Below are 56,021 nucleotides of genomic sequence, written 5' to 3'. Positions count from 1 at the left end.
ACCGAGCTGCGGCAGGCCCTCCCGGCGGACCGGCTGGTCGAGATGGCCCGCGACGTCGAGCGGGTCAAGGCGATCGCGCCGACGCGTCCGCACCCGATGACGCCCAACGAGGCCGGCGTCCGCACCGCGCTGGGCCCCGTCGCCAGCCTGCTGGACCACCTCCGCGACGCGGTGACCGGACGCGGGAAGCAGTCCGGCTGACCGGACGGGGACCGATGGACAGCACTCGGCGCCGCTCGCTGCTGGCGGCCACCGAACCGATCCGCGCGCTCGCCAGTGCCGGCGTCCTCGCCGCGACGTCCCCGCTGCTCGCCGTGGCACCGCGGGGCGACCGGCACCCGGTGCTGGTCCTGCCCGGGCTGCTGGCCTCCGACGTGTCCACCACCGCGCTGCGGGGGTGGGTGCGTGCGCTCGGGTACCCGGTCGTGGGCTGGGAGCTGGGCCGCAACCGCGGACCCACCCCCGCGGTGGTGGAGGCGCTGCCGGGGCTGGTGCAGCGGCTGGCCGACCGGCACGGCGGCGCGGTGAGCATCGTCGGGCAGAGCCTCGGCGGGGTCTTCGCCCGGCGGCTGGCCCAGCGGACTCCGGCGCTGGTGCGCTCGGTGGTCACGCTGGGTTCGCCGTTCCGGCTCGTGGGGCGCCCGGACGACGACTCCCCCGGCGCGCGGGCCTACCGCCGGTTCGCCCCGCTGCACACCAGCCGGCGGCTGTCGACCGCCGATCCGGCGCGCCCGCTGCCCGTGCCGAGCACCTCGGTGTACTCGCGGTGGGACGGCGTCGTCGACTGGCGGGCCTGCCTGCAGCGGCCCGGCCCGCGCAGCGAGAACGTCGGCGTGCACGCCGGACACCTCGCCATGGGCCACGACCCGGCGGTGCTGTGGGTCGTCGCCGACCGGCTGGCCCAGCCGGCCGGCGACTGGCGGCCCTTCCGGCCGCCGCCCGGGCTCGCCCGGCTGTTCCCGGGCGGCCCCCAGGAGGGCTAGCGGCGGCGGGCCCGCAGGACGGCGTCGGCCATCGGCAGGTCCTCGCCCTCGTGCGAGCGGCCCAGCCGCGGCCTCGCCCCGGCGACCAGCACCTCGAACTCCCCCGTCGGCAGCGCCGCGGCCAGCTGCTCGCCGGTGGCGAAGAGGTCCGGGTCCTGCCCGTGCCGCACGGTGTGCAGGTCGCTCGGGTCGTGCTGCGCGACCAGGAGCGTGCCGCCGGGGGCCACGGCCGCGGCCAGCCGGGCCACCACCGCGTCCCGCACGCCGCCGGGGACGTGCAGGAACGCCGTCGTCACCAGGTCGAAGGCGCGCTCGGGCGGCGCCCACGTGGTGACGTCGGCGTACTGCCACGTCGTCCGCCCGGCGACCCCCCGCTCCGCCGCCGCCGCGGCGGCCCGGGCCAGCGCGGTCCGCGAGAGGTCGACCGCGGTGACCCGCCACCCCTGCTCGGCCAGCCAGATCGCGTCGCCGCCGGTGCCGCAGCCGACGTCGAGCGCGCTGCCCGGTGCCAGGCCGGCGGTCTCGGCCACGAGGACGTCGTTGGGGCGGCCGCTCCAGTGCGCCTCCCCCGAGGCGTAGCGCTCCTCCCACCACTGCTCGTCGTAGACGGTCACGCCGCACCCGCCGTCGTCCGGGCGGCGACGGCCGCGCGGGTCTCCTCCATGACGAGGTCCATGTTGATCTGGCCGGCGGCGGCCAGCCCCTGCGCCGCGGCCACGACCACCTGCGCGCGGACGTCGCCCGCGTTCCCGGCGACCCAGACACCCGGGACCGGGCTCGCGCCGTCGGCGCCGGTGGGCAGCACCTCCCCGAAGACGACGCCGTTCATGCCGACCTCCTCCGGGACGAGCCCGAGGTCGGCGAGCAGGTCCCCGGGCGCCCGGACCCGGGTCTGGGCGACCAGCGCCCGCAGCGGGACGACGGCGCCGCCGGCGAGACGGACGCCGCTGAGCCGGCCGTCCTCGGTCTCCAGGCCGACCACCTCGCCGGACACCACCTCGACCCCGCGGGCGGCGAGCTGCTCCCACTGCTCCTCGGTCGGCTCCGGGCCGGTGTGCAGGAAGAGGGTGACGTCGTCGGTCCACTGCCGCCACAGCAGCGCGCCGTGCGTGCTCATGGCGCTGGACGACAGGATGCCGACGGGCTGGTCGCGGACCTCCCAGCCGTGGCAGTAGGGGCAGTGCAGCACGTCGGTGCCCCAGAGCTCCGCCAGCCCCGGGACGTCGGGCAGCTCGTCGCTCGCGCCGGTGGCCACCAGCAGCCGGCGGGCCCTGACCGTGGCGCCGTCGGCGAGCGAGACCTCGAAGCCGCCGTCCACGCGCACCGCGCCGGTGACCCAGCCGTCCCGAACCTCCCCGCCGTAGCCGACGACTTCGGCGCGCCCGGCGGCGACCAGCTCCGCCGGAGGCGTGCCGTCGCGCGTCAGGAAGTTGTGCACGCCGGCCGCGGGCGCGTTGCGCGGCCTCCCCCCGTCCACCACCAGCACGCTGCGCCGAGCGCGGGCGAGGGCCAGCGCCCCCGACAGCCCCGCCGCTCCCCCACCGATGACCAGGACGTCCACTCGTTCGCTCATGCCGCCGAGGGTGCGCGCAGCGTCGCCACCTTGACAAACTTCCTTGCTGGAACGGCAAACTGGTGCGGTGACCGACGACGACGTCCTGGCGGCCGTGGGCCCGCGCCTGCGCGAGCTGCGGACCAAGCGCGACGTGACCCTCACCCAGCTGTCGGAGACCACGGGCATCTCGGTGAGCACCCTGTCCCGGCTGGAGTCCGGGCAGCGGCGGCCCACCCTCGAGCTGCTGCTCCCCCTGGCCCGCGCGCACTCGGTGACCGTCGACGAGCTGGTCGGGGCGCCGGGCACCCCCGACCCGCGGGTCGTCGCCCGGCCGTTCGAGAAGGGCGGCCACGTCTTCTGGCCGCTGACCCGGCGGCCCGGCGGCGTGCAGGCCTACAAGCAGGTCATCCCGCCCCGGTCGCCGTCGGGCGAGCCGGAGCAGAAGACGCACGAGGGCCACGAGTGGATGTACGTGCTGTCGGGCCGCGTGCGGCTGCTGCTCGGCGAGCACGACCTCGAGCTGCGCGCCGGGGAGGTGGCCGAGTTCGACACCCGCACGCCGCACTGGGTCGGCAACCCCGGCGACGTGCCCGCCGAGATCCTCAACCTCTACGGCCCGCAGGGGGAGCGCATCCACGTGCGCGCCCAGCCCGCGCGGGGTACCGGGCGGGGATGAGCGGGAAGACGGCGGAGGACTACGCCGAGGACTACACCGACCCGGAGCTGCGCGCGCGGCTCAAGGAGGAGATCGAGGCCGGCGACCGCGGCGGCCGCCCCGGGCAGTGGAGCGCGCGCAAGAGCCAGCTGCTGGCGCACGAGTACGAGGCGGCCGGCGGCGGCTACCGGCACGAGGGCGAGCGCACCGGGTCGCAGCGGCACCTGCAGCAGTGGTCGGCCCAGGACTGGCACACCGCCGACGGCGGCGCCGACGCCCGCGACGGCGACACCACCCACCGCTACCTGCCCGACGCCGCCTGGCAGCTGCTGACCGACGCCGAGCGCCGCGCCACCGACCGGGCCAAGCAGCGCGGCGACGGCCAGCACGTGCCGAACACCGACGCCGCCCGCGAGGCCCGCGCCGCCGCCGAGCTGCTCGACCTCACCGCCCCCGAGGCGCGGGAGCGGATCGCGTCGATGGACGCCGGGACGCTGGAACGCGCCGAGCGGGCCGAGCGGGAGCTGGGGAAGGCGCGCACGACCGTCCTCGAGGCGATCCGGCGGCGCCGGTCCTCCTGACCGCTCAGACCATCCGGCGGGTCTGCCGGGCGCGCACCAGCAGCGTCCCGTCGGTCGCGTGCAGCTCGGCGTCGTCGACGCAGTAGGCGTCGTCGGCCCAGCTGGTCCACTGGTCGACCCGGACCCATGCCCCCGGCTCCGGCGCGGGCCCCGCGAGGTGGGCGGTCAGCTCGACGGTCGGCAGGGGGCGCGGGGCGGTCCACACGGCGAACAGCGACGGGGGCAGCGCGTCGACCAGGACGCCCAGGGCGGTGAGCGGGGTCGGCGCACCGACCACCCGCACCCACGCCGTCAGCCGCGGCTCGTCCCCGCCGGCCAGCGGCCGGGACCGGCCCAGGGCCCGGATCTCGAGGTGGTCGGCGACCGGCACGAGCTCCCGCGGCAGGGCGAAGGGCACGCCGTCGGCCGGCTCCCCGACCGCGGCCCGCGGCCCCGGCCCGTGCGGCGTCGCCGAGGTGAGCACCTGGGCGACGGCGGCCGTCCGCCCGCCCTGCTCGAGCGTCGTCCGCACGCTGCCGGTGCGGCCGGCCCGGTCGGGCGCCGCGGCGACGTGCACGGGGACGTCGGGGGCGACCGGGCGCAGCAGGTGGGCGGTGACCGCGCGCGGCGGCGCACCGGCCGCGTCGAGCAGCTCCCCCACCAGCAGGCCGCCCTGCACCCCGGCGAAGGAGCGCCAGTCGGCGTCGAAGGTCAGCGGCGGCGCGCCCGCCTCCACGGCGGTCACGACAGCGCCGGGTACAGCGCAGCGACACCGCCGGAGAGGCCCGCCTGCACACGGCGGCTCACCTCGTCGGCGACGATCTCCGGGTCGCCCGCGACCAGGCCGTCGACGGCGGTGCGCGCGACGTCGGCCGGGTCGGACTTGGGCGCCTCCACGCCGGCGGTCATGTCGGTGTCCATGTAGCCGACGTGCAGCGCGGACACCCGGACCCCCCGCGGCGCGAGCGAGGCCCGGAGGCTGTTGGTCATCGACCACGCCGCGGACTTCGCGGCGCAGTAGGCACCCGTGCCCGGGAAGCTGAGCCAGGACAGCGCGGAGAGCACGTTGAGGACCGTGCCGTGCGCGGTCTCGAGCTGCGGCAGGAAGGCTCGGGTCACCGCGAGCGACCCCAGGTAGTGCACCCCCAGCTCGGCCTCGATCGCGGCCCAGTCCCCGGTGAGCAGGTCGGTACGGGTGTCGATGCCGGCGTTGTTGACCAGCAGGGTCACGTCCGGCAGGGCGGCGGAGGCGGCCGCCACCGAGGCCGGGTCGGTGACGTCGAGGGCGACCGGGACGGCGCCCGGCAGGTCGACCGACCGGGGGTCGCGGGCGGCGGCGTACACGGTGGCACCGCGGGCGAGCAGCTCGGCGGCCAGGGCACGGCCGAAGCCGCGGTTGGCCCCGGTGACGAGGGCGGTGCTGGTGGTCGGGTCCACGGCGGCGGCTCCATCGGTTCGGTTCTCCAACTGACTGCCGCCGACCGTACCGGAGTCGGTACGGATGTCAAACCAGCAAACGCTGCCGTACGGTCCGGACGGAGGTGCACCCATGAGCCCGACCCTCGACCGGGACGCCGTCGCCGCCCGCGTCGCGGCCTTCCCCCGCCGCGCGGCGGACCGGCCCGACCTGAAGCACGCCGCGGTGGCCGTCTGCGTGCTGGAGGACGACGGGGTCCCGGCCCTGCTCGTGACCCGCCGCGCCGCGCGGATGCGCAACCACGCCGGCCAGTGGGCGCTGCCGGGCGGCCGGCTGGACGCCGGGGAGACACCGGTGCAGGGCGCGCTGCGCGAGCTCGAGGAGGAGGTCGGTCTCGCCCTGCCGCCGGCGGCGGTGCTCGGCCTGCTCGACGACTACGTGACGCGCTCGGGCTACGTGATGACGCCGGTCGTCTGCTGGGCGGGCCCCGTCGGCGAGCTGACCCCGCACGAGGCGGAGGTGGCCAGCATCCACCGGGTGCCCGTCGCCGACCTCGACGTGGAGCCGCGGCTCATCCGCATCCCCGAGTCCGACCAGCCGGTCATCCAGCTGCCGCTGGAGGGCGGGTTCGTGCACGCGCCGACCGCGGCCGTGCTGTACCAGTTCTGCCAGGTCGCCTGCCGTGGCCTCGACACCCGCGTGGCCCACCTGGAGGCGCCGGTCTTCGCCTGGCGCTGAGGCCCCGACAGCACTCCGCGCGCGGAAGGCCCCCGTCGCCGGGAGCCTTTCGCGCGCGAAGTGCTCTCAGAGGAGCTCGAAGATCGTGGCGTTGGCCTGGCCGCCGCCCTCGCACATCGTCTGCAGGCCGTAGCGGATGCCGTTGTCGCGCATGTGGTGCACGAGCGTGGTGGCGATGCGGGCGCCGGAGCCGCCCAGCGGGTGGCCCAGCGCGATCGCGCCGCCGTTCGGGTTGAGCCCCTTGGCGTCGGCGCCGACGTCGGCCAGCCAGGCCAGCGGCACCGGCGCGAACGCCTCGTTCACCTCGAAGGCGCCGATCTCGTCCAGCGACAGCCCCGACTTCCGCAGCGCCTTCTCCGTCGCCGGGATCGGCGCGGTCAGCATCATCACCGGGTCGGCGCCGGCCAGCACCGCGGTGTGCACCCGCGCGATCGGGGTCAGCCCCAGCTCGCGGGCCTTCTCGCTCGTGGTCATCAGCAGCGCCGCCGACCCGTCGGAGATCTGCGAGGAGTTGCCGGCGGTGATCACGCCGCCCTCGGGCTTGAACACCGTCTTCAACCCGGCCAGCACCTCGGTCGTCGTCCCCGGGCGGATGCCCTCGTCCTCGCTGACCACCGTGCCGTCGGGCAGCGTCACCGCGGCGATCTGCCCGGCGAAGCGGCCCTCGGCCCGCGCCGCGGCGGCCTTCTCGTGCGAGGTCACGGAGAACTCGTCGCACTGCTCGCGGGTGAGGCCCCACTTCTCCGCGATCATCTCCGCACCGACGCCCTGGTTGGGGAAGACGCCGTAGCGGGCCGTGAAGGCCTCGCCGAAGGGGTCCATGTCGATCAGCGAGGAGCCCATCGGGACCCGCGACATCGACTCCACCCCGCCGGCCACCACCACGTCGTACTGCCCGGCGACCAGGCCCGCGGCGGCGAAGTGGATCGACTGCTGGGACGACCCGCACTGGCGGTCGATCGTCACGCCGGTCACCGACTCCGGCCAGCCCGCGGCCAGCGCGGCGGTGCGGCCGATGTCGAACGTCTGCTCGCCGACCTGGCCGACGCAGCCCCAGATCACGTCCTCGACCTCGGCGGGGTCCACCCCGGCCCGCTCCACCAGCGACCGCAGCACGTGCGCCGACAGGTCGGCCGGGTGCACCCCCGAGAGCCCGCCCTTGCGCCTTCCGACCGGGGTCCGGACGGCCTCGACGATCACCGCGTCGCGCATGTTCTCTCCTCTTCGAGATGTCGTGGGGGTCACTGTACGGTCGGCCGCGACCCTGCCCGGCGCCGGCGGAGGAGCCGCATGAGCAGCCCGACGACCCCCGTCCCGGACCTCCCGACCGGCCTGCCCGACCCCGCGCGCGGCACCCCGCCGCGGGCGCCGGGGTCGGTCCGCCGGACGGCGACCACGGAGATCGTCCGGCCCGAGGGCCCCGCCGGTCCGCTGCTCCTGCACGGCGCCGCCCGGGACCTCGCCACGGCCGCCGACGGCACGCCACGGGTGCTCGGCGAGGCCGCGGCGACGACGGTGGTGCGCGAGGGCCGGGTGGCCGGGGTCCGCACCACGCCCCCGGTCGAGGGGACGGCGGAGCTGGTCGGCGTGCGCGCCGGGTCGGGGTTCCGGACGGCGCTCGACGCGGCCCTGCCGCGCGAGCGCGCCGACCGCTCGCCGCTCTTCCTCCTCCTCGACGACGTGCCCGTGACCTCGCTGATCTCCGGCTACGCGCTGCTCGTGGAGGGCTCCTCCCCCGCCGGCCCGGCCGGACCGCGCGCCTCGTCGGGCCTGGGCGCCTCGGCCGGCATCTGCTCCGGCTGGCGCGAGGACGGCACGATGATGGTGCACATCCGCAGCCGCGGGTCGATCCCGCCGATGCGCGGCCCCGCCGCCCCGGACCTGCGGACGGCGGACGCGCACGGCTGGCACGCCTTCGCCCCGCTCGCCCCCGGCCACATGCGCCGGCACCGCCGGCTGGACGTCGCCCCCGACCCCGCCGACCCCGCCGTCGTGCTCGTCGACGCGATGTTCCGCGACTCCTACACCACGCTCGCCGGCACCGAGACCGTGCTGCACGAGTACGACGTGCGCGCCCGCGTCGACCGGCGCACCGGCACGGTGCTGGAGGCCACGGCGCTCCCCCGGGTGCTGCCCTGGGAGGAGTGCCCGGCCGCCGCGGCGAGCGCCGGCCGGCTGGCCGGCACGCCGGTCGCCGACCTGCGCACGCGGGTGCGGGCGGAGTTCGGCGGGACCAGCACCTGCACCCACCTCACCGACGCGCTGCGCGGGCTGGAGGACGTGGCCGCGCTGACGGCCGCCCTGCCCGGCTGAGCGGACCGGCCGCCGGGTCAGACCGCCGGCACGAACCCGCGGGCCAGCCGGGCCAGCCGGTCCGGCGGCAGCTGGTGCAGCAGCTCCAGGCGCTGGCACGCCGCGCGCCCGGGGACGGCGACGCCGCGCTCCCAGGACCGGACGCGGCGGCCCGTCGTCCCCAGGCGGCGGCCGAGCTCGGCGGCGGAGAGCCCGGACGTCGCCCGCAGCGCCTCCAGGACGGCGGGCAGGTCCGCGGGCACCCAGGCACGGCGGACGAGGATCGGCGGCACCGGCACCTCACCGGCCCGCAGCACCTCGGCCAGCGGACGGCGGTAGCAGCGGGCCAGCGACCGCGCGGCGGCCAGCCCCGGCCGGCGGCGGCCGTGCTCGTAGCGGCGCAACGTGCGGACGCTGATGCCCACGTGGTGTGCCGCCTCCTGCTGGCTCATCCCGGCGGCGGTGCGCAGGCGGGCCAGCGCCGGGATGGTGTCGGCGCGCGCCACCGGGGTCGCTCCCCGCTCGAGCAGCTCCGGCGCGGAGAGGCCGAGGACCTCGGCGACCCGCTCCACCCGGTCCTCCGGCACCCGGGTGCGCCCGTTCTCCCAGCGGTGCGCGGTGGTCGAGCCGATGCCCACGGCCGCGGCGAACTCCCGCTGGGTCCACCCGGAGGCCCGGCGCAGGGCGCCGAGGCCGGGCAGGGCCGCGCCGTCCCAGCGGCCCGCCGGGGTGTCCTCGAGCAGCGCGTCCAGCCGCTCGGGCGCGACCCGCAGCACCCGCGCCAGCGCGGGCCGGTGACCGGGGCTGGGCCGGCGGCAGCCGTTCTCCCAGCGCGAGACGCTGGCCGGGGTCACGCCGACCCGGTTGGCCACCTGGGTCATGGTCAGCCCGGCGGCCAGCCGCGCCCGGCACAGCGGCGAGGCGTGCCGGCCGCCGGAGGTCCGCTCGGTGCGCACCCGGTCCTCGCCGGCGATCGCCCGCGCGGTCAGGTCGTCCCAGCCGAACAGCCGGGCGAGCGCCCCGAGCTGCAGCGGCTGCGGGCGCCGGCCGAGCTCCCAGTTGCGGACGGTCGTGCGGGCGACGCCCAGCCGGCGGGCGAGGTCGCCGTGGGTCAGGCCGTGCGCCGCGCGCCAGTCCCGGACGTGGGCCGCGAGGGTCGGGGCGGCCGACACCGGCACGACGGGCTGCGGAGGCGCCCAGGGGGAGGCGGTCACGGCTGACCTCGCTCTCGGGGAGGGGACGACGTCCCGGACGGCGGACGGCACCCGCCTGCACGTGCTTACCGTAGACGTTTCGACAACTATCACACGGAAGTGCCGGAGGGGAAGCGTCACGCGCTCGACCGCAGGTGGGGCGGCCGCTGTCGAGGCCGGGGGCGGGGGCGGGCCGGACTAGGCTGAGCGGTAGTCCTCGGAAGGGAAAACCGGCGTGTCGTCCACCCCTGCTCCCCAGCCCCCGCCGCGCAAGCGCCGCGCGCGGGGCTCGATCAGCGCCGGGGAGATCCTGCAGGGCGCCTACGACCTCGCCTCCGAGGAGTCGCTCGAGGCGCTGAGCATGCCGCGGCTGGCCCAGCGGCTCGACGTCGGCGTCACCAGCATCTACTGGTACTTCCGCAGCAAGGACGAACTGCTCGACACCCTGGCCGAGCGGGCGATGGCCGAGTTCGACCGGCGCATCGACATCCCCGACGACCTGCCGTGGGACGAGTACCTGCGCACCTACTTCCGCCGGCAGCGGCGGATGTTCCGCGAGCACCCGCTCCTGTGCGACCTGGTCGTGCTGCGCGACTCCAGCACGCCGGAGGGCGACCGGCTGTCGGCCGAGCGGATCGACCGGGTGCTTCAGGTGCTGGTCGGCGCCGGGTTCGCCCCGGACGAGGCGATGAACGCCTACGCCGCGCTGTCGGTCTTCACCCGCGGTTCGGCGGCGCTGGCCCGCGTCGCCGGGGAGGGCACCCCCGCCGCCGAGGTCCCCGCCGGGCCGTTCGAGGAGCCGCCGCGGCTACGGGTGCTCCCCCGGCTGGAGCGGCCGCACCTGCTGGCCATGACCGGCGACGAGGAGTTCGAGTTCGGGCTGGAGAACACGCTGCGGGGGCTGCGGGCGCGCCTGGCGGAGCTGCTGGCCGGCGAGCCGTGCCTGGACGCCTCCCGCGAGCGGCCGCCGGCGGAGCACCAGCCCGAGCCGGCCGCCGGGCGCTGACCGCCGGCCCCGGCCGCCGGTCCCCAGGCACCGGACGCCGGCCGCCGGGCGCCTGGTAGGCCTGTCGGGGTGACCGACATCCTCGACGTGCTCACCGTCGAACGGCTCGACACCGACGTGTTCCGGGGCCACCCGGTGCCCACGAACATGGCCCGGACCTTCGGCGGGCAGGTGGCCGGGCAGGCGATGACGGCCGCCGTCCGCACCGTGGACCCCGCCCAGCCGGTCCACTCGCTGCACGGCTACTTCCTGCGCCCGGGCCGGCCGCAGCAGCCGATCCTCCTGCTGGTCGACCGGCTGCGCACCGGCCGCGGGTTCAGCGCGCGGCAGGTGACCGCCGTCCAGGACGGGGAGACGATCTTCTCGATGTCGGCGTCCTTCCACGCCGGGGACGCCGGGCCCGAGCACCAGGAGGCCGCGCCCGTCGTGCCGCGCCCGGAGGAGCTGCCGCGGGTCGACACCCTGGGCGGGGCCTTCGCCGCGGAGTGGCCCAACTGGGACGCCGTCCCGGTGCCCGAGCCCGAGGCCGAGCGCGTGCCCGGGCGGCCGCGCCAGCTGTTCTGGGTGCGCTACCGCGACCGGCTGCCCGACGACCCGGCCGTGCACGTCGGGGCGCTGACCTACCTGAGCGACATGTTCCTCATCGGGACCTCGAGGAGCCTGCACGGCTCCGAGCCGGGCCTGCAGTTCGCGACCCTCGACCACGCGCTGTGGTTCCTGCGGCCGTTCCGCGCCGACGAGTGGCTGCTCTACGACCAGGTGGCGCCGTCGGCCGGCTCCGGGCGCACCTACAACCAGGGCCGGATGACCGACCTGCGCGGCCGGCTGGTGGCGACCGTCGTGCAGGAGGGCCTGATGCGCCGCCCCCGGACCCGGACCTGAGACGAGGTGCCCCCCGGCACCTGGAACGGCCCCCTCGCAGGGGCCCGGCGCGAGCTCGCGAGCGCCGGGGGGCGAGGGGGTCCTACACCTCGACGAGCACGGCGCCGGACATGCCGCCGCCGGCGCACATGGTGGCGACGCCGTAGCCGCCGCCCAGCCGGCGCAGGTCGTTGACCAGCGTGGTGAGCATGCGCGCCCCGGAGGCCGAGATCGGGTGCCCGAGGCTGCAGCCGCTGCCGTGGACGTTCACCCTGTCCTCGTCGATGCCGAGCAGCTTGCACGCGGCCACCGGGACCGAGGCGAAGGCCTCGTTGATCTCCCACAGCGCGATGTCGGCCACCGACAGGCCGGCCTTCTCCAGCACCTTCGGGATGCCGTCGAGCGGGGCCATGCCGGTGCGGCGGGGGTTGGTGCCGGTCGAGGACCAGGCCTTGACCGTGGCCAGCGGGGTGAGGCCCTCGGCGGCGGCCAGGTCGTCGCTGACGAGCGTCAGCGCCGCGGCCGCGTCGTTGACGCCGCTGGCGTTGCCGGCGGTGATGGAGAAGCCCTCGATCTCCGGGTGCAGCACCTTCAGCGAGGCGAGCTTCTCCATCGTGGTGTCGCGGCGGGGGTGCTCGTCGACGGCGAAGTCGACGTAGCTGCCGTCCTTCTGCAGCGCCTTGACGGAGACGATCTCGTCGGCGAGCAGGCCGGCGTCGATCGCCTCGACGGCCCGCTGGTGGGAGCGGTATGCCCAGGCGTCCATGTCCTGCCGGGTCAGGCCCGCCTCCTGGGCGGTGTTCCAGCCGACGGTGATCGACATGTCCCGGCTCGGCGCGTCGGGGGCGTCGGGGTGGATCGGCGGGAACCACGACTCGACCTGGTCGACGGTGCCCGGCACCCGGCGGGAGAACATCGGCGACAGCGACGAGGACTGCACGCCGCCGGCCACGATCGCGCGGTCCATGCCGGAGCGGATCTGGGCCGCGGCGATGCCGACGGCGGTCAGGCTGCCCGCGCAGTGCCGGTTCACCGCGACGCCGGGCACGTGCTCGAGCCCGGTGGCGATGGCGGCGTACCGGCCGACGGCGGCGCCGCCGTACAGCGACTCGGCCCAGACGAGATCGTCGACGAGCTGCGGGTCGAGACCGGAGCGCTCGATCGCCGCGGTGAGGACCGTCTGGGTCATCTCCTCGGACGTGGTGTCGGCGAGGGTGCCCTTGCGGGCGGTGCCGATCGCGGTTCGGACTGCGCTGACGATGACGGCCTCGGGCATCGGTACCTCGATGTGCTCAGGGAGACGAACGGGTCTGCTGGACGGGTGCGCGGGAGCCGGCGACGTCCCGGGGCCCGTCTCGCAATGTAGAACGGCTTACGGTACGCAACAAGCAACCTCCTCCGGCGGCTCGCACGCCGCCGGGGACGACCGACCGCCGCGCCGATCCGACGAGGAGCGACGACATGCACGCCAGCGCCCCCGCAGCGGACGGCGACGCCGACGGCGACGGCGTCCTCCGCGCGGCTGCCGTCCGGGCCGCCGACCTCGCCGGCGCCCCTCCCCCGCCGCTGGCCCTCGACGGCGCCGGCCGCCCGGTCGACCCGCTGCTGCTGGTCGACGCAGGCGAGTTCACCGCCCTGCCCGCCGACGCCCGCCGCCGCGCGGTCACCGCCCTGCGCGGCAGCCGGCGGTGCACGGTCGCGCTCGCCGGCGGTCCCGAGCGGGTGCCCGGGGAGCTGGCCCAGGCCGTCGACCTCTGCCTGACCGCCGACGGCCCCGGCGACGCCCGGACGGTCGCCGTCCCGGACCTGGCCGCGGCCGTCACCGCGCTCGCCGGGCGCTTCGCCGCGACGCCGCTCGCCGCGCTGACCTACGTCTGGCTGCTCCGGCAGAGCGCCGGCCTGCCGGTGCCGGCGGCGCTGAGCGCGGAGTCGGCCGCCTACTCCACCCTGCTGGCCGGCCCGGAGTTCGCCCGCTGGCTGGCCGCACGAGGGCCGGCCCGCGAGCCCGACGACCGCACGCACCGGGTCGTCTCGACCCGGGTCGGGGACGTGCTGCACGTGCGGCTGGACCGGCCGGCCCGCCGCAACGCCGTCGACGCCGCCATGCGCGACGCGCTGCTGGCCGCGCTCGCCCCGGCCGAGTGGGACCCGCACCTGCTGGTCGAGGTCACCGGCGCCGGACCCTCGTTCTCCGCCGGCGGTGACCTGGACGAGTTCGGGTCCGCGCCCGACCCCGCCCGCGCGCACGTCGTCCGGCTGGGTGCCAGCGTCGCCGAGGCGGTGCACCGCCTGCGCGACCGGGTGACCGTGCGCGTGCACGGCACCTGCCTGGGCGCGGGCTTCGAGCTGCCCTGCTTCGCCGGCCGGGTGCTCGCCGCCCCGGACACGCGGCTGGGCCTGCCGGAGCTGGCGATGGGGCTGATCCCCGGCGCCGGGGGCACCGTCAGCGTCGTGCGGCGGGCCGGCCGGTGGCGGACGGCGTGGCTGGGCCTCACCGGCACCCGGGTCGACGCCGCGACCGCGCTGGCCTGGGGGCTGGTCGACGAGGTCCTCGACGCCGCCCCGGTGCCCGCCGACAGCGTGCGGCAGCCGGCGCGCTGACCGGTTCTCTCCCGCGCGGACGACGACGGCGGCGGCACCCGGGGGTCCGGGTGCCGCCGCCGTCGTCGGGGCGGGCGGGGCGCTGCGTCAGCGCGGGCTGGCCTTCTCCCGCTGCGTCCGCCGGCCGGAGGTGCTCTCCGTGGCCGCCGCGAGCGCGCCCTCGGAGCCGAGGTGCCGCTCGAAGCCGGCCGGGACCACCAGGTCGTCGCGGGACAGCTCGCTGATCGAGGGGTGCCCGAGACCGATCAGCGCCGACCCGAGCCCGTCGCGCAGCAGGTCCAGCACGTTCTCGACACCGGCCTGGCCGTTGGCCGCCAGGCCCCACAGGTAGGCGCGGCCGATCATGACCGCCTTCGCCCCGAGCGCGAGGGCCTTGGCAACGTCGGAGCCGCGGCGGATGCCGCCGTCGAGCAGTACCTCCACCTGGTCGCCGACGGCCTCGGCGATCGCGGGCAGCGCGCGGATGGAGGCCGGCGTCCCGTCGAGGTTGTTGCCGCCGTGGTTGGACACCGAGATGGCGGTGGCGCCGGCGTCGATCGCGCGCCTGGCGTCGTCGACCCGCATGACGCCCTTGAGCATGAACGGCGCCTCGGGCCACAGGCCCCGCAGCCAGGCGACGTCCTCCCAGGTCGGCATCGGCGACTGCATCCACTGGCCGTACGCGCCGAAGAACGTGGGCGCCGGGTCGCCCGGGGTGGCGACCATGTTCGGGACCGTCAGGTCCGGGATGCGACCGGTCTTGGCGAAGTCCCACAGCCAGGCCGGCTTCAGCGCGACCTGCGGCGCGTACCGGCGCATCGCCTCGAAGTTGATCTTCTCCGGGATGTAGGGGCTGCCCCAGTCGCGGCCGTAGGAGAACGACCAGTCGAGGGTGGCGATCAGCCCGGCCGCGCCGGCGCGCTTGGCACGCTCGACCTTGGCGGCCATCGTGTCCCGGTCGCCGACCCAGTAGAGCTGGAAGAAGGTCTTCGGGTTGGCGGCGACGACCTCCTCCATCGGCTTGCTGGCCATCGAGGACAGGCCCATGGCGGTGCCGCGGGCGGCGGCCGCGCGCGCGACGGCGACCTCGCCGTCGGGGTGGACCGCCTGCACGCCGGTGGGGCTGATCATCACCGGGAGGGAGAGCTCCTGGCCCATGACCGTGGTGGCCATCTGCTTGGCGTTGGCCAGGCCGGCGGTGTGCGGCGCGAACCCGATCTCGTCGAACGCCGCCAGGTTGTCGGCGGCGGTCAGGCCCTTCTCCGACCCGGCGACCAGCGCGCCGTAGACCCCCTTGGGCAGCCGGCGCTTCGCCCTGCGCTGGGCCTCCGCCACGGTCTCGAACCACTTGCCCACTGCACACCCCTCGTCGGTCGGCCGGGGCCCTCGTCGGCCCGCATGGCACTGAGTGTCACGGTAGAGACGCGGGCCCGCCCCGTCCAGACGTCGCCGGCCGGCGGACTCCCCCCACGGGGCCTTGTCCGTCCGCAGGGGTGTCGTTAGCGTCGCCCTGCTCCACCGCACAGACCCCCGCTCCCGACCGCCGAGGACGCCGTGCCCCCGCCGACCGACTGGGCGGCCGGCGGCGTCGTCGCGCTGACCGGCTCTCCCGACGGCCCGCCGCTGGTCCCCCCGGGCCGGGCCGCGACGGTCGCCCGGGAGCTGACCGGGCGGATCGCGGCGGCCACCGCGGGCACCGCGCACCCGGTCCGGCTCGACGGGGCGCGCCTGCTCGCCGAGCGGGCGGCGCTGACCGGGCACCGCCGGCGCGGGCGGGTCTCCGCCGGGGGGAGCTGCCGGCTGCTGCCGACCCGCGACGGCTGGGCCGCCGTCTCCTGCGCGCGCCCCGGCGACCCGCTGCTGCTCGGGGCGCTGGTCGGGCAGGAGCTCCCCGCCGACCCGTGGCCCGCGGTCGCGGCGTGGGTCCGCGCGCACCCCGGCGAGGAGCTCGCCGCCCGCGCGGAGCTCCTCGGCGTCGCGGCCGGTCCGGTCCGGCCGCCGGAGGCCGCGCCGCCACCCCTCCCCTCCCTGCCGGCGCGGCCGGTCGAGGGCCTGCTCGTCGTCGACTTCAGCGCGCTGTGGGCCGGGCCCCTGGCCGCCTCGCTGCTCGGCCTGGCCGGCGCCCGCGTGGTCAAGGTCGAGGTGCCCGAGCGGCCCGACGGCGCCCGCCGCGGCGACCCCGCCTTCTACCGGCTGCTGCACGCCGGGCACCGGTCGGTGCTGCTCGACCCCGCGACGCCGGGGGGCCGGGCGGCCCTGCGCGCGCTGGTCGACGCCGCCGACGTGGTGATCGAGGCGTCCCGGCCCCGGGCGCTGGCCGGCTTCGGGCTCGACGCGGAGGCCGCCGTCGCGGCCGGCACCACCTGGATCTCGCTGACCGCCGCCGGCCGGGCCTCCCAGCGGGTCGGGTTCGGCGACGACGTCGCGGCCGCCGCCGGCCTGGTCGCGCGGGACGCCGACGGCGACCCGGTCTTCGTCGGCGACGCCATCGCCGACCCCCTGACCGGCCTCACCGCCGCCGCCCTGGCGATGACCGCGCCGGCCGACGGCTCGGGCGTGCTGTGGGACGTCGCGATGGCCGACGTCGTGGCGGCCACGCTGACCGGCGCGGACACCGGCCGCCCCTCCCCCGCCGCCCGCCGCGACCGCGGCCGCTGGGTCGTCGACACCCCCGGGGGCGCCGTCCCGGTCGAGCCGCCGCGGCCGCGGCCTGCCGGTGGGACCCCGGCCGGGACCGCGCCCGAGGCCGGCGCCGACACCGCCGCCGTCCTCGCCGAGCTGGGCATCGCGGCGCCGTGAGCGGCCTGCTGTTCCGCGACGCCACGCTGCTCGACGGCCGGCGGGCCGACGTCCGGGTGCGCGGCGACCGGGTCGCCGAGGTCGGCGCCGGCCTCGACCGCGACGGCGAGGAGGTCGTCGCGTGCGGCGGCGGCACGCTGCTCCCGGGGCTCACCGACCACCACCTGCACCTGCACGCCCTGGCCGCCGCCGCGCGCTCGGTGCCGTGCGGCCCGCCCGCCGTGACCTCGCGCGAGGCCCTTGCCGCGGTGCTGGGCGCGGCCCCGGCCGGGGAGGACGGCTGGGTCCGCGGCACCGGGTACGACGCGTCGGTGGCCGGCGACCTCGACGCCGGGGCGCTCGACCGGCTGCACGGCGGCCGTCCGGTGCGGGTCCAGCACCGCAGCGGCGCCCTGTGGGTCGTCAACTCCGCCGGCGCCGCGGTCCTGGACCTGGCCGGCGCGGCCCACCCGGGGGTGGAGCGGGACGCCGCCGGGCGTCCCACCGGCCGGCTGTGGCGCGCCGACGACTGGCTCCGGTCGCGGCTGGGCGGGGACCGGCTGCCCGACCTCACCTCCGTCGGTCAGCGGCTCGCCCGGCTCGGCATCACGGCCGTCACCGACGCGACCCCGGACCTCGCCCCGGCGGCGGTGGCCGCGCTGGCCGCCGCCCGGCGCGACGGCGCGCTCCCCCAGTCGGTGCACCTCCTCGGCGCCCCGCTCGGCGGCCCGCTGCCGGCCGGGCTCACCGCCGGCCCGGTCAAGCTGGTCCTGGCCGACTCGGGGCTGCCGGACCTCGACGCGCTCACCGGTCGCATCCGGTCCGCGCACGCGGCGGGACGCCCCGTCGCCGTGCACGTGGTGACCCGGGAGGCGCTCGCCCTGCTGCTGGCCGCGCTGGGGACGACCGGCACCCGCCCCGGCGACCGGATCGAGCACGGCGCCCTGCTGCCCCGTGACGTGCTCGCCGACCTCGCCCGCCGCGGGTTGCGCGTCGTGACCCAGCCGGGCTTCCTCGCCGACCGCGGGGACGACTACCTGCGCGACGTGCCGGCCGCCGACCACGACGACCTCTACCGCGCCGGCAGCCTCGTCGCGGCCGGCGTGCCGGTCGCGCTGTCCAGCGACGCCCCGCACGGTCCGCTCGACCCGTGGCGGGTCGTGGCCGCCGCGGTCGACCGCCGCACCCGCTCGGGCGCCGTCGTGGGGGCCGGCGAGCGGCTGGCACCGGCCGCGGCGCTGGCGGCGTACCTGGGCCGGCCCGACGACCCCGGCGGGCCGCCGCGGCGGGTGGCCGCCGGGGCCGCGGCCGACCTGGTGCTCCTCCAGGGACCGCCCGCCGAGGTCCTCGCCACGCCGTCCGCCGAGCGCGTCCGGGCGGTGGCGATCGCCGGCCGGCTCGCCCGGCGCCCCTGACCGCAGGCCGGATGGAAGCGCCTCGGTGACAACACTTGCGCATGTATCGTCCGATCGGGCCGGGAGCGCCGGCGTTCCGAGCGGAGGGAGCGGCACGTGGGTGACCTGGGACTGGTCCGGCCGGACATGGCGGCGATCGTCGGCCGGCCGTTCGGCGTCATGGAGTCCTATCCGGTGACCGCCTCCGACATCCGGCGCTGGGCGATCGCCGTCCACCACCCGGAGCCGCCGCCGGCGCACTACCTCGACCCCGCCGCCGAGGCCGAGGGCCGGCTGGTGGCGCCGCTGGACATCAACGTCTTCGCCTGGGCGGTTTCGCACCGCGAGCCGAACCCGAGGCAGATCGACGTGGACCCGGGGTACACGGCGGTCGGCGCGATGGAGCACAACCTGGGCGTGCAGCCGCCGGAGCTGTTCCGCGCGCTCAACGGCGGGCTGTCGGTCGACTACACCGGCGTCCGCATCCGCCCGGGCGACGTCGTCCGCTCGCAGACCCTGATCGAGCGGTACGAGGAGAAGGAGAGCCGCCTCGGCGCCATGCTCGTCACCCACAACGCCACCACGTGGACCAACCAGGCCGGCGAGGAGATCAAGACCGCCCGCATGGCCCTCATCCGCTACTGACGCCGCCGACCGCCGAGGAGCACCGATGACCGACGCCACCACGCAGGCGCCCGGGGAGTTCGAGGTCGGGGCCGCCGTCCCGCCGTTCACCCGCGCCGCCGGCTTCCACGCCTGGAACCGCTACGCCGCCGTGAACCACGAGTTCGTCGACATCCACATGGACGACGAGGCGGGCCGGGCCGCCGGCATGCCCGGGGCCATCGGCATGGGCAACCTGATCTGGGCGTGGATGCACTGCGCCGTCGAGCGGTGGATCGGCGACCGCGGCCGCCTCGAGCACCTCGAGTGCCGGTTCAAGCAGCCGGCGCTGAAGCAGGACACCATCACGGTCAACGGCACGGTCACCGGCCGCAGCACCGCCGACGACGGCAGCACCGTGCTCGAGCTGGAGCTGTGGAGCGAGAACCAGACCGGCACGCGGACCGCTCCCGGCTCGGCCCGCGTCCGGCTCTTCGCCTGACCCCCCGACGGCCGGGGGCCCCGGGCGGGTGCGCCCGGGGGCCCCGGCCGTCGTCGCTCAGCGGATCAGCGTGCCCAGGTCCACGGGCAGCTGGACGCCGGTCACGTGCCGGGCGTCGTCGGAGGCGAGGAACGCCACCGCGGCGGCGATGTCCTCCGGCTGGGAGATGAAGTCCGGCAGCGTCCCCATGAAGATCGGGCCCAGGGTGGCGGCGTTCTCCTGGATCAGCTGGCCCATGCGCGCCGGCTGCATGCCGGTCTGCACGCCGTGCGGGTGCACGGTGTTGACCCGGATGTTGTGCTGCCCGAGCTCGTTGGCCATCGACTTGGCCAGCCCGACCACGCCGTGCTTGCTCGCGGCGTAGTGGGCGAGGAACGGCAGCCCGCGCAGCCCGGCGACCGAGCTGGTGATGACGATCGAGCCGCCGGTGCCCTGCTCGATGAGCGTCGGCACGGTCGCCTTCATCGTGTAGAAGGTGCCGGTCAGGTTGACGTCGATCGTCTCCTGCCACTGCTCGACCGGGATCTCCCACGACCAGTTGGCCGGGCAGATGCCGGCGTTGGCCACGACCACGTCGAGGTGGCCGAACTCCGCGACGCCGTCGGCCACCAGCTGCTGCAGCGCGGGCAGGTCCCGGATGTCGGCCTTGCGGGCCAGGATGCGGCGGTCCTGGGCCTCGACCAGCCGGACGGTCTCCGCCAGGTCCTCCTCGGTGGGCCCGGCGTAGTCGGTCGTCTCGGCCGTGACGCAGTTGTCCAGCGCGATGATGTCGGCGCCCTCCGAGGCGAGCCGGACGGCGTGCGCCCGGCCCTGGCCGCGCGCGGCGCCGGTGATGAGGGCGACCTTGCCGGCCAGCCTGTTCGCGGTCATGTGGTCCTCCTGTCGTCGTCCGGCCGGGCTGTCCGGCCGGTGGGTGTGTGCAGACGGCGCGGTGCCCGCCCCCGGGGCGGGGGCGGGCACCGGTGGTCCGTGCGCTGTAGGGGGACTAGCCGACGGCGGTCGCCGCGTCGGACTGGGCGAGGACGTCGTCGCGGGACGCGCCCGCGGCGATCATGCCGCGGTAGCGGACCAGCTTGGCCGGGGCGCCGAAGCCCACGACGCCGACGAGCACCCCGCCGGCGAAGTAGCCGACCACGGTGCCCTTGACCGGGCCGCCGTCCATCCCGGTGCCGTGCAGCTGGGCGACCTCCTCGGCCAGGTCGGTCCGGCCGAGGGTCTGGATCTTCATGCCGAACTGGTCGGACCACACGTAGGGCACAGCCGGCGCGGGGGGCTCGGCGCCCAGCAGGTCGCACGCCACGACCGCGGACTGGTCGACCGTGGTGGTCCAGTGCTCGTTGCGGTGGTGGCGCCCGCGGGACTCGTCCCACCAGGCGGCGAGGTCGCCCAGGGCCCACACGCCGCTGGTGCCGAGCACCCGGCCGCTGGCGTCGCAGGCCAGGCCGTTCGCGGTGTCGAGCCCGGACCCGTCGAGCCAGGCCACGTCGGGCTGCGAGCCGATGCCGACGAGCACCAGGTCGGCGGTGACGGTCGACCCGTCGGAGAGCTCGACCGTGCGCTCGTCGACGAACCGGGTGATCCGGGTGTCGCAGCGCAGGTCGATCCCGGCCTCGGTGAACAGCCGGCCGGCCAGCGCCCCGACCTCCCGGCCCAGCGCCCGCTCCACCGGCACCGGCAGCGCCTCGAGCACCGTCACGCGCACGCCCTTGCCGTGCGCGGCGCAGGCGACCTCGGCGCCGATGAAGCCGGCGCCCACCACGAGCAGCGACGACAGCGAGTCGAAGGCGCTGCGCAGCGCGACGGCGTCGTCGAGGGTGCGCAGGGTGACGACGCCGTCGGGCTGGTCGGGCAGCCGGCGCGCGGTCACGCCGGTGGCCAGCACGACGGCGTCGCCGCGAACCGCGGTGCCGTCGTCCAGCCGCACCGTGGTGCCCTCGAGCCCGACCGCCCGCTTGCCGAACACCGTGGTGGCGTCGAGCTCGGCGAGGGCGTCGACGTCCCGGAGCGTGGCCTTGGCCGGCTCCCAGGCGCCGGTGAGGATCTGCTTGGACAGCGGCGGCCGGTCGTAGGGCGGGTGCACCTCCGCCCCGATCAGCGTGATCCGCCCGGTGAAGCCGCGGGTGCGCAGCTGCTCGACGGTCCGCAGACCGCCCAGCCCCGCACCGACGACCACGACGTGCTCCGGGGTCTCGGTCACTGCGTCGACTCCTCCCGGGATCAGGCCGCGACCGGCTTCGGCGCGGGCCTGCGCCAGAAGGTGGCCAGCTGGGCCGCGGCGCCGCCGAGGCCCAGCCCGGCGACGAACAGCGCGGCGCGCGGGCCGGAGAACCGGTCGGTGCCCAGGGCGCGGTCCACGCTCCAGCCGCCGGGGCCCAGGGCGGCGAGGGCGATCGACGCGACCGAGAGGTTGGCGACGTACTCCCAGCCCTCGGCGTTGATGAAGAAGCCGTTGGGGATGTGCACCGAGCGGGCGGCGACGGCGAGGGTGCCCACGACCGCGGAGGCCGCGAGCGGGGTGGCGGCGCCGGCGACCAGGGCGGCGCCCGAGCCGATCTCCACGACCGCGCTGGTGCGGGCCTGCAGCATCGGCTGCTTGAAGCCGATGCTGCCGAACCAGCCGGCGGTGCCCTTGAGCGTGCGCCCGTGCTTCACGCCGTGGGCGATCATCGTGCCGCCCACCGCGGTGCGCAGCAGGAACCGGGCGACACCCACCCCCGGCGTCTCCGTCCGAGTCGTGCGCGACATCGGACTCTCCTCTCTCACAGGGGCCGACGTCCCTCGGACGGCGACCGTGGTCAGGGTGGGGCGGCGCCCCGGCGGGGGCGGCGGGACCGGGGCCCCGCCGCTCCGCTCAGTCGGAGGCCGGCAGCGGCTGGGCGCTCTTCTGCGCCAGCGGGGTGCCGTTCACGGCGACGGCGTAGTCCCCCGGCTTCACGCACAGCAGCTCGAGGCCGAGGGCCTCGTCGGCGTAGCGCTTGCCCATGAGCAGGCCGTTGCCGGCCTCGCCCTGCGCGGTCGCGCCGGCGGCCGCGGTCTCCCCCGGCCCGGTCATCGGCGCGCCGCCACAGGTGACGTCCACGTCGCCCGCGGGCGCCCGGACGACGACCAGCGACGTCGAGTCCACCGCGCTGGTCAGCGTCTGTCCGACCTTCAGCTCCATCTGTCCACTCCTCGCTCCCGTACGGCTCGGCGGCCGTGCGACGTTCGGTTGCTGCGGCTGCCCCGCGGTCGGCCGGGTGGCGTCCCCCGGGGCAGAGTGTGACCCCTGCCGCGTCAGGGGACGACGAGCCCCACGAGCTTGACGTCGAGGTACTCGTCGATGCCCTGGGCGCCGCCCTCGCGGCCGAGGCCGCTGACCCCGACCCCGCCGAACGGCGCAGCCGCGGCGGTCGGGTTGATGTCGTTGACGCCGACGATGCCGAAGCGCAGCGCCTCCGAGACGCGCACCGCCCGGCCCAGGTCGTTGGTGTAGACGTACGAGGCCAGCCCGTACTCGGTGTCGTTGGCCCGCTGCACGGCCTCGTCCTCGTCGTCGAACGGGATGAGCGCCGCGACCGGCCCGAAGGTCTCCTCGCGGTAGATGACCATCGACTCGTCGACGTCGGCGACCACCGTCGGGGCGAAGAACTGGCCGCCGGCGAGGTCGCCCTCGGCCAGGCGGCTGCCCCCCGACAGCAGGCGGGCGCCCTTGTCCACCGCGTCCTCGACCTGGCGGGCGACCTTGTCCACGGCCGCCTGGTCGACCAGCGGGCCGATCGCCACGCCGTCGACGGTGCCGGCCCCCACCTTCATCTTCCCGACGCGGTCGACCAGCGCCCGCGCGAAGGTGTCGAAGATGCCCCGCTGGACGTAGATGCGGTTCGGGCTGATGCAGGCCTGGCCGGTGTTGAGGAACTTCACCAGCGCGGCGCCCTTGGCGGCGTGCACGGGGTCGGCGTCGTCGAACACGATCATCGGCGCGTGCCCGCCCAGCTCCATGGACACGCGCTTCATGGTGGCGGCGGCCCGGGCGGCCAGCGCCTTGCCGACCTCGGTGGAGCCGGTGAACGTCAGCTTCCGCACGACCGGGGAGTCGAGCAGCCGGTCGCCCACCGCCTCCGGGCGGCTGGTGGTGACCAGGTTCGCGACGCCGGCGGGCAGCCCGGCCTCGGCCAGGATCTCGAAGACGGCGACGGCGCACAGCGGCGTCTGCTCGGCCGGCTTGAGCACGCTGGTGCAGCCGGCCGCGACGGCGGGCGCGACCTTCCGGGTGATCATGGAGATCGGGTAGTTCCACGGCGTGATGCCGGCGACGACCCCGACCGGCTGGCGCAGCACCGACAGCCGCTGCTCGGGCCGCGACGAGGGGATCGTGCTGCCGTATACCCGCTTGGCCTCCTCGGCGAACCAGCTGAGGAAGTCGGCCGCGTAGCGCACCTCGTTGCGGGCGGCCTTGAGCGGCTTGCCCTGCTCGGCGGTCATGAGGCGCGCGAGCTCCTCCGACCGCTCGGTCATCAGCCGGTGGGCGGCCCAGAGGACCTCGGCCCGCTGGTAGGCGGTGGTCCGGCTCCAGGGGCCGAAGGCGGCCTCGGCGGCGGCGATCGCGCGGTCGGTCTCGGCGGCGCCGGCGTCGGCGGCCCGGCCGATCACCGCGCCGGTCGCGGGATCGGTGACGTCGAACGTGCGACCGTCGTCGGCCGGCAGCCACTTGCCGTCGATGAAGAGCGTGTCCCCGTCGTTCGTCATGCACCAGTCCACGTTTCGAGAAGCATCACAGCATCGGCAGCATACGGGCCCCGCACCCACCGAGGAAGGACCCCGCTGCCCCCCACGCCTCGCGGGCTCGGCGCGGGCCCCTGCACCGGGGCCGGGAAGCGGGGCCCGTCTCAGCTGTCCGTGCGCAGCAGCAGGACGCCGCTGGGGGTCAGCCCGCCGCTGCTGACGACGGCGACGCGGGCGCCCTCGACCTGGCGCTCGCCGCCCTCCCGGCGCAGTTGGGTCACGGCCTCGTGCACCAGCCCCATGCCGTGCGTGCGGCCGTGGCTGAGCTGCCCGCCGTGGGTGTTGAGCGGCAGGACGCCGTCCCGGGCGATGTTCTTGCCGCCGTCGAGGAAGTCCTTGGCCTCCCCCACGCCGCAGAAGCCCAGGCCCTCCAGCCACGACAGGCAGTTGAACGTGAAGCCGTCGTAGAGGAGCGCGACGTCGACGTCGTCGGGGCGCAGGTCGGTCCGCGTCCACAGGTGCGCCGCCGGGCCGAAGACCTGCGGCTCGTGCGTGGAGGTGCTCTGGTCCCACTCCATGCGCTCGACGAGCTGGGTGCCCACCGCCTCGACCCGCACGGGCGGCTTGGCCAGGTCGCCGGCGGCGTCGGCCGCCGACACGACCACCGCGATCGAGCCGTCGATGGGGACGTCGTTGTCGTACAGCCCGAACGGGGTCGTGGTGAGCCGGGCGCCGAGGTAGTCGTCCATGGTCAGCGGCTCCCGGTACACCGCCGCCGGGTTCAGCGCGGCGTTCGCCCGCTGGTTGAGCGCGATCCAGCCCAGCGTCTCCCGCGTGGCGCCGTACCTGTGCATGTAGCGACCGGCGGTCTGGGCGAGCAGGTGCGCGGCCGAGGTCGCGCCGAACGGCATCCCCCAACCCATGTCGCCGCTCATCCGGCCGCCCCCGGGGCGCAGGTAGCCCTGCCGCACCAGCGTCTCCTGGCTGGACTGCCACAGGGTGCGGAAGCACAGCACGTGGCGGGCCAGGCCGGCAGAGACGGCGAGCATGGCCGCGATGACCGAGCCGCCGGGGCCGAAGGTCTCGCCGCCGCCGTTGTACCAGGACGGGCGGATGCGCAGAGCCGCCTCCAGGGCGGTCACGCCGCCCTCGCTGAAGCCGCTCTCCACGCCGCCGCCGGGGTAGGTCGACAGGCCGTCGATGTCGTCCATCGTCAGCCCGGCGTCGGCCACGGCCTGGGTGCAGGCCTCGACGGTGAGCGAGAGCGGGTCGACCATCTGGCGGCGGGCGATCTTCGACGCCCCGATGCCGGACAGGACGGCGTCGTCCTCGAACTTGCGGGTGCCCAGCCGCGGGCGCACCAGCGAGCGCACCGCCTCGGCCGGCACCTCGTCCTCGGGCAGCGGGGCCGGCTGTGCCGGCTGCTCGGCAGCCGGGCGGAACAGCGGCAGCCAGACGTCCTCGTCCTGCTCGAAGACGACCTCCATGGCCATGCCCAGCTGCAGGTCGCCGGGCTCGGCCTCCACGACCCGGGTCGTGAGCTTGACCCGGGGGTCCTCCTCGAGCGCGACCTGCGCGACGACGTAGGGGTTGGTCAGCCCCGGATAGGGATAGTGGTGGTTGACCGTGAACCCGAACAGCGTGCCGCGGCCGGACACCTCCCGCACGGAGAGGTCGGTGCCCCGGCAGGAGGGGCAGGTCGGCTTGGGCGGGTGGACCAGGCTGGAGCAGGAGGAGCACTCCTGGATCCGCAGCCGGCCGTCGGCCCCGGCCTTCCAGTAGAACTCGGTCCACGGCAGCACCAGCGGCAGCAGCGCCATCGGGTGTCCTCTCTTCCTCGGGTCCGCTCCGGTGGGGTGGGGCACGCGCCGGGCACGGCCCGCCGCGGGTGGGTCAGTCCTCGGCCGGCCGCGGGGGCAGCGCCGTGACCTCCGGCGGGTCCGGCACGGTGCCCTTGGGCAGGTTCGGGGTGCCGCCGGGCGAGCCGACGCCTGCGAAGAAGGACGCGTTGATCGCGGTGAAGCCGGCCCACTCCTCGGGGAGGTCGTCCTCGTAGTAGATGGCCTCCACCGGGCAGACCTGCACGCAGGCTCCGCAGTCGACGCACTCCTCGGGCTGGATGAAGGCCATCCGGCCGCCCTCGTAGATGCAGTCGACCGGGCAGGCGTCCACGCAGGACCGGTCGAGGACGTCGACGCAGGGCTCGGCGATCACGTAGGTCATGGGGTGCTCCAACGGTGCGGGACCTCGTGCGGCCCGCCCGCGGACTCGGGGGCGGGCCTCGGGACGAGGCAGGTGGTGGGGGTGGGACGGGGGGCGGCCCGCCGGGCGGGCCGACGACACGGCGACCGGGTCCGGGGGCACCCCCCGGACCCGGTCGCGCGTCCGGCGCTCAGCCCAGCTGCGCGCGCTCCTTGCGGACGGTGATCGGCTCGGCGAGCCGCTGCTCGTCGACGACCCGCTGCAGCTTCGCGATGGTCTCCTCCAGCCCCGGGCCCTGGCGCTGCCCGGGGGTGAAGGTGGCCGGCAGGTGCCGCATGCCGTTGATGACCTGGGTCGTCTCGTAGTGCACGGTCCCGGCGGGGTCGCACACGTAGTCCGGCATCCGGTCGAGGACGGCCTTGGTCATCGTCTTGAACCCGGCGCGGGCGACGTTCGAGCCGATGCACCGGTGGACCCCGAGGCCGAAGCTGGCGTGCCGGTTGCCCGTGCGGTCCAGCTTGATCTCGTGCGGGTCCGGGAACACCTGCTCGTCCCGGTTGGCCATGGCCCACGACAGCCACAGCCGGTCGCCCTCGCGGAACTGCACGCCGTCGATCTCGACGTCGTCGGAGACCGTGCGGCCGTCGCCCTGCGCCGGGGTGTAGAAGCGCAGGAACTCCTCGGTCGCGCTGTCGCGCAGCGTGTCCCACTCCCGGTGCAGCCGCTCCCGCTGGTCGGGGTGCTCCCCCAGCCACTCGAGGGCGTGCGCGGTGAGCGCGGTGGTGGTGTCGAAGCCACCACCGATCAGCAGCATGACCACACCGACGATCTCGAGGTCGTCCTCGGGTCGCTCGCCCCCGAGGTCGGCGTTCATGATCGCGTTCAGCAGGCCGGGACGCGGGTTGCTCCGCGCCTCCTGGATGCTGCCGAACAGCCGCATGCCCATCTGCATGGACAGCTCGCGCACCCGCGGGTAGTCCGGCGAGTGGATGGGCGTGTACACGCTGGCGTGCGACGGCTCGTTGTAGACGACCCAGTCCTCCAGCGGCAGGCCCAGCAGCGCCATGGTCAGCACCGCCGGGACGATGTTGGCCAGGTCCTCGACGAAGTCGATGGAGCCGGTCTCGATCCGCTCGTCGATCGCGGCCCGGGTGATCTCGTCGAGCACCGGTTGCCACCGCGCCACCGCCGCCGGCGACAGGTAGGGGTTCAGCGCGTTGCGGTAGTACCGCTGCCGCGGCGGGTCCATCTCCAGGAAGCCGCCGATGGTGCCGCTGTTGCCCTCGGGCGGGGGGATGTTGATCCCCTTGTACCCGCGCCGCCGGTTGTGGATGTCGTGGTCGTTGGAGAGCACGTCGGACCGGCGCGCCACGTCGAACAGCTCCTGGTTGCCGTTGACGAACCAGTAGCCGCCGTGGGTGTCGTTCCACGCGATGCGCGGACCGGCGTGCAGCCGCTGCGCCCACTCGACGAACTCGGTCCGGTACTCCGGGCCGTGCCGGTCGAGGACGATGCGGCGCCCCTCCTTGCGCGACTCGTCGTCCACCCGGGGGGCGGTCGTCTCGTCGATGCTCATGCGCGTCCCTCCTGCGGTGCCGCCGTCACTCGGTGATGACGATGGCCTGCTCGGGACAGGAGCGGGCCGCCTCGCGGGCGAGCTCCTCCTGGCCCTCGGGGACGTCCTCGTTGATCGCCCAGGCGTGGCCGTCCTCGTCGCTGAGCGCGAAGAGGTCGGGGGCGGTCATGGCGCACAGGGTGTGGCCCTGGCAGATGTCGCCGTCGACTCGGATCTTCATGCGGGTGCTCCTCTGCGTTGCCGGCATGGTCTCGGACACGGCGGGCTCAGGCGTGCCAGTCGTGGAACTTCAGGTACGAGCCGGCGTCGACCTTCAGCTGCAGGCCGGTCACGTACCGGGACTCCTCCGAGGCCAGGTAGACGACGGCGTTGCTGATGTCGACCGGCTCCACGTACGGGATGGGCAGCGCGTTCTGGGCCGGGAAGGCGAGGACGGCGTCCTCGCGGGTGGGGTTCTCCAGGTCCGGCCGGAAGGCGCGGTACATCGGCGCGCTGTTGAGCATGTCGGTGTTGCAGTTGGTCGGGTGCACCGCGTTGACGCGGATCAGCTGCGGGGCGCACTGGCGGGCCATCTCGTGCACGAACTCGGCGACCATCCGCTTGGCGTAGCTGTAGCCCGAGCCGCCCGGGTCGACGCCGGGCTGGGCGATGCCCTGACCGGTCATGAACGCCGCGGCCGAGCCGGTGCAGATGACCGAGGCGCCCTGGCCCAGGTGCGGCAGGGCCGCGTGGACGGCGTTGACGACACCGAGGAAGTTGGTGTCGACCACGTCGGTCCAGGCCTGCAGCTTGGGCTGGCCGCCCAGCGGCATGATGCCGGCGTTGGCCACGACGACGTCGAGCTTGCCCAGCTCGGCGATGCCCTGCTCCATGGCGGCGGCGATCTGCGCGCGGTCCCGGACGTCGGCCTCGACGGCGATGATCCGCCGGTCCTGCGCCTCGACCAGCCGGACGGTCTCCTTCAGGTCGTCCGGCGTGGCCAGCGGGTACTCGTTGGTCGCGATGTCCTTGCAGATGTCGACCGCGATGATGTCGGCGCCCTCCTCGGCCAGGCGCAGGGCGTGGCTGCGCCCCTGCCCGCGAGCGGCACCGCTGACGAACGCGACCTTGCCCTCAACACGTCCCACTGGATGTCCTCTCCGTTCCTCTCGAGCCCGCGGTCAGTCGACCGCGGGGAAGGCGATGGTCTTGACCTCGAGGAAGTCCTCGAGGCCCTCGTTCCCCCACTCGCGGCCGAGGCCGCTCTGCTTGTAGCCGCCGAAGGGGGACTGCACGTCGAACCACTGGGCGCCGTTGACGCCGACGGTCCCGGTGCGCAGCCGGCGGGCCACCCGCAGGGCACGCTGGGGGTCGGCGCTGTAGACGGCGCCGGACAGGCCGAAGATCGTGCTGTCGGCGATCCGGATCGCGTCCTCCTCGTCGTCGTAGGGCAGCACGACGAGGACCGGCCCGAAGATCTCCTCCTGCGCGACGGTGGACTTGGGGTCCACGTCGGCGATGAGGGTCGGCGGGACGAAGTAGCCCTTCTCGCGGTCCACCGGCTCGCCGCCGAAGGCGATGCGGCCGCCCTCGTCCCGGGCCGACTGGATGTAGCGCAGGATGCTGTCCCGCTGGCGGGCGTTCACGACCGGGCCCATGACGGTGCCGGGCTCGGTCGGGTCGCCCCACGGCACGTGCGGCATGACCGCGGCGGCGATGGCGATGGCCTCCTCGTAGCGCGAGCGCGGCACCAGGAGGCGGGTCAGCTGGGCGCAGCCCTGGCCGGCGTGCGCGCAGACCCCGCCGGCGAGCATCGGGATGACCGCCTGCAGGTCGGCGTCGTCGAGCAGGATCGCCGCGGACTTGCCGCCCAGCTCGAGGGTGACCCGCTTGACGGTGCCGGCCGCGGCGGCCATCACCTTGCGGCCGGTGGCCGTGGAGCCGGTGAGGGTCACCTGGTCGACGTCGGGGTGGGTGGCCAGGATCTCGGCGACCGAGTTGTCGCTGGTGGTGACCACGTTGAGGACGCCGGCGGGGATGTCGGTGTGCTCGGCGGCGATGGCGCCGATGGCCAGCGCGCTCCACGGGGTGTCGGGAGCCGGCTTCAGCACCACGGTGCAGCCGGCGGCCAGGGCGCCCGCGATCTTGCAGACGTTGAGGTAGAAGGGGTAGTTCCACGGCGTGATGGCCGCGACCACGCCGGCCGCCTCCCGCCGGATGACCCGGTCGACCCGCTGGCCCATGAGCTCCTTGGTGGGCACCGGCTTCTCGAACTCGTAGCTCTCGAGCAGGTCGATGTAGTGGTCGAAGAAGCCGATCGGCGCCTCGAGCTGGATGCCCTGGGTGAGCATGACCGGGGAGCCGGTCTCGGCGACCACCTGCTCGCGCAGCGTCTCCACCTCGGCGCGCAGGGCGTCGCGGAGCTGGATCAGGCAACGGCGGCGCAGTTCGGTGTTGGTCGACCAGTCGGTGGTGTCGAAGGCGCGCCGGGCGGCGCCGATGGCCCGCTCGAGGTCGGTGGCGTCGGCGTCGGGGACCGCGCCGATGACCTCCTCGGTGGCCGGGTTGACGTTGTCGAAGGTCCGGCCCGTGCCGGCGGGCACGAGCTCGCCGTCGATGAGCATGCGGTCCACGGGGTAGGCCATGTCGGTCTCCTCCTCAGGGGGTCGTCGCGGCCCCACTGCCGCGACGGGTGGACGGGTCAGGCGCTCGCGTCGGCGAGCAGGAGCGCGCGGTGCTCGGGCAGCAGCAGGTCGGCGAGCACGCGGTGCGGGCCGGTCATCTCGCCCAGGTCGACGCCGAGCTGCGCGGCGACCTGCTTGACGACCGCGACGTCCTTGCCGACGAACTCGCCCACGGCCCGGCCGAAGGTGGCGATGGAGCCGGCGTGCGCGGCGCCGCCCAGCGCCATGCTGTTGCCGCTGCCGTTGGTGATGCCGCGCAGCACCGCGCCCTCGTCGAGCCCGAGCTCGCCGGCCAGCCGCACGGCCTCGGCGATGATCCCGATGTTGGCCGCGAAGACGGCGTTGTTGATGAGCTTCACCTGCTGCCCGGCACCCGTCGGGCCCAGGTGCACGATCGGGTCGCCGTAGGCCGACAGCACCGGCCGGGCCCGCTCGAGCCCGGCCTCGCTGGCGCCGGTGTAGAGGGTGACGGCGCCGGCCTCGATGTTCGGCGGGCCGCCGCTGATCGGGGCGTCGACGACCTCGACGTCCTTCGCCGCCGCGCGCTCGGCGATGCCGGTGGCGGTCAGCGGGCTGCCGGTCGTGTGGATCACCAGCACCGTGCCCGGCTCCATGGCGTCGACCAGGCCGCCGTCGAGCGCGATCTCCCGGACCTGGGCGTCGCTGTAGGGGCACAGCAGGACCGCCTGCGCGCCGCGCGCCACCGCCGCGACGTCGTCCACGGGGGTGGCGCCGAGCGCGGCCACGGCCTCGCGCGCGGCCTCGGACCGGTCGAGCACGCGCACCTGGTGACCGGCGGCCACCAGCCGACCGATCATGGGCCGGCCGATGCGGCCGGCGCCGATGAATCCCAGCTCCACGGTGCTCCTCGGGTGTCGGGGGACGGTCAGGGGTCGGTCGGGGTCAGGCGGGGAAGCGCAGGAGGCGGCGGGCGTTGCCCTCGGCGATCAGCCGGGCCTCGTCGTCGGGGACGCCGACGAGCTGCTCGCCCAGCACCTTGCGGGTGTGCGGCCAGTTCGAGTCGGCGTGCGGGTAGTCGCTGGCGAACAGGATCTGGTCGACGCCGATCGCGTACCGCTGGTCGATGCCGGCCTGGTCGGAGGTGAAGCAGCCGTACACGTGGTCGCGGAACAGCTCCGACGGGCGGCGGTCGGCGTCGACGTCGCACCAGAAGCGGTGCCGCTCCCACGAGTAGTCGGTGCGCTCGAGGACGTAGGGGATCCAGCCGATGCCGGCCTCGGACAGCACCACCCGCAGCTGCGGGAAGCGGTGGAACACCGGCGACATCAGCAGGTCGACGCAGGCCATGACCGAGCCGATGCCGAACAGCGCGATGGTGACGAAGGCGTCGGCGTCCGGCGCCACGCCCTGCGGCGCCCCGCCCGACGCCAGGTTCATCGAGACGGGCAGGCCCGTCTCCTCGCAGGCGCGCAGCAGCGGGTCCCAGTGGTCGGAGTGGTAGGAGGCCAGGCCCAGCCGGTGCGGCGCCTCGGGCAGGCTGACCGAGCGGGCGCCCAGGGCCGCCGTCCGCTCGACCTCGGCCACGGCGGCCGGGACGTCCCAGAACGGGACGAGCACCAGCGGGATCTGCCGGTCCGGCGCGTAGTCGCACCACTCGTCGAGGACGAAGTCGTTGTAGGCCCGGACGCAGGCGGTGGCCAGCTCCCGGTCGCGGGCGCGGAGGAACCGGGTGCCCGCGGCGCCGGCGAAGGTGGGGAAGCACATCTGCGCCCACACGCCGTCGGCGTCCATGTCGCGGACGCGCTCGGCCACGTCGTGGCAGCCGGGCCGCATGTCGGCGTAGCCCAGCGGGCCCACGCCGATGTCGTGCGGGTCCTTGCCGGCGACCACGTCGAGGCCGAAGTCCGCCACCGGCTCGCCCTCGAACAGCCACGTGTCGCGGCCGCCGGGGCCGCGCTCGACCTGCGGGGCCACCTCGCGGTGGCGCAGGGGCAGCCGGTCCAGCCACACCCGCGGGTGCTCGACGACGTGGTCGTCGACGGACACGACCCTCGCGTCGTCGGGGAGCACGTCAGCGCTCCGTGCGGGCGGGGGGCGGCGACGCCGGCCGGGCGGACCCGGCCGGCGTCGTCCGCGCGTGGGTGCAGGTCACCGGGGACAGCCCATGGAGGCCAGGGCGGCGTCCGCGGCCACGAGGACGGTGCCGGGCTCGGCACCCTCGGCCTGGGCCAGGTCGATGACCAGGCGGGCGTCCTTCTGCAGCAGCGGGCCGGCCATGGCGCCCAGCGGGCCGAGGACGAAGTCCGGGGTCCGCAGGACGTTGACGGCGAAGCTGTTGCCGCTGCCGTGGCTGAGCACCGTGCTGAGCTGCTGGGGGTCGACCTGCAGCGACTTGGCCAGCGCGTACGCGCTCTCCAGGACGCCGAGGTTGGCCGTGAGCATCAGGTTGTTGATCAGTTTCGCGCGCTGGCCGGCACCGACCGGGCCCAGGTGGACGACCGGGTCGGCGTAGGTCGCGAAGACCGGGCGGACCCGCTCGAGCACCTCGGCGTCGCCGCCGACCATCACGAGCAGCGTGCGCGCCTCGGCGCCGGGGCCGCCGCCGCTGACCGGGGCGTCGAGCACCGCGATGCCCTTCGCCGCCGCCTGCTCGGCCACCCGCGCCACGGTGTCGGGGTGCACCGTGCTGTGCACGACGATCACGCCCCCGGGCGCCATCGCCGACAGCAGCCCCCCGGGGCCGGAGACGACCTCGTCGACCCCGGCGTCGTCGACCACGCAGACGCAGGCGACGTCGACCCGCGCCGCCAGGTCCGCCACGGACGAGGCGTACTCGGCCTTCGTGTCGGCGTAGGCGTCGAGCGTCTCCTGCCGGCGGGCCCACAGGACCGTCGGGACGCCGTCCTCGACGATCCGCCGGGCCATCGGGCCGCCCTGGCTGCCCAGGCCGATGAAGCCGACCCGGTCCGTGGTCAGCGCCTCGCTCACGTGACCGCGCCCGCGATCTTCAGCTGGATGGCCTCCTCGTCGGAGAGCCCGAGCTCGGCGAGGATCTCGTCGGTGTGCTCGGCGAACAGCGGGCCGCGGGTCAGCGTCGGCGCCGTCCGGTTGAAGTGCACCGGGTTGGTGATCAGCTTGCGCGGGTTGCCCTCGGCGTCGGTGACGTCGGCGACGTTGCCGGTCGCCAGCAGCTGCGGGTCGTTGCCGACCTCGTAGGTGTTCTGCACGACCGCCCACTGGCCCTCCATCTGCTGGAAGGCGGGCAGCCACTCGTCCTTGGTCTTCGACGCGATGATCTCGGCGACGATCTCCGCCGCGGCCTTGGAGTTCTGCATCAGCTTCTCGGCCGAGTCGAAGCGCTCGTCGGTGGCCAGCTCGGGGTGGCCGACCTTCTCGACGAAGTCCGGCCAGTAGCGGCCCGGCTGCAGCATGACCAGTGACAGGTAGCGGTCGTCCTTGGTCCGGTAGGTGCCGGTCAGCGGGTTGGAGATGTTGCCGGCCTTGGGGTCGAACTTCGGCAGCGGGCCGCCGGCCATGAGCGCGAGGCCGATGTTCATCTGGCCGGCCCAGGCGCCGACGCCGAGCAGCGAGATGTCGACGGTGGCCGCCTCGCCGGTGCGCTCGCGGGCGAACAGCGCGGCGGAGATGCCGCCGGCGATCGTCATGCCGCCGATGTTGTCGCCGTAGGCGCCGCCGGGCTGCTGGATGAGGCCGTCGTAGTTGGGCGGGGTCGCCGTGTCGGCGCCGCCGGCGCGGGACCAGAACGCCGTCCCGTCGTAGCCGCCCTTCTCCGCCTCGGGACCGGCGTAGCCGAAGGCCGAGCCCACCGCGTAGATGATCTTCGGGTTGATCGCGCGGACGTCGTCCACGTCGATGCCCAGCTTGCGCCGCGCCTCGGGCAGGAAGTTGGTGAGGAAGACGTCGCTGCTCGTGATGAGCTCCTCGAGCACCCGCCGGGCCTCGGGCTTCTCCAGCGACAGGCCCAGGCTGCGCTTGCCGCGGTTGGGGCCGTCCATGATCGGCGCGAAGCTGTTCTTGCCGGTGACGTCGTGGCCCAGGGCCTTGACCAGGCCGCGCTGCGCGTCGCCCTTCTCCGCGTGCTCGATCTTGATGACGTCGGCACCCCAGTCGGCCAGCACGGCGCCGGCGGAGGGGACGAAGGTGAACTGGGCGACCTCGAGGACCCGGACGCCTTCCATCGGTCTCAACACGCGATGCAACCTCAGCTTCTCGACAGGGGGACCCGTCCGGCAGGATCCCGCCGGGTGGTCAGGCGGTTCGGGACGCCGGCGCGGCCCCGCGGACCGCGCTCGACGTGCAGGTCAGCGGGACCTCCCTCGCACCTGAGTCGATACGGAGTATATCCATCGAAGTGTCGAACTCAAGGCCCAGTTGCGTCGTGGCTCACAGTGCGCGCTCGACGCCCCGAGAGCGCGCTGACCAGCGCGTTCGACCGCTCCGCGACGATCGACGACGAACCGGCCGGCCGGTGCGGGCGCCGACGTCGGTCGGCGCCGTCGGCCGGCCGGCCGGGCGGGTCGTGCGGATGGTGCGGAGCGGTCGGCCCGAGACGGGCCGGCTCGAGGGCTGGGCTCAGGCGGGCTGGCCGACCAGGGCCACCAGCTCGCGGCGGACCACCTTGCCGGTGGGCGTGGTGGGGAACTCGTCGACGAAGACCACCCGGTCGGGGGTCTTGGAGCCGCGCAGGCGCTCGCGCACCCACTGGCGGACCTCGTCCTCGGTCGCCTCCGCCCCCGGGCGCAGCACCACGAAGGCGCCGATGACCTGGCCCCACTCGACGTCGGGCACGCCGGCGACGACGGCCTCGAGGACGGCGGGGTGCCGGCCGAGGACGTCCTCGATCTCGGCCGGGGCGATGTTCTCGCCGCCGCGGATGATCGTGTCGTCGGACCGGCCGCGCACGAAGATGAAGCCGCCCTCGTCGACGTAGCCGCGGTCGCGGGTGGGGAACCAGCCGTCGGACTGCACCTTGCTGCCCTGCTCGAGGTACTCCCCCGCCACCTGCGGCCCGCGGACGACGATGTCGCCCACCACGCCCGGGGCGCACACGTTGCCCTCGTCGTCGTGGACCTCGATCTCCACCGACGGCAGCGCGCGGCCGACCGAGCCGAGCCGCGCGCGGACGGCGGGGTCGCCGGAGGCGACGGCCTCGCGGTGGTCCTCCGGGCCCAGGACGGCGATCGAGGACGCCGTCTCGGTCAGCCCGTAGGCGTTGACGAAGCCGGTCTCCGGGAACAGGCCGAGCGCCTTCTCGATGACCTCGGCGGCGATCTTCGCCCCGCCGTAGGAGACCGAGCGCAACGACTTCGGCCCCTGCTCGCCGCGGACCTCGAGCTCGGCCACGATCCGCGCCAGCATGGTCGGCACGACCATCGCGTGGGTGATGCCCTGCTGCTCGACGACGTCGAGCCAGTCGCGCGGGGTGAACACGTCGAGGTAGACCACGCGCCGGCCGGCGTAGAGGTTCGACAGGCAGTTCGCGACCGCGGCGATGTGGTACGGCGGGACGCTGACCAGCGTCGCGTCGCTCTCGTCGACCGAGGCGAACTCCACCGAGCCGAACAGGTAGGCGGTGAGGTTGCTGTGCCGCAGCACCGCGCTCTTGGGCGCGGCGGTGGTGCCGCTGGTCATGAGCAGCACCGCGACCGACTCGGAGTCGATCTCGTAGGCCTGCAGCGGCGCGGCGTCGACGGCGGGCAGCCCGGCGAACTCGTCGATGCCGATGGTGCGGGCGCCGGGCACGCGCTCGGGGCTGTCGGTCACCACCAGCGGGTTCTCCTGCCGGCCCATGATCTCGGTGAGCTGCTCCTCGCCGAGCCGGTAGTTCAGCGGGAGGAACGGCACGCCGGCCAGCGTGGCGGCGAACAGCGCCACCGGGAACCCGGCGCCGTTGGGCCCGAGGTAGACCAGCCGGTCGGCGCCGGAGGAGGCGACGTGCGCGGCGCCCGCGGCGGCCTTGGCCCGCAGCGTCGTCCCGGTCAGGCCGTCCTCCCGGTTGCCGATCAGGACACGGTCGGGCATGCCGTCGGCGACCATGTCGAGGATCATCGCGAGGTTCATCAGGGAGCTCCGGGTGCTGGTGTGCGGGCGGGGATCGGGGGCGGCGGGTCAGGCCCGGCCGCGCTTGACCTGGTTGAACGGGACGTCGCGGTCGGCTGCGTACTCGCGCGGCATGCCGAGCAGGCGCTCGCTCACCTGGTTGCGCCCCATCTCGGTGCTGCCGCCGCCGAGGCTCGCGCCCTGCCGGCTCAGGTACGAGACGCCGACCCGGCCGGTGACGCCCTCCTCGGTGCCGACGCCCGCGGCGATCTGCGCACCGGCGATCTCCATCGACAGGTCCGTGGAGCGCTGGGAGGTCTCGGCGTGGAACAGGCGCAGCAGCGCGGCCCCCGGGGCCGGCAGCGCGCCGGAGCCGATGGCGCGGCTGACCCGCGACACCATCTGGTTCTGCACCGTCTCGTTGGCCAGCCACTCGCCGACCTTCTCGCGCACCCCCGGCTCGGCCGTCCGGCCGGTCACCCGCGCGACCGTGAAGGGCGACTGCCCGCCGAGGGCGCGTGGCCGGCCGGCCAGGCCGCTGACGTAGGGCGACCCGCCGCCGACGGCGTTGCGCTCGTGGAACAGCTGGCGCGAGGCGACCGCCCAACCGTTGTTCACCTCGCCGACGACGTTGGCGGCCGGCAGGGCGACGTCGGTGAGGAACTCCTCGCAGAACTCGCGGGAGCCGTTGACCATCTTGACCCGGTTCATCTGCAGGCCCGGGGCCTTGGTCGGGATCAGGAACATCGTCAGCCCGCGGTGCTTCGGGACGTCCCAGTTGGTGCGGGCCAGCCCCAGGCCCCAGTCGGCGGCGTAGGCCGAGGTGCTCCAGGTCTTCTGGCCGTTGAGGATCCAGGTGTCGCCGTCCAGCTCGCCGCGGGTGAGCAGGCCGGCCAGGTCCGACCCGCCGCTGGGCTCGGAGAGGAACTGGCAGAAGACCTCGTCACCGCGGATGGCCGCGCTGATCCGCTCGGTCTTCTGCTCCTCCGTGCCCATGTCGAGCAGCGTCGCGCAGACGATGCTGAACGTCGGGATGTTCAGCTGGACCGGCATCTCGTAGCCGGCGGTCTCCTCGGTGAAGGCCTTCTGGTGGGCCGGGCTCAGGCCCAGCCCGCCGTACTCGCGCGGGAAGCAGATGCCGGCGAAGCCGCCGGCGTAGAGCATCTTCTGCAGCTCCCGGGCGCGCACCCACTCCTCGTCGTCGTCGCCCAGGGCGGGCAGCGGTGCGTCGGGGTCCAGCCGCGGCATGTTGTCGGCCAGCCACGCGCGGGCCCGCGCGCGGAAGGACTCGACGCTCTCCGTCTCGGCGGTCGTCATCTCGCAGATCAGTCCTTCGCAGCCGGCGCGGTCACAGGGAGGAGAGGTCGGCGAGCCGGCGGCGGTGGTCCTCCGGCGTGCCGTAGAGGGCGCGGTCGGTCGTCGCCCGGCGCAGGTACAGGTGCAGGTCGTGCTCCCAGGTGACGCCGAGACCGCCGTGCAGCTGCACGCAGTCCTGGAGGATCCACTGGGCCCGCTCGGCGACGAACGACTTCGCGACGCTGACCAGCTGGGCCGCCTCCGGCGACCCGGCCTGGACCGCCTCGGCGGCGGCCTGGGTCGTGGCGTGGCAGGCCTCCAGCCACGTGCGCATGTCGGCGTAGCGGTGCTTGAGCGCCTGGTAGGAGGCCAGCGGGCGGCCGAAGGAGTAGCGGTCGAAGCCCCACTGCAGCGTGACGGCGAACATCCGGTCCAGCCCGCCGCACAGCTCGGCGCACTGGATGAGCAGCGCGATCTGCAGCTGCCGCTCGAGCACCTCGGCGGTGGTGGCCGGCGAGCCCACCACGGCGTCGGGGCCGACGACGACGCCGTCCAGGCGGACCTCGCTCAGCGACCGGGACAGGTCCAGGGCCCACTGCGGCGAGACGTCCACGCCCTCGGCGGACGTCGGGACCAGGAACTGCGCCAGGCCCTCCGGCGTGGTCGCGGTGACCAGCAGCAGGTCGGCCTCGACCCCGGACTCGACGCGGTCCTTGGTGCCGTCGAGCCGCCAGCCCTCGCCGGTCGGGGTGGCCGACACCCGGGCGGACCCGGGGGCCCACTGCCCGCCCGGCTCGTACACCGCCCAGGTGGCGATCTGCTCACCGGCGACGAGGGCCTCGATGGTGGCGGAGTGGTCGGGGCCGGTGCCGTGCGCGGCGACCAGCCCGGCCAGGACGACGTTGACCGGCAGCAGCGGACCCGGCGCCACGACGGCGCCGAGCTCCTCGGCCAGCAGCGCCAGGTCGCGCACGCCCTCGCCGGACACGCTGCCCCCGCCGAGCTCCTCGGGCACCAGCGTGGCCGCCCAACCGAGCTCGGCCCCGCGCTGCCAGGACTCCCGGTCCCACGGGGACTCCCCGGGCTCCAGCCGACGGAGGCGGTCGAGCGAGTGGTCCTTCTCCACCAGCGACCGGGCCGAGGACCGGAAGAGCTTCTGGTCCGCCGTGAGCTCGAGCTCCACCGCTTCTCCTGTTCTCCGTCGCGGGTCGGGCCCGCCGGGACGCGGGCGTCGACCGCGGGGTGGCCTGCCTCCCGGGCGCGCCGGGCAGACCACGGCGAGCAGACCACGCGCCCGAGACGCTTGTCAATCAATCGAAACGTGTCCGGCCACGCGCCCTCCTCCGGGCCGGTGCGCCCTCGGCGGGGACGCCCGTGCGGTGGGCCGCCGGCCTCACGAGCGGCGGGCCGGTGGACGACGCCGGACCCGGGCGCGCCGGCGAGCGCCCCGTCCCCGGTCACGCGCCGCAGGCGCCCGGCCCGTCGGAGGAGGCCGGCGACCCGCTCCGGCCGCTAGGTGCCGACGGCGGTGCCGTCGGCCGGCGCACCGGTCCACCGGACCCGCCCGCCCGCCCGGTCCCGGCTGCCGGACCGGGAGGGGACGCACCCGGTGACCGGCGCCGTGGCGACGCCGCCCGCGGACCCGCGACCCCGGGGCAGGCGCACCGCCGGGGCCCGGACGTGCGACCTGCTACAGCGGCGGGTTCCCGCGGTTCGAACGATGTGGGACGGTTCACCGCGCGAACCGCTGGGCATGAGGGACGCCGACGCGTTAGATTGACGTTCGTTGAACTACTGAGTGTGAGCGGAATCCGGAGGGGACCCCGTCATGACCCGTGAGCCCGTCGCCGCGACGGAGGTCTTCAAGGCACTGGGAGACCCCATCCGGTGGAGCATCGTGCAACAGATGGCGCAGCAGGAGGAGCTGGCCTGCAGCGTCCTCGAGGACACGCTGCCCGTCTCGAAGCCGACCATCTCCTACCACACCAAGATCCTCACCCAGGCCGGGCTGATCGAGGTGCGCAAGCGGGGCCGCAACTACTTCTACTCGCTGCGCCGCGAGGTGCTCCGGTCGCTGATGGACGAGATGTGGACCCTCGCCCCGGGGCCCCGGCTGGTCAGCACCGAGCCCGGGCCGGCCGCCGCCGAGCGCCCCGCGCTCAAGGCCGCCGTCGGTGACGACACCGCCCGCTCCTCGGCGCTGCTCACCTGGTAGTCCCGCAGACCGCTCCGGACGGGGCCCGTGCCGCTGGCACGGGCCCCGTCGGCGTCTGGCGGGGTGGGAGCTGACGTAGGGTCCACCCGCTCTCTCGGAGGAAGGGGAACGACGGATGGCGGCCGATCCCGGCGACGCGGTGCTGGTGTCCGAACCGGCGGCGGGCGTCCGCCTGCTGACGCTCAACCGCCCCGGCGTCCGCAACGCGATGACCGCCGAGATGACCGACGCGTGGAACCGTGCCCTCGACCGGGTGTCGGCCGACCGCGACACCCGCGTCGTCGTCGTCACCGGCGAGGGCAACTCCTTCTGCTCCGGCGCCGACCTCTCCTGGCTGGACCAGGGGTCGGAGGACGACGTCACCATCGACCGCCTCCGCGACCGCATGCTGCCCTTCTACCGGAGCTGGCTGCGGCCCCGGCAGCTGCCGTTCCCCGTGCTCGCGGCCGTCAACGGCGCGACGGTCGGCGCCGGCGTCTGCCTGGCGCTCGCCTGCGACCTGCGCTTCGCCGCGACCGGCGCGCAGTTCAGCACCCCGTTCATCTTCCGGGGAACGCACGGCGGCATGGGCGCCACCTGGCTGCTGCCCGAGGCGATCGGCGTCTCGCGGGCCCGCGAGATGCTCTTCACTGGCCGGGTCGTCCCCGCGGCCGAGGCGCTCGGGTGGGGGCTGGTCACCGAGACCGCCGACGACGTCCTGGCGCACACGCTCGCCGTCGCCGGCCGGCTGGCCGAGGCCGCGCCGATCGCGGCCCGGCTGACCAAGACGGGGCTCGAGCAGTCGGCCGCCGGCCTGGAGGCGTCGCTGCAGTGGGAGGCCATGGCCCAGCCGGTCACCATGACGACGGAGGACCTGCACGAGGGCATCGCGGCCTTCCGGCAGAACCGGCCGCCGCGCTTCCTCGGGCGCTGACGCCCCTCCCCCGGCGCGTCGTCGTCCCGGCGCCGGGGCTCAGCCGACCGAGCGCAGGTGGCCCCGCCGGGGGCGGGCGGCGGCGGCCGCACGGCCGGCCCGCCGGCCCGCCGCGATGAGCAGGGCGCTGTCACCCGGCGGGACCTCGTCGCGCCCCGCCGGCTCGTCGACCGCCGCGTAGAGCCCGGCGACGGCCGACGCCTCGCCCGCGCACACCTGCCCGGTCGCGCGGTCGACCCGGACCTCGGCCAGGGCGTCGACGGCACCGCCGGACTCGCGGGCGCACCAGGCGCGGACCTCCAGCTCCGGCGTGGGCGCCACCGCGTCGTCGGCGACCACGCTGAGCCGGCGGCGGCGGGCGGTGCCGACGGGCCGGCAGTCGGCCTGGGCGGCCCAGACGGCCGGTCCGACGAAGTCCCAGTGCTCCCGGCCCGCGCCCAGCACGACGGCGGAGGCCGAGACCGTGCCGACCGACGAGGCGTCGTGCCACAGCGCCTCGGCCGCCCGCCGCAGCATGCGGGCCAGGCCCGCCGACAGCCGCGGCGTCCACCCGCTCAGCCGGTCCAGCCACCAGTAGCGGGCGCCCGCCGGCGTGAGCAGGTCCATGGCGGCGTACCCGACGCCGGTCACCCGGCCGTCCTCGACGATCAGCTCGTGCACGGCGGCCTGGCGGCGCACCTCCACGCCGGCCGCCACGGCCTCGGCCCGCAGCGTCGACAGCGGCGGGACGGCGGTCCGGGGCCGGGAGCGGAACCGGCGCCGGACCCGCACCGGGGCGCCCGGCGCGAGGTCCGCACCGGAGGTGAGCGCGCCGGGCCGGACGAGGACGCCGCGGCGGTCGAGCACGAGGACGCGGGCACCGGCCCGGGCGGCCTCGAGGGCGGCGGCGGCACCGGCCACCCCGAAACCGACGACCACCACGTCGTAGCTGTCAGCACCCGACATCGGCCAGCCTCCTCGCCAGCGCGCGCATCCGTGGAGCCCCTCGGATGTGGGCCGGATCACCCGGCCGCGACCGAAGGTACGGAGCCCGGTGACACGTGTCAACGGCCCCGTGACACTTCCTGCCACATCTATCGGATGGGTGTCGGTAACGGGCCGCGCAATGCTCAGGTCGTGTCGCCGCGCAGGATCGTGAAGGTGCCCTCGGGGATCGGGCCCGGGACCTGCACGGCCCCGCCGAGCCGGTGGGCGATGCCCTGCCGGATCGAGCTCACGGTGGTCCGGACGTCGAAGCCCACGGTGCTCAGCCGCGGGGTGACCAGCTGCCCGACGCTGCTGCCCCCGACCCCCACCACCCCCACGTCGCCGGGCACGGTCGCCCGCAGCGCGAGCGCCGCGAAGGTCACGGCCAGGCCCACCTCGTCGTTCGAGCACGCCACCCCGACGGGGCGGCCGCGGGTGCGCAGCAGCTCGCAGACCGCCGTCTGGGCCCCGGCCGGGTCGAGCGGGACGCTGATGACCGACGGCGGGGCGAGGCCGTTCTCCGCGCAGACGTCGGCGAGGACGGCGGCGCGCATCCGCCCGAAGGGGTCGTCGCGCCGGTCGACGAGCAGCGCGAAGGCCAGCGACGCGTAGCCCCGCTCGATGAGGTGCTCGGCCTGCTGGCGGGCAATCGCGCCGTTGCCCTCGTCGACCCCTTCGACGTACTCCTCGCGCCGGGAGAGCACCGGGCAGCCCTGGCGCTCGAGGGCGTCCAGGTCGGCCGGCCGGAGGCTGCCCAGGTCGACGACGCCGGCCGGGCGCAGCGTCTCCACCACGTGCTGCAGCCGGGTCAGGTTGTCGGTCGGGGCGCCACCGCGGTCGAAGTGGACGACCATGCTGTAGCCGAGGTCGTCGAGGTCGGAGGCGATCGCCTCGATGATGTCCTGGACGTTGGTCAGGGTCGTGTTCGGCACCGCCAGGACGACGAGGTCGCTGCGCCCCAGCACCAGCGACCGGCCGGCCGCCGAGGGCACGTACCCCAGGTGCGCGGCGGCGTCGCGGACGCGCTCCACGGTCTCGGCCGAGAAGCGCGCCACCTGGCCGTTGAGGATGTGGCTGACGGTCGAGCGCGAGACCCCGGCCAGCCGGGCGACGTCCACGCTGGTCGCCCCCATGGGCCGCGGTGCGGGCAGCACCGCCAGGGGATCCGACTCGACGGCCACGACGACTCCAGGCGGACGGGGGCCGGCCGCGCGCGGCGGCAGCCCGGCCGCGGCCGACCCCGGGCGGGGCCGGTCGCATCCGGACGCAGTGTGACCTACGTCGTTGATTCGAAGTATTTACGACCTTTCGGCCCTCGTCTACCGTCGGTTCGACGCGCACGCCTCCGGAGCAGGTGGGCGCCGGAGGCGACAGCGAGGTGGGCGGTGCCGGCAGCGGGGGCCGACGCGGGCGGAGCCACCTCCGGCCTGCCGGTCCGCGCCCCCGGCCGCCCTGCGCCGCCCGGAGCTCCCTCCTCCCAGCGACCGGCCGGGGTCCCTCCCGGTCCGCCGATCGACCCGCACGACCCAGCAGCGAGGGAGCCCAGCGTGGCCGAGGGACTGTTCATCGCCTACAGCAGCGCCGTGCCCGGCAGGGAGGCCGAGTACGAGGAGTGGTACGAGCAGGTGCACGTGCCCGACGTGCGCGCCGCGATCCCCTCGGTCACGGCGGTGCACCGCTACAAGCGGGTCGACCTGACGGGCGGGGAGGCCGCGCCGCGCTACATCGCGGTCTACGAGCTCGGGGACCCCGACGTGGCCACGGCCGCGGCGCAGCTGGGTGCCGCCGGGGCCGAGGGCCGCCTGCGCATGACCGACGCCATCGACATGACCGGCGACCCGCCGGACCTGCAGTGGTTCGTGGGCACCGGCGGCCTCGGCGACTGACCGGCCGGCGATGAGGCAGACGGCCCGGCGGACCGGGGACCACGGCATCGGCCAGATGGTCCACGTCATCCACGTCACCGAGGACGCGCAGGCGCTGCGCGAGTTCTACGAGCGGGTGCTCGGCGGCTTCGTCTACAGCGGGGTCGACGGGCCGGACTACCTCGACTGGGAGGACCGCTACGCGACCCTGCTGATGGTCGGCGACCTGTGCGTCGAGACCATGGCGCCCCGGATGCCCCCGGACCCGCGGTTCTCCATCGCCCGCTTCCACACCAAGTACGGCCGCCACCTGCACTCGGTCGGCTACAAGGTCGACGACCTCGACGGGCTGCAGCAGCGCCTGCTCGACCGGGGCATCTCCCTCAGCAGCCCCGGGGGCGGGAAGCTGACCGCGGTCGACCCCGACGCCGCCTACCTGTTCCCCAGCCCGCGGCACACCGCCGGCCTGCTGGTCGAGCTGACCACGCACGACATGCACGGCGACCCCCGGCTGCTGGACACCTGGTCGTCGCTGGAGCGGATGTGGCGCACCCACCCGCTGACCCTCGAGCGGTTCTCCGCCGTCGTCCTCGCCGTCGCCGACCTCGACGCAGCGGTGCGGACGTACGTCGACGCGTTCCAGGCCGTCCCGCTGGCCACCACCAGCGACCCGGACCTGCGCGCCGACGTCCAGGTCCTGCAGCTCGGCGACTGCCTGCTGGAGATCACCCAGCCCGGTGACGCCGACTCCGACCTCGGCCGGCACGTCGCCCGGTGGGGCAACATGGTCTACGGCCTCCGCTTCGTCGTCCGGGACCTCGACGCCGCCCAGCGCTGGCTGGAGGGGAACGGCGTCCGCACGAAGCGGCTGCGCGACGAGCTGCTCGTCACCGACCCCGAGGACACCCACGGCGCGACGATGTTCTTCGGCACCGAGCACACCCCCGCCGGCTCCCCCGCTGCCCCGCAGGCGCAGCGGTGAGCGGCCCGATCTCCGCACGGGAGAGGAACCACCAGTGAAGAAGCAGGTCCAGGTCACCGGCGACCACGGTCTCGGCCAGATGGTGCACGTCGTCCACATGGCCGACGACGCGCAGAAGCTCCGCGAGTTCTACGAGCGGGTCTTCGGCGGGTTCGTGTACATGGGCGTCGACGAGCCGAACTACCTGCCCGTCGAGGACCGCTACGCGACGCTGCTGATGGTGTCCGACCTGTGCATCGAGACGATGGCGCCGGCGATGCCGGTGAACACGTCGCTGCCGGTGGGCAAGTTCTACGACAAGTTCGGCACCCACCTGCACTCGGTCGGCTACAAGGTCGAGGACCTGCCGGGCCTGGTGGGCCGGCTCATCGACAAGGGCATCTACATCGGCCGCCCCGGCGGCGGCCAGGTGGAGACCGCCGAGCCCGACCTCATGTACTGCTTCCCCAGCCCCCGCGACACCTACGGGCTGATGGTCGAGCTCAGCAAGCACGACATGCCCAACGACCCCCGCGACCTGGAGACCTGGTCGTCGCTGCAGAAGATGTGGCTGACCCACCCGCTGACCATCGAGCGGTTCTCCTACGTGACGCTGGGCGTGAAGGACCTGGACAAGGCCGTCGAGACCTACGTCGACGAGTTCCAGGCCGTCCCGGTCAAGCACGGCGACGACCCCGACCTGCAGGCGCGGTATGCGACCCTGCAGCTGGGCGACTGCCTGCTCGAGCTCGCGCAGCCGCTGGCAGCCGACTCCGACCTGGGCCGGCACGTCGCCCAGTGGGGCAACATGATCTACAGCCTGCGGTTCAAGGTGCTCGACCTGGACTCGGCCGAGGCGTGGCTGACCAAGCAGGGCGTGCGGTCGACCCGGATCCGCGAGGGCCTGCTGATGACGGACCCCGAGGACTCGTTCAACGCGCCGATCTTCCTGGGCACCGAGGAGATCGAGGGCGACCCCTTCGCCGCCTGACGCACCCGACGGGGGCCCGGCGCGCGGCTGCGTGCCGGGCCCCCGTCGTCCGCGTCACCACCGGTCGCACGCCCGGCCTCTAGCATCCGCGCCGTGCAGTCGGATCCGCGGGCCGTCGTCGCCCGCTACTGGGACGGCCTCTGGCACCGGCAGGACCTCTCGGTGGTCGACGAGCTGATCGGCGAGACCTACGTGCGGCACTCCTCGGCCGGCACCCGCGCGCTGACGCGCGCGGAGTTCAAGAAGGAGCTCGCCGGCGCCTGGCGGCTGCTGCACGACTCGACCACCACCGTGGAGGACCAGGTGGCCGAGGGCGACCGGGTCTGGACCCGCGCCACCACGACCGGGATCAACCTGGACACCGGCGGGATGTCGGTGGTCACCTGGCTGACCGTCCACCGCCTCGACGGCGGGCGCATCGTGGAGTCCTGGACGGCGACGCTGCCCGGCGTCGACTGGCGCTAGCGCGGACCCTCGTTCACCCCAGGTCGCGCAGGCGGTCCGCACGGGCCAGCCGGCCCCGCGTGGCGAGCGCGAACAGCGCCATCACCAGCAGGGTGAGCAGGCCCATCCCGCCGAGGACCCAGCGCAGGCCCACGGCGTCGGCCAGGGCGCCCAGCGGCAGCGCGGCGATGCCGAAGGCGCCGAAGCTGAGCATCACCAGCCCCTGGATGCGCCCGTGGAAGGCCATGTCGGACAGCCCCAGCAGCAGCGACTGGTTCGCCGTCTGGAACGCCAGGTTGGAGCCGCCGACGACGAGCAGGACGGCGGCGGCGACCCAGAACGTCGGCGCGACCGCGAGCGCCGCGACCCCCGCGCCGAAGGCCAAGCCCGCCACCAGGAAGGCCCGCGTCTGCGAGCCCCGGTGCGCGCGGCGGCCGAGCACCAGCCCCGTGGCGACCGCTCCCACCGCCGAGGTCGCGGAGAGGACGCCGTAGCCGGCCGAGCCGAGGCCGAACAGGTCGCTGGCCACCGTGGGGAGGAAGGCGAGGTACGGCAGGCCGGCCATCGTCACGCCGAAGCCGCACCACAGCAGCGCGGACAGCTCCGGCCGGCCGGTCACGTAGCGGACGCCGTCGGCCAGCTCGCGCAGCGGCGTGCCCAGCGCCACGTCGTCCCCCCGGGTGCGTGCCCGGGGCAGGGCACCGGTGAGCAGCAGGCCCGCGGCCGCCAGCCCGGCGCTGGCCAGGAACACCGCCTCCAGCCCGAAGGACACCGACCCCACGAGCACCCCGGCGACCGCGGGGCCGACCACGCGGCTCACCTCGGCGTTCACCAGCAGCATCGAGACCGCGCCCGGCAGCGCCCCGTCGGGCAGGACCTCCGCCAGGTAGGCCATCCGCGCCGGGCCGAACAGCGCGAACGCCGCGGCCTGCATCATCGAGGAGACGAGCAGCATCCAGTAGGCGATGACGTCGAAGGCCACCGCCAGCCCGATCCAGGCGCTGGAGGCGGCGAGCAGCCCGGCGGAGACCTGCAGGACCAGCCGCTTGGGCAGCCTGTCGGCCGCCACCCCTCCCCAGGGCGTGGCGACGAGCATCGCGACGCCGAAGGCGAGCAGCACGCCGCCCAGGGCGGCGTTGGACCCGGTGAGCTCGAAGGCCAGCCAGCCGCGGGCGATGGTCTGCGCCATGACGCCGAGGAAGATCACCGTGGCGTTCAGGTAGAGGACGGCGAACGGCCGGATCCGCAGCAGCGCCGTCGGCCGCAGCGGCGCCGGTGGCGCCGTCGCGACGGCGCCGCGGGTCTCGCCGGTCATGGTCCCTCGCAGGGCGGGTCGGGCGGAGCGGGCGCGGTCGTGCCTCCGCGCGGGCCGTTCGGTACGGCAGTCATAACATGGTCGAAGGACGGCGGCCGGACCTCCGGGCGCGCCGCGGCGAGGAGGACACGTGGGAACAGCCGGCCAGCGCCCCGACCCGACGTCCGGAGCCGACGCCGACCCCGGTCCTCCGGCCGGCCCCCGGTCCGCGGACGCGGTCGTCACCGGCTCCCGGGTCGGGGCCGCCGACGGCGCCTCCGTCCGTGACATCCGCCGGCGCGTCGCCCGCCACCTGGTCGGCCGCGACCGCGAGCTGGACCTGCTGCTGGCCAGCGTCTCCGCCGGCCGCGACGTGCTGCTCGAGGGCCCGCCCGGCACGTCGAAGTCCACGCTGCTGCGCTCCATCACCACCGAGTGGGGCATCCCGCTGCTGTTCGTCGAGGGCAACGCCGACCTGACGCCGACCCGGCTCGTCGGCCACCACTCCCCCGCCCGCGTGCTGCGGGAGGACTACACGGCCGACAACTTCGTCGCCGGCCCGCTGGTCGAGGCGATGCGCTCGGGCGGCTTCCTCTACGTGGAGGAGTTCAACCGGGCCCCGGAGGACACCCTCAACACGCTGCTCACCGCGATGGCCGAGCGGCGCATCTCCATCCCGCGGGTCGGCACCGTGGAGGCGCTGGCGTCGTTCCGGGTCGTCGCCTCGATGAACCCCTACGACAACATCGGCACGACCCGGCTGTCGACGTCGGTGTACGACCGGCTGTGCCGGCTGGCCGTCGACTACCAGGACGCCGAGGCCGAGCGGGGCATCGTGGGCCGGCGCACCGGGGTGGAGTCCCCGCGGCTGATCGCCGACGCCGTGGCGCTCACCCGGGCCACGCGGGAGCGCGACGACGTCCGCCAGGGCAGCAGCGTGCGCGGGGCTATCGATCTCGCCCTCGTCGCCGCGCAGCTGGCCACCATGCGGTCGGTCCCGCTGCCCGACGAGCCCTCCGTGGCGCCACCGCGCGGGCTGCCCGAGGAGTACACGGCCGTCGTCCTCGACGCGCTGCTGCTGGCCCTGTCGGGCCGGATCTTCCTCGACGAGGCGCTGGAGGCCACCCCGGAGGCCGTGCTGCGCGAGATCTGGGAGGACCACTTCCTGCTGCAGCCCTCGGCGGCCGAGCCGGGTTGAAGGACGATCGCCGCCGACTCCCCGGTCGAGCGGCGCTCGGGGAACCGGCCGCAGGCCCCGCGCGGGTCGCGGCCGCTCAAGCGCAAGCCCAAGCAGCTGACCGAGCAGCCCTCGCTGTTCCAGCCGAGCTCCGGCGGCGGCGGGCTGACCCTCACCGGGGGTGACCGCCGGCGGACGCGGCAGGGGGCCGCTCCCCCGGGCGCGACGGCGCGCGGCGCCACCGACGAGGAGGGCGCCGTCATCGCCCTGGCCGACCTCGCCGCGGCCGACGCCGCCGAGGGCCGGGTGCGGCAGCGGGCACGCGAGATCGCCCGGCGGCTGGCCGTGGCGCGTCCCCCGCGGGAGCGCCGGCCCCGCCGTGGCGTCGGTGAGCTGACCAGCCTGCCGTGGAGCGGCGGCTCCGACGAGCTCGACCTCGAGCGCACCCTCGACGCGCTGGTGGGCAAGCCGCTGCCCGACGACGACGACGTCGTCGTCCGGGAGCGGGTGCGGCGCCGCCGGGCCGTGGTGCTGGTGGTCGACGTCTCCGGGTCGATGCGCGGCGAGCGGATCCGGACCGCCGCCGCGACCGTGGGCGCGCTGACCGGCGAGCTGGCCCGCGACCGGCTGTCGGTCGTGGCGTTCTGGTCCGACGCGGCGGTGCTCGTCCGCATGGGCGAGCCGGCCGACCCGGGCAAGGTGCTCGACCTGCTGGTGCGCATGCCGGCGCAGGGGCTGACGAACGTGTCGTTCGCGCTGGAGACGGCGGCGGCCCAGCTGGCCGGGATCCCCGCACGCGACGGGCGGGTCCTGCTGCTGTCGGACTGCGTGCACAACGCCGGCCCGGACCCGCGGCTGGTGGCCGCGCGGCTGCCGCGGCTGGACGTGCTGCTGGACACCACCGGGGAGGACGACGTCGACCTCGGCCGCGACCTCGCCCGGGCCGGGCGGGGCCGCTGCCGGCTGGTGGCCGGTCACCGCGAGGTGGCCGGGGCGCTGACGTCGGTCTTCGCACCCTGACCGCCCGGCGGCTCCGGCGGGCCTAGCGCGGCGGCAGCGACGCGATCTTGCGGTGGTCCCAGCTGACCAACTTCTCCGGGGTGATACGCAGCCAGGCGTGCCGCCCGTCCGGGACGAAGGTGTCGCCACCGGTGTACTTGCGCGCGAACGCCCGCTCCACCGCCGGCAGCTCGGGCTGCTCCTCGTCCCCGCGCGGGACGCCCCCGATAGGCTCGGCCCGACCGGTGATCTCCACGCCCCGCAGCTCGAAGAAGTCCTCGCCGGCGTCGACCACGACCGCGACGCGCGGGTCGCGGGCCAGGTCGGTCCAGCGCTGGCTGCGCACGATCGAGTTCAGCCACAGGGCCGCGCCGTCCCAGACGAACCACAGCGGGGCCACGTGCGGCCGGCCGTCGGCGCCGACCGTGGCGACCCGGCAGGTGCGCTCGGCCGCCAGGAAGGCCTCGGCCTCCCCGGCGGTCATCGCGATGGCCCGCCCGCGGCGCTGGCCGGCAGCCGCCGGCTCCGCGGCGGTCACCGGCCCAGCACCAGCGACATGGCCTCGGCCCGCGTGGCCGCGTTGTCGCGGAAGATGCCCCGGACGGCGGACGTCGTCGTCACCGAGCCGGGCTTGCGGATGCCGCGCATGCCCATGCACAGGTGCTCGGCCTGGACGACCACGAGCACGCCGCGCGGCTTGAGCACGTCGTTCATGGCGTCGGCGATCTGCCGGGTCATCCGCTCCTGCACCTGCGGCCGGCGGGCGTACACGTCGACCAGCCGGGCCAGCTTGGACAGCCCGGTCACCCGCCCGTCCTCGGAGGGGATGTACGCGATGTGCGCCACGCCGTGGAAGGGGACCAGGTGGTGCTCGCAGGTGGAGTACATCGGGATGTCCTTCACCAGGACCAGCTCGTCGTGGTCCTCGGCGAAGGTGGTCGCGAGCACCTCGGCGGGGTCCTGGTCCAGACCGCCGAAGGTCTCGGCGTAGGCCCGGGCGACCCGGGCGGGGGTCTCCCGGAGCCCGGGGCGGTCGGGGTCCTCCCCCACGGCCAGCAGCAGCTCGCGCACGGCCGCCTCGGCCCGCGCGGCGTCGAACGGCGGCCGCGGCCGGCGGTCCGGCACGTCGATCGAGGTCATCAGCGCTCCTCGGCAGGGCGGCCGGTCGTCGGGAACCGGCCCGCGTCGCGGTATGGCTTACCAGAGGGCCGGCCGCCGGCCGGGGCCTCCGGTGGGCGACCGGACGACGGCGGCCCGCCGGGAGGGGGCTCCCGGCGGGCCGCCGTCGTGGTGCCGCCCGTCAGGCCGCGGTGGCCCCGCCCAGGTAGGCGTGCAGCAGCTCCTCGCCGGCCTCGTCGGCCCGGCCGGCCCAGGAGACGCGGCCGCGCTGGAGGATGATCGCCTGGTCGGCGAAGCCCAGCGCGCGGCTGGCGAACTGCTCGATCATGAGCACCGCGACGCCGGCCTCGCGCATCTTCTCGAGGCTCTCGAACACGAGGTCGACCAGCTTCGGTGCCAGACCGAGGGACATCTCGTCGGCGATGACCAGCTTCGGCAGCACCATCAGCGCCCGGGCCAGCGAGAGCATCTGCTGCTCACCGCCGGACAGCGTGCCCGCCAGCTGCTTGCGCCGCTGTCCCAGGACCGGGAAGAGCTCGAAGGCCCGCTCGAGGAACGGCTCCTTGCTGCCCTTCTCCGTGGTCAGGGCCATCCGCAGGTTCTCGAGGACCGTCAACCCGGGGAAGACGCCGCGGCCCTCGGGCATGTGGATGAGGCCCGCCCGGCGGATCCGCGTCGGCGACCACTTCGTGACGTCCTTGCCGTCGAAGAAGATCTTCCCGCCGCTGGAGGGCACCAGGCCCGAGACGGCCCGGGCCAGGGTGCTCTTGCCGGCGCCGTTGGAGCCCAGGACGGCGAGCGAGCCGTTGGCCGGGATGTCGATCGAGACGTCGAACAGCGACTGGGCGGCTCCGTAGCGGACCGACAGGTTCTCCACCCGCAGCAGCGAGCCCGTCCCGGTCGGTCCCGTCCCCGTCGGCACGGACTCGGTGGTGGTCACGCCGTCTCCCCCTGCTCGATCTCGGCCTCGGCCCGCTGCACCGCGGGCTTCTCGATCTCCTCGCCCAGGTACGCCGCGCGCACCGCCGGGTCCTGCCTCACCTGCGCCGGCGTGCCGCCCGCGATCTTCACGCCGAAGTCGAGGACGTGGACGGCGTCGGACATGCCGAGCACCAGCTCCACGTCGTGCTCGACCATCAGCAGCGAGACGCCGTGGTCGCGCACGACCGCCTTGAGCACCTCCGCGACCTCCTCGGTCTCCCGCACGTCCAGGCCCGAGGAGGGCTCGTCCAGCAGCAGCACCCGCGGCTCCCGCGCCAGCGCCCGGGCGATCTCCAGCAGGCGGGCCGAGCCCAGCGGCAGGCCGGCGGCCGGCAGGTGCTGGATGGCGCCCAGCTGCAGGGAGTCGACGAGCTCGTCGACCCGGGCGTCCTCCGCCTTGGGCGAGTTCGCGAAGCCGCGGAAGTTGACCAGGTCGGTCCAGATCCGGCTCTTGGCGTTCTTCATCCGGTAGGCCAGCACCAGGTGCTCGCGGACGGTGAGCGACGAGAAGAGCTCCGGGTGCTGGAACGTGCGCGACAGCCCGCGGGCCGCCCGCTTCTGCGGCGAGGTGCCGGTGACGTCCTCCCCGTCCATGAAGACCCGGCCCGCGGTCGGGCGGAGCAGCCCGGAGAGCACGGCGAACAGCGTGCTCTTGCCTGCGCCGTTCGGGCCGACCAGCCCGACGATCTGCTGGCTGCCGACGGCGAGGTCGACGTCCTTGTTCGCGACGAGGCCGCCGAAGCGGACCGTCACCCCGCGGGCCTCCAACCGCGGGGGCGTCGTGCCGGGCGCCACTGCCTCCGGTGCGTGCAGTGCGGTGCTCATGCCTGTCCTCCAGCGGAGATCGGGGCGGCCTCGCCGCGCGGGGCGGGGGTCGCCAGGTCGTCGGCCCGCTCGGCCGCCGCCGCGCCCGGGGTGCCCGGCGGGAGCGGCGCCGCGGCGTCGTGCTTGCGCCGGCCGAAGAGCTTCATGATGTTGTTGCCGGTCTGGGCCACGACACCCTCCGGGTGGAGGGCCAGGCCGAGAGCGCCGAGACCGAAGAGGATCACCGGGACGTCACCCAGGCCGTGGCCGACGTAGGTCTGGAACACCTGCGGCATGACGATGAACATGACGCCGGCGATGAGAGCCGCGATGTTGGACCGGGCCCCCATCGTGACGAGCACGGCCAGCCAGACCAGGCCGCCGGTGGGGTTGAAGGAGTCCGGCAGCGTGGAGCCGTTCGCCATGGCGATGAGGCCACCGCCGACCGCCGCCGTGTACGTGGCCAGGCCGGAGATCAGGACCTTGGTCTGCACCACGCTGATCCCCAGCGTCTTGGCGCCCGTCTCGCTGAACCGGACCGCGCTCATCGCCAGGCCGGCGGTGGACCGCCGCACGTTCACGATGAGGATCGCCAGCACCACGAAGATCCCGAGCGCCAGGTAGGCGAAGTCGTCGTTGGTCTGCGCGAAGTCCGGACGCGGCATCGCCTGGCCCGACCCGAAGTTGTAGTACGGGTCGCGGCCGAAGACCAGCGTCTGGATCAGCGAGCCGAAGGTCAGCGTCACCAGGGCGACGTACAGGTTGCCCAGCCGGATGGTGAGCAGACCGAGGACCACGCCGACCGGCACGATGAAGGCCGCACCGACCAGGACGGCGACGAGTGGGTCCCAGCCCCAGTTGCGGACCAGCTCGGCCGCCAGGACGGCACCGCCGCCGGCGAAGGTGATCTGGCTGAGCCACACCATGCCGCCCTCGCCGGTGACCAGCGTGTACGACAGCAGGGCGATGGCGATGGCGATGCCGGTGGCCAGCAGGCCCGACCAGAAGCGGTCGAGCTGGCCGGGCAGGAAGAAGACGATCCCGACGAAGATCACGCCGGCCAGCAGCCCCGGGTTGAGGATCCGGTTGTTGTTGCCCCCGGAGACGGCCGACACCACGGTGGGGTCGCCGCCCTGGGTGGCGATGGCCCGGTCGAGCGCGCCGCCGGCGACCAGGTCACCGGCCTGCCCGCGCAGGGCGTAGAAGAGCAGGAACACGAGCATGAAGAGGAACGGGATGCTGGGCCGCAGGACCGCCCCGAAGTCGCTCGACGGGTCGACGTAGCGGTCGAGCACGTTGGTGGTGACGCCCATGAGGATGCCGACGCCCACGGCCAGGGGCAGGCTGCGCAGCTTGGCGGCGATGACGGCGGCGAAGGCGGCCGACATCAGGAAGGTCATCGAGGCGACGTTCAGCCCGGCGGTCGGCGCGAGCAGGATCCCGGCCAGGCCGGCGAGGGTCGAGCTCGCGGCCCACACGCCCAGGGACACCCGTCCGGGGCTCGTGCCGCTCAGGCTCGTCAGCGCCTCGGAGTCGACCAGCGCCCGCACCTTGAGGCCGACGTTGGTGAAGCGCAGCAGGCCGACGCCGACGACCAGCACGGCGATCAGGCCGATGTAGGTGGTGAGCTGGTCGGCGTTGATCGTCGACCCGAAGATCTCGTAGGTGGCGAGGGGGCGCGGCGCGAGACCGGGCGACGTCGGGTCGGTCGGCTGCTCGAGCCACAGCTGGATCAGCGGGGGCAGCGCGACCGACAGACCCACGGTCGCCATCAGCTTGACCAGCGTGGACCTCAGCCGCAGGTGCCGGAAGAGCACCGCGTACAGGAACATCCCGAGCGCGGGTGCGAAGACGAACAGCGAGACGGCGGCTGCCGGGATGATCGCCCAGTCCTCCTCGACCAGGAGGAAGTAGTAGAAGCGCGCCACGCAGTACGCCATCGCCGCGAACGCCAGGTTGAAGATGCCGGAGGCGACGTAGGTGATGACCAGCGAGCCGGCCGCGATGGCGTAGATCGAGCCGAGACTCAGACCGGCGAGGACGTACGAGAGCACATCGACTCCATAGAACCGGGAGCAGCGGTGAACCGGCTCGGACCTGCGCCCCGCCGGCATCACACAGGATGGGGGGAGCGTGGTCGACGGTTCGATGCACGTCAACACCTCTACGCGTGTCGAGTGTGCTGGGTCACATTCCGAGACGTGCCGTTGCCGGTGCCCGTCGGCTGCCGCGCTGGTCGGAGGGGGTGTTCACCCTTCCCGGACCACGTGCGGCCGGGGAGGCGACCGCTCTCGCGCGCCCGAGCCGAGATAACGGTGAGATAACGATCTGGCAGCGACTGCCGCGTGTGCGCCCTCCCCGGCGGTGACACCCACCACAGCGTGGTGCATGGTGCCCCTCACGATCCTGCGATCGTTCGACAACTTTCTCATCGATGGAGGCACTGGGGTATGCGCAGAAGTGGCGTGGCGGTCGTGAGCATGGCGTGCGCGACGGCGCTCGTGCTGTCGGCGTGCGGCAGCGACGACGAGGAGGGCGGCGGTGGCGGGGCCGGTGGGGGCGGGAGCGCGGCGGGCGGCACGATCGACGTCGGCATCCTGACCGCGCTGAGCGGCCCCGGCGCGGCCGCGGCGGCGGGCTCCATCCGGGGCGCCGAGGCGCGGTTCGCCTCCTACGACGGCGAGTGCAGCGACCTGGAGTTCAACATCGTCGAGGCCGACGACACCTCCAGCGCCCAGGGCGCCCTGGCCGGTGCCCAGAAGCTGATCCAGCAGGACGACGTCTACGCGATGATCAACGTGAGCGCGTTCTTCTACGGCGCGTCCCCCTTCCTCACCTCGGCGGCGAGCGACACCCCGGTCATCGGCGGCGCCTGGGACGGCGCCCAGGAGTGGTCGGCCGGCGACAACAACCTGTTCAACTCCGGCTTCGTGCCGAACTACGACGTCGTCTACTCGCAGGCCGGCGAGTTCTTCGCCGAGCAGGGGGCGACGAAGGTCGCCGGCATCGCCTACGTCAGCCCGAGCTCGCAGGCCGGCCTCGAGTCCGGCCTGGCCTCGATGGAGGCGGCCGGCCTGGAGATCGGGTACACGAACAACAGCGTGCAGTTCGGCAGCACCGACGTCGGCCCGCTGGTGCTCGGCATCCTCGACTCCGGCGCCGACGCGGTCTACACGACGATCAACTTCGACACCTCGCTGGCCCTGGTCGCGGGGCTCAAGCAGGCCGGCTGGGAGGGCACCTTCGTCTCCCCCACCGGCTACGGCGCCGACCTGCTCGCGTCCGCGCCCGCCGTCGAGATCGGCCAGGGCGTGATCTTCTCCAACGCCTTCACCCCGGTCGAGTCGCAGACCGAGGCCACCCAGGAGCTGTCGGCCGCCCTCCAGGAGTCGGGCAACGAGTCGGGCATCCCCGGCTTCTACGAGAGCCAGGGCTGGTTCGGCGCCGACCTGCTGCTCTACGGCCTCGAGCAGGCCGGCTGCGACGCCACCCAGGAGGAGCTCATCTCCACCCTGCAGCAGACCGACGACTGGGACGCCAACGGGCTCTACCCCACGCCGATCCCGCAGAGCACCACGGAGTACGACGAGCAGTGCTCCTTCTACCTGACGCTCGAGGGCGACAGCTTCGTGCCGCTCAACGACGGCGAGGCGTTCTGCGGCACACCCGTGGAGTGACCTCCCCGGCCGGCCGGCGCGCTCCCCGCGCCGGTCGGC

The 56,021-nt window shown here is 75.0% G+C and carries 56 protein-coding genes (1 of these 56 running past the window's edge); 22 read left to right on the top strand and 34 right to left on the bottom strand.

Translation table 11 applies throughout. The annotated features are described in order from the left end of the window. Both ACI8AX_RS14825 and ACI8AX_RS14820 read left to right on the top strand, forming a co-directional pair. Positions 1-201, top strand: partial view of a hemerythrin domain-containing protein gene (locus ACI8AX_RS14825; protein WP_456550599.1) — the end only. The gene continues 381 nt to the left of window position 1, outside the view; only the last 201 of its 582 coding nucleotides appear in the window; the start codon falls outside the window, past its left edge; its stop codon occupies positions 199-201. Positions 202-215: 14 nt separating this feature from the next. Next, positions 216-983 (top strand): esterase/lipase family protein, encoded by a 768-nt coding sequence (locus ACI8AX_RS14820; RefSeq protein WP_456550598.1) that lies wholly within the window; start codon positions 216-218, stop codon positions 981-983. Here the strand turns inward: ACI8AX_RS14820 and ACI8AX_RS14815 are convergent. Continuing rightward, positions 980-1,597, bottom strand: a complete 618-nt coding sequence (locus tag ACI8AX_RS14815; protein WP_456550597.1) for an SAM-dependent methyltransferase — start codon at positions 1,595-1,597, stop codon at positions 980-982. The two genes, ACI8AX_RS14820 and ACI8AX_RS14815, sit on opposite strands and share 4 nt — an antisense overlap. Beyond that, a complete protein-coding gene (locus ACI8AX_RS14810) occupies positions 1,594-2,556 on the bottom strand; it encodes an NAD(P)/FAD-dependent oxidoreductase (protein WP_456550596.1) in 963 nt (320 codons plus the stop codon). The genes ACI8AX_RS14815 and ACI8AX_RS14810 overlap by 4 nt, the downstream gene beginning before the upstream one ends. Positions 2,557-2,623: 67 nt before the next feature. Here ACI8AX_RS14810 and ACI8AX_RS14805 point away from each other — a divergent pair, with 67 nt between their 5' ends. After that, the gene (locus tag ACI8AX_RS14805) at positions 2,624-3,214 is read left to right on the top strand and encodes a helix-turn-helix domain-containing protein (protein ID WP_456550595.1); all 591 of its coding nucleotides are present in this window, start codon (positions 2,624-2,626) and stop codon (positions 3,212-3,214) included. Beyond that, positions 3,211-3,774 (top strand): hypothetical protein, encoded by a 564-nt coding sequence (locus ACI8AX_RS14800; RefSeq protein WP_456550594.1) that lies wholly within the window; start codon positions 3,211-3,213, stop codon positions 3,772-3,774. Before ACI8AX_RS14805 ends, ACI8AX_RS14800 begins: the two co-directional genes overlap by 4 nt. A gap of 4 nt (positions 3,775-3,778) precedes the next feature. On the opposite strand, the gene ACI8AX_RS14795 is transcribed toward ACI8AX_RS14800, so the two are convergent. Together ACI8AX_RS14795 and ACI8AX_RS14790 are read right to left on the bottom strand one after the other, a co-directional pair. Continuing rightward, a complete protein-coding gene (locus ACI8AX_RS14795; RefSeq protein ID WP_456550593.1) occupies positions 3,779-4,498 on the bottom strand; it encodes an acyl-CoA thioesterase in 720 nt (239 codons plus the stop codon). Then, positions 4,495-5,190 carry an SDR family oxidoreductase gene (locus tag ACI8AX_RS14790; RefSeq protein WP_456550592.1) on the bottom strand — a complete coding sequence of 232 codons (696 nt, stop codon included), beginning with the start codon at positions 5,188-5,190 and terminating at the stop codon, positions 4,495-4,497. The genes ACI8AX_RS14795 and ACI8AX_RS14790 overlap by 4 nt, the downstream gene beginning before the upstream one ends. Before the next feature lie 112 nt (positions 5,191-5,302). Here ACI8AX_RS14790 and ACI8AX_RS14785 point away from each other — a divergent pair, with 112 nt between their 5' ends. Then, positions 5,303-5,908 carry an NUDIX hydrolase gene (locus ACI8AX_RS14785; protein ID WP_456550591.1) on the top strand — a complete coding sequence of 202 codons (606 nt, stop codon included), beginning with the start codon at positions 5,303-5,305 and terminating at the stop codon, positions 5,906-5,908. 66 nt (positions 5,909-5,974) lie between these two features. On the opposite strand, the gene ACI8AX_RS14780 is transcribed toward ACI8AX_RS14785, so the two are convergent. After that, a complete protein-coding gene (locus tag ACI8AX_RS14780) occupies positions 5,975-7,120 on the bottom strand; it encodes a thiolase family protein (RefSeq protein WP_456550590.1) in 1,146 nt (381 codons plus the stop codon). A 78-nt stretch (positions 7,121-7,198) separates the two neighbouring features. Here ACI8AX_RS14780 and ACI8AX_RS14775 point away from each other — a divergent pair, with 78 nt between their 5' ends. Then, on the top strand, positions 7,199-8,221 hold the full coding sequence (locus ACI8AX_RS14775; RefSeq protein WP_456550589.1) for a DUF2889 domain-containing protein: 1,023 nt from the start codon (positions 7,199-7,201) through the stop codon (positions 8,219-8,221). A 17-nt stretch (positions 8,222-8,238) separates the two neighbouring features. On the opposite strand, the gene ACI8AX_RS14770 is transcribed toward ACI8AX_RS14775, so the two are convergent. Then, complete coding sequence (locus tag ACI8AX_RS14770) at positions 8,239-9,414, bottom strand: helix-turn-helix domain-containing protein (RefSeq protein ID WP_456550588.1); 1,176 nt, start codon at positions 9,412-9,414, stop codon at positions 8,239-8,241. Positions 9,415-9,628: 214 nt separating this feature from the next. Here ACI8AX_RS14770 and ACI8AX_RS14765 point away from each other — a divergent pair, with 214 nt between their 5' ends. Together ACI8AX_RS14765 and ACI8AX_RS14760 are read left to right on the top strand one after the other, a co-directional pair. Continuing rightward, complete coding sequence (locus tag ACI8AX_RS14765) at positions 9,629-10,399, top strand: TetR/AcrR family transcriptional regulator (protein WP_456550587.1); 771 nt, start codon at positions 9,629-9,631, stop codon at positions 10,397-10,399. 69 nt (positions 10,400-10,468) lie between these two features. After that, positions 10,469-11,281, top strand: coding sequence for an acyl-CoA thioesterase (locus ACI8AX_RS14760; RefSeq protein WP_456550586.1), 813 nt, complete (start codon positions 10,469-10,471; stop codon positions 11,279-11,281). Positions 11,282-11,363: 82 nt separating this feature from the next. Here ACI8AX_RS14760 and ACI8AX_RS14755 read toward each other — a convergent pair whose 3' ends face one another. Beyond that, positions 11,364-12,536: a thiolase family protein gene (locus ACI8AX_RS14755; protein ID WP_456550585.1), complete on the bottom strand. Its 1,173-nt coding sequence runs from the start codon at positions 12,534-12,536 to the stop codon at positions 11,364-11,366. 185 nt (positions 12,537-12,721) lie between these two features. Here ACI8AX_RS14755 and ACI8AX_RS14750 point away from each other — a divergent pair, with 185 nt between their 5' ends. Further along, the gene (locus tag ACI8AX_RS14750) at positions 12,722-13,861 is read left to right on the top strand and encodes an enoyl-CoA hydratase/isomerase family protein (RefSeq protein WP_456550584.1); all 1,140 of its coding nucleotides are present in this window, start codon (positions 12,722-12,724) and stop codon (positions 13,859-13,861) included. A gap of 87 nt (positions 13,862-13,948) precedes the next feature. Here the strand turns inward: ACI8AX_RS14750 and mftD are convergent, their stop codons facing one another. Further along, positions 13,949-15,196 carry a pre-mycofactocin synthase MftD gene (gene mftD, locus ACI8AX_RS14745; protein WP_456550583.1) on the bottom strand — a complete coding sequence of 416 codons (1,248 nt, stop codon included), beginning with the start codon at positions 15,194-15,196 and terminating at the stop codon, positions 13,949-13,951. 198 nt (positions 15,197-15,394) lie between these two features. Between mftD and ACI8AX_RS14740 the strand changes: the two genes are divergently transcribed. From ACI8AX_RS14740 to ACI8AX_RS14725, 4 genes are all read left to right on the top strand, one after another. After that, positions 15,395-16,639, top strand: coding sequence for a CoA transferase (locus ACI8AX_RS14740; protein WP_456550582.1), 1,245 nt, complete (start codon positions 15,395-15,397; stop codon positions 16,637-16,639). Continuing rightward, positions 16,636-18,033 (top strand): amidohydrolase family protein, encoded by a 1,398-nt coding sequence (locus tag ACI8AX_RS14735; RefSeq protein WP_456550581.1) that lies wholly within the window; start codon positions 16,636-16,638, stop codon positions 18,031-18,033. Before ACI8AX_RS14740 ends, ACI8AX_RS14735 begins: the two co-directional genes overlap by 4 nt. A 96-nt stretch (positions 18,034-18,129) precedes the next feature. Then, positions 18,130-18,657 carry an FAS1-like dehydratase domain-containing protein gene (locus ACI8AX_RS14730; protein WP_456550580.1) on the top strand — a complete coding sequence of 176 codons (528 nt, stop codon included), beginning with the start codon at positions 18,130-18,132 and terminating at the stop codon, positions 18,655-18,657. Positions 18,658-18,682: 25 nt separating this feature from the next. After that, a complete protein-coding gene (locus ACI8AX_RS14725) occupies positions 18,683-19,117 on the top strand; it encodes a MaoC/PaaZ C-terminal domain-containing protein (protein ID WP_456550579.1) in 435 nt (144 codons plus the stop codon). A gap of 57 nt (positions 19,118-19,174) precedes the next feature. Here ACI8AX_RS14725 and ACI8AX_RS14720 read toward each other — a convergent pair whose 3' ends face one another. The 18 genes from ACI8AX_RS14720 to ACI8AX_RS14635 all read right to left on the bottom strand — a co-directional run bounded on the left by ACI8AX_RS14720 (position 19,175) and on the right by ACI8AX_RS14635 (position 38,759). Beyond that, a complete protein-coding gene (locus tag ACI8AX_RS14720; RefSeq protein ID WP_456550578.1) occupies positions 19,175-19,987 on the bottom strand; it encodes a mycofactocin-coupled SDR family oxidoreductase in 813 nt (270 codons plus the stop codon). A 115-nt stretch (positions 19,988-20,102) separates the two neighbouring features. After that, positions 20,103-21,314: an NAD(P)/FAD-dependent oxidoreductase gene (locus ACI8AX_RS14715; RefSeq protein ID WP_456550577.1), complete on the bottom strand. Its 1,212-nt coding sequence runs from the start codon at positions 21,312-21,314 to the stop codon at positions 20,103-20,105. A gap of 20 nt (positions 21,315-21,334) precedes the next feature. Beyond that, positions 21,335-21,862 (bottom strand): DoxX family protein, encoded by a 528-nt coding sequence (locus tag ACI8AX_RS14710; RefSeq protein ID WP_456550576.1) that lies wholly within the window; start codon positions 21,860-21,862, stop codon positions 21,335-21,337. 106 nt (positions 21,863-21,968) lie between these two features. Beyond that, positions 21,969-22,277, bottom strand: a complete 309-nt coding sequence (locus ACI8AX_RS14705; RefSeq protein ID WP_456550575.1) for a hypothetical protein — start codon at positions 22,275-22,277, stop codon at positions 21,969-21,971. Between the two features lie 113 nt (positions 22,278-22,390). Further along, entirely contained in the window at positions 22,391-23,842 is a 1,452-nt protein-coding gene (locus ACI8AX_RS14700) for an NAD-dependent succinate-semialdehyde dehydrogenase (protein WP_456550574.1), read from the bottom strand. Between the two features lie 140 nt (positions 23,843-23,982). Continuing rightward, entirely contained in the window at positions 23,983-25,638 is a 1,656-nt protein-coding gene (locus ACI8AX_RS14695; protein WP_456550573.1) for a thiolase C-terminal domain-containing protein, read from the bottom strand. Positions 25,639-25,711: 73 nt separating this feature from the next. Beyond that, the gene (gene fdxA / locus ACI8AX_RS14690; RefSeq protein ID WP_456550572.1) at positions 25,712-26,041 is read right to left on the bottom strand and encodes a ferredoxin; all 330 of its coding nucleotides are present in this window, start codon (positions 26,039-26,041) and stop codon (positions 25,712-25,714) included. Between the two features lie 169 nt (positions 26,042-26,210). Beyond that, on the bottom strand, positions 26,211-27,596 hold the full coding sequence (locus ACI8AX_RS14685; RefSeq protein ID WP_456550571.1) for a cytochrome P450: 1,386 nt from the start codon (positions 27,594-27,596) through the stop codon (positions 26,211-26,213). 25 nt (positions 27,597-27,621) lie between these two features. Continuing rightward, the gene (locus ACI8AX_RS14680; RefSeq protein WP_456550570.1) at positions 27,622-27,816 is read right to left on the bottom strand and encodes a ferredoxin; all 195 of its coding nucleotides are present in this window, start codon (positions 27,814-27,816) and stop codon (positions 27,622-27,624) included. Between the two features lie 46 nt (positions 27,817-27,862). After that, positions 27,863-28,723: a mycofactocin-coupled SDR family oxidoreductase gene (locus ACI8AX_RS14675; RefSeq protein WP_456550569.1), complete on the bottom strand. Its 861-nt coding sequence runs from the start codon at positions 28,721-28,723 to the stop codon at positions 27,863-27,865. 33 nt (positions 28,724-28,756) lie between these two features. Next, positions 28,757-30,220, bottom strand: a complete 1,464-nt coding sequence (locus tag ACI8AX_RS14670; protein ID WP_456550568.1) for an aldehyde dehydrogenase family protein — start codon at positions 30,218-30,220, stop codon at positions 28,757-28,759. Positions 30,221-30,276: 56 nt separating this feature from the next. Then, the gene (locus ACI8AX_RS14665) at positions 30,277-31,119 is read right to left on the bottom strand and encodes an NAD(P)-dependent oxidoreductase (protein WP_456550567.1); all 843 of its coding nucleotides are present in this window, start codon (positions 31,117-31,119) and stop codon (positions 30,277-30,279) included. Positions 31,120-31,162: 43 nt separating this feature from the next. After that, positions 31,163-32,290 carry an amidohydrolase family protein gene (locus ACI8AX_RS14660; RefSeq protein WP_456550566.1) on the bottom strand — a complete coding sequence of 376 codons (1,128 nt, stop codon included), beginning with the start codon at positions 32,288-32,290 and terminating at the stop codon, positions 31,163-31,165. A 78-nt stretch (positions 32,291-32,368) separates the two neighbouring features. Continuing rightward, positions 32,369-33,208, bottom strand: coding sequence for an NAD(P)-dependent oxidoreductase (locus tag ACI8AX_RS14655; RefSeq protein ID WP_456550565.1), 840 nt, complete (start codon positions 33,206-33,208; stop codon positions 32,369-32,371). Beyond that, positions 33,205-34,431, bottom strand: coding sequence for a CaiB/BaiF CoA transferase family protein (locus ACI8AX_RS14650; RefSeq protein WP_456550564.1), 1,227 nt, complete (start codon positions 34,429-34,431; stop codon positions 33,205-33,207). Before ACI8AX_RS14650 ends, ACI8AX_RS14655 begins: the two co-directional genes overlap by 4 nt. A 382-nt stretch (positions 34,432-34,813) precedes the next feature. Then, positions 34,814-36,301 (bottom strand): class I adenylate-forming enzyme family protein, encoded by a 1,488-nt coding sequence (locus tag ACI8AX_RS14645; RefSeq protein WP_456550563.1) that lies wholly within the window; start codon positions 36,299-36,301, stop codon positions 34,814-34,816. 48 nt (positions 36,302-36,349) lie between these two features. Next, the gene (locus tag ACI8AX_RS14640; RefSeq protein ID WP_456550562.1) at positions 36,350-37,597 is read right to left on the bottom strand and encodes an acyl-CoA dehydrogenase family protein; all 1,248 of its coding nucleotides are present in this window, start codon (positions 37,595-37,597) and stop codon (positions 36,350-36,352) included. A 31-nt stretch (positions 37,598-37,628) separates the two neighbouring features. After that, positions 37,629-38,759, bottom strand: coding sequence for an acyl-CoA dehydrogenase family protein (locus ACI8AX_RS14635; protein WP_456550561.1), 1,131 nt, complete (start codon positions 38,757-38,759; stop codon positions 37,629-37,631). Positions 38,760-39,404: 645 nt separating this feature from the next. Between ACI8AX_RS14635 and ACI8AX_RS14630 the strand changes: the two genes are divergently transcribed. Together ACI8AX_RS14630 and ACI8AX_RS14625 are read left to right on the top strand one after the other, a co-directional pair. Beyond that, positions 39,405-39,791, top strand: a complete 387-nt coding sequence (locus tag ACI8AX_RS14630) for an ArsR/SmtB family transcription factor (protein ID WP_456550560.1) — start codon at positions 39,405-39,407, stop codon at positions 39,789-39,791. Between the two features lie 115 nt (positions 39,792-39,906). After that, a complete protein-coding gene (locus ACI8AX_RS14625; protein ID WP_456550559.1) occupies positions 39,907-40,704 on the top strand; it encodes an enoyl-CoA hydratase/isomerase family protein in 798 nt (265 codons plus the stop codon). 39 nt (positions 40,705-40,743) lie between these two features. Here the strand turns inward: ACI8AX_RS14625 and ACI8AX_RS14620 are convergent, their stop codons facing one another. Together ACI8AX_RS14620 and ACI8AX_RS14615 are read right to left on the bottom strand one after the other, a co-directional pair. Continuing rightward, positions 40,744-41,649: an FAD-dependent oxidoreductase gene (locus ACI8AX_RS14620; RefSeq protein WP_456550558.1), complete on the bottom strand. Its 906-nt coding sequence runs from the start codon at positions 41,647-41,649 to the stop codon at positions 40,744-40,746. Between the two features lie 164 nt (positions 41,650-41,813). Continuing rightward, on the bottom strand, positions 41,814-42,851 hold the full coding sequence (locus ACI8AX_RS14615; RefSeq protein WP_456550557.1) for a LacI family DNA-binding transcriptional regulator: 1,038 nt from the start codon (positions 42,849-42,851) through the stop codon (positions 41,814-41,816). Positions 42,852-43,217: 366 nt separating this feature from the next. Here ACI8AX_RS14615 and ACI8AX_RS14610 point away from each other — a divergent pair, with 366 nt between their 5' ends. The 4 genes from ACI8AX_RS14610 to ACI8AX_RS14595 all read left to right on the top strand — a co-directional run bounded on the left by ACI8AX_RS14610 (position 43,218) and on the right by ACI8AX_RS14595 (position 45,952). Beyond that, positions 43,218-43,556 carry a hypothetical protein gene (locus ACI8AX_RS14610; protein ID WP_456550556.1) on the top strand — a complete coding sequence of 113 codons (339 nt, stop codon included), beginning with the start codon at positions 43,218-43,220 and terminating at the stop codon, positions 43,554-43,556. A gap of 10 nt (positions 43,557-43,566) precedes the next feature. Next, positions 43,567-44,517, top strand: coding sequence for a VOC family protein (locus ACI8AX_RS14605; protein WP_456550555.1), 951 nt, complete (start codon positions 43,567-43,569; stop codon positions 44,515-44,517). Positions 44,518-44,551: 34 nt separating this feature from the next. Next, positions 44,552-45,487, top strand: a complete 936-nt coding sequence (locus tag ACI8AX_RS14600) for a VOC family protein (protein ID WP_456550554.1) — start codon at positions 44,552-44,554, stop codon at positions 45,485-45,487. A gap of 93 nt (positions 45,488-45,580) precedes the next feature. Beyond that, positions 45,581-45,952 carry an ester cyclase gene (locus tag ACI8AX_RS14595; protein ID WP_456550553.1) on the top strand — a complete coding sequence of 124 codons (372 nt, stop codon included), beginning with the start codon at positions 45,581-45,583 and terminating at the stop codon, positions 45,950-45,952. 13 nt (positions 45,953-45,965) lie between these two features. Here the strand turns inward: ACI8AX_RS14595 and ACI8AX_RS14590 are convergent, their stop codons facing one another. Further along, positions 45,966-47,246, bottom strand: a complete 1,281-nt coding sequence (locus ACI8AX_RS14590; RefSeq protein WP_456550552.1) for an MFS transporter — start codon at positions 47,244-47,246, stop codon at positions 45,966-45,968. A 130-nt stretch (positions 47,247-47,376) separates the two neighbouring features. Between ACI8AX_RS14590 and ACI8AX_RS14585 the strand changes: the two genes are divergently transcribed. Next, a complete protein-coding gene (locus ACI8AX_RS14585) occupies positions 47,377-48,423 on the top strand; it encodes an AAA family ATPase (RefSeq protein ID WP_456550551.1) in 1,047 nt (348 codons plus the stop codon). A gap of 285 nt (positions 48,424-48,708) precedes the next feature. Next, positions 48,709-49,422 (top strand): vWA domain-containing protein, encoded by a 714-nt coding sequence (locus ACI8AX_RS14580; RefSeq protein WP_456550550.1) that lies wholly within the window; start codon positions 48,709-48,711, stop codon positions 49,420-49,422. 22 nt (positions 49,423-49,444) lie between these two features. Here the strand turns inward: ACI8AX_RS14580 and ACI8AX_RS14575 are convergent, their stop codons facing one another. From ACI8AX_RS14575 to ACI8AX_RS14555, 5 genes are all read right to left on the bottom strand, one after another. Beyond that, positions 49,445-49,939 carry a pyridoxamine 5'-phosphate oxidase family protein gene (locus tag ACI8AX_RS14575; RefSeq protein WP_456550549.1) on the bottom strand — a complete coding sequence of 165 codons (495 nt, stop codon included), beginning with the start codon at positions 49,937-49,939 and terminating at the stop codon, positions 49,445-49,447. Then, positions 49,936-50,541: a GTP cyclohydrolase I FolE gene (folE, locus tag ACI8AX_RS14570; protein WP_456550548.1), complete on the bottom strand. Its 606-nt coding sequence runs from the start codon at positions 50,539-50,541 to the stop codon at positions 49,936-49,938. The genes ACI8AX_RS14575 and folE overlap by 4 nt, the downstream gene beginning before the upstream one ends. 160 nt (positions 50,542-50,701) lie before the next feature. Beyond that, the gene (locus tag ACI8AX_RS14565; protein ID WP_456550547.1) at positions 50,702-51,460 is read right to left on the bottom strand and encodes an ABC transporter ATP-binding protein; all 759 of its coding nucleotides are present in this window, start codon (positions 51,458-51,460) and stop codon (positions 50,702-50,704) included. Then, entirely contained in the window at positions 51,457-52,326 is an 870-nt protein-coding gene (locus ACI8AX_RS14560; RefSeq protein WP_456550546.1) for an ABC transporter ATP-binding protein, read from the bottom strand. The genes ACI8AX_RS14565 and ACI8AX_RS14560 overlap by 4 nt, the downstream gene beginning before the upstream one ends. After that, on the bottom strand, positions 52,323-54,359 hold the full coding sequence (locus ACI8AX_RS14555; protein WP_456550545.1) for an ABC transporter permease subunit: 2,037 nt from the start codon (positions 54,357-54,359) through the stop codon (positions 52,323-52,325). The genes ACI8AX_RS14560 and ACI8AX_RS14555 overlap by 4 nt, the downstream gene beginning before the upstream one ends. Before the next feature lie 411 nt (positions 54,360-54,770). On the opposite strand from ACI8AX_RS14555, the gene ACI8AX_RS14550 reads away from it, so the two are divergent. Then, positions 54,771-55,982: an ABC transporter substrate-binding protein gene (locus tag ACI8AX_RS14550; RefSeq protein WP_456550544.1), complete on the top strand. Its 1,212-nt coding sequence runs from the start codon at positions 54,771-54,773 to the stop codon at positions 55,980-55,982. The last annotated feature ends 39 nt before the right edge of the window (positions 55,983-56,021 follow it).

The organism is Blastococcus sp. SYSU D00813, from assembly GCF_054050735.1.
The sequence above is the reverse complement of the archived record's forward strand: the minus strand, read 5'-3'. Positions and strand labels throughout refer to the sequence as shown.

Coding starts and splice junctions, on each gene's coding strand:
- ACI8AX_RS14820 (WP_456550598.1), top strand. CDS start 216: ATGGACAGCACTCGGCGCCGCTCGCTGCTGGCGGCCACCGAACCGATC.
- ACI8AX_RS14810 (WP_456550596.1), bottom strand. CDS start 2,556: ATGAGCGAACGAGTGGACGTCCTGGTCATCGGTGGGGGAGCGGCGGGG.
- ACI8AX_RS14800 (WP_456550594.1), top strand. CDS start 3,211: ATGAGCGGGAAGACGGCGGAGGACTACGCCGAGGACTACACCGACCCG.
- ACI8AX_RS14785 (WP_456550591.1), top strand. CDS start 5,303: ATGAGCCCGACCCTCGACCGGGACGCCGTCGCCGCCCGCGTCGCGGCC.
- ACI8AX_RS14780 (WP_456550590.1), bottom strand. CDS start 7,120: ATGCGCGACGCGGTGATCGTCGAGGCCGTCCGGACCCCGGTCGGAAGG.
- ACI8AX_RS14775 (WP_456550589.1), top strand. CDS start 7,199: ATGAGCAGCCCGACGACCCCCGTCCCGGACCTCCCGACCGGCCTGCCC.
- ACI8AX_RS14755 (WP_456550585.1), bottom strand. CDS start 12,536: ATGCCCGAGGCCGTCATCGTCAGCGCAGTCCGAACCGCGATCGGCACC.
- ACI8AX_RS14750 (WP_456550584.1), top strand. CDS start 12,722: ATGCACGCCAGCGCCCCCGCAGCGGACGGCGACGCCGACGGCGACGGC.
- ACI8AX_RS14725 (WP_456550579.1), top strand. CDS start 18,683: ATGACCGACGCCACCACGCAGGCGCCCGGGGAGTTCGAGGTCGGGGCC.
- ACI8AX_RS14720 (WP_456550578.1), bottom strand. CDS start 19,987: ATGACCGCGAACAGGCTGGCCGGCAAGGTCGCCCTCATCACCGGCGCC.
- ACI8AX_RS14710 (WP_456550576.1), bottom strand. CDS start 21,862: ATGTCGCGCACGACTCGGACGGAGACGCCGGGGGTGGGTGTCGCCCGG.
- ACI8AX_RS14705 (WP_456550575.1), bottom strand. CDS start 22,277: ATGGAGCTGAAGGTCGGACAGACGCTGACCAGCGCGGTGGACTCGACG.
- ACI8AX_RS14700 (WP_456550574.1), bottom strand. CDS start 23,842: ATGACGAACGACGGGGACACGCTCTTCATCGACGGCAAGTGGCTGCCG.
- ACI8AX_RS14695 (WP_456550573.1), bottom strand. CDS start 25,638: ATGGCGCTGCTGCCGCTGGTGCTGCCGTGGACCGAGTTCTACTGGAAG.
- fdxA (WP_456550572.1), bottom strand. CDS start 26,041: ATGACCTACGTGATCGCCGAGCCCTGCGTCGACGTCCTCGACCGGTCC.
- ACI8AX_RS14685 (WP_456550571.1), bottom strand. CDS start 27,596: ATGAGCATCGACGAGACGACCGCCCCCCGGGTGGACGACGAGTCGCGC.
- ACI8AX_RS14680 (WP_456550570.1), bottom strand. CDS start 27,816: ATGAAGATCCGAGTCGACGGCGACATCTGCCAGGGCCACACCCTGTGC.
- ACI8AX_RS14670 (WP_456550568.1), bottom strand. CDS start 30,220: ATGGCCTACCCCGTGGACCGCATGCTCATCGACGGCGAGCTCGTGCCC.
- ACI8AX_RS14645 (WP_456550563.1), bottom strand. CDS start 36,301: ATGAACCTCGCGATGATCCTCGACATGGTCGCCGACGGCATGCCCGAC.
- ACI8AX_RS14640 (WP_456550562.1), bottom strand. CDS start 37,597: ATGACGACCGCCGAGACGGAGAGCGTCGAGTCCTTCCGCGCGCGGGCC.
- ACI8AX_RS14630 (WP_456550560.1), top strand. CDS start 39,405: ATGACCCGTGAGCCCGTCGCCGCGACGGAGGTCTTCAAGGCACTGGGA.
- ACI8AX_RS14625 (WP_456550559.1), top strand. CDS start 39,907: ATGGCGGCCGATCCCGGCGACGCGGTGCTGGTGTCCGAACCGGCGGCG.
- ACI8AX_RS14620 (WP_456550558.1), bottom strand. CDS start 41,649: ATGTCGGGTGCTGACAGCTACGACGTGGTGGTCGTCGGTTTCGGGGTG.
- ACI8AX_RS14605 (WP_456550555.1), top strand. CDS start 43,567: ATGAGGCAGACGGCCCGGCGGACCGGGGACCACGGCATCGGCCAGATG.
- ACI8AX_RS14590 (WP_456550552.1), bottom strand. CDS start 47,246: ATGACCGGCGAGACCCGCGGCGCCGTCGCGACGGCGCCACCGGCGCCG.
- folE (WP_456550548.1), bottom strand. CDS start 50,541: ATGACCTCGATCGACGTGCCGGACCGCCGGCCGCGGCCGCCGTTCGAC.
- ACI8AX_RS14560 (WP_456550546.1), bottom strand. CDS start 52,326: ATGAGCACCGCACTGCACGCACCGGAGGCAGTGGCGCCCGGCACGACG.